At 72.2% G+C, this 55,793-nt stretch carries 52 protein-coding genes (1 of these 52 running past the window's edge); 30 read left to right on the top strand and 22 right to left on the bottom strand.

Annotated features, from left to right (window positions below; genetic code table 11):
• Positions 1-232: 232 nt before the first annotated feature.
• On the bottom strand, positions 233-793 hold the full coding sequence (locus tag ACTWPW_RS35920; protein ID WP_443171255.1) for a TetR/AcrR family transcriptional regulator: 561 nt from the start codon (positions 791-793) through the stop codon (positions 233-235).
• A gap of 87 nt (positions 794-880) precedes the next feature.
• Here ACTWPW_RS35920 and ACTWPW_RS35925 point away from each other — a divergent pair, with 87 nt between their 5' ends.
• Complete coding sequence (locus tag ACTWPW_RS35925) at positions 881-1,624, top strand: SDR family oxidoreductase (RefSeq protein ID WP_443171256.1); 744 nt, start codon at positions 881-883, stop codon at positions 1,622-1,624.
• A gap of 32 nt (positions 1,625-1,656) precedes the next feature.
• Here the strand turns inward: ACTWPW_RS35925 and ACTWPW_RS35930 are convergent, their stop codons facing one another.
• The gene (locus ACTWPW_RS35930; RefSeq protein WP_375112992.1) at positions 1,657-2,583 is read right to left on the bottom strand and encodes an alpha/beta hydrolase; all 927 of its coding nucleotides are present in this window, start codon (positions 2,581-2,583) and stop codon (positions 1,657-1,659) included.
• A 151-nt stretch (positions 2,584-2,734) separates the two neighbouring features.
• On the opposite strand from ACTWPW_RS35930, the gene ACTWPW_RS35935 reads away from it, so the two are divergent.
• Positions 2,735-3,610 (top strand): helix-turn-helix domain-containing protein, encoded by an 876-nt coding sequence (locus ACTWPW_RS35935; RefSeq protein ID WP_443171257.1) that lies wholly within the window; start codon positions 2,735-2,737, stop codon positions 3,608-3,610.
• A 52-nt stretch (positions 3,611-3,662) separates the two neighbouring features.
• On the opposite strand, the gene ACTWPW_RS35940 is transcribed toward ACTWPW_RS35935, so the two are convergent.
• The 5 genes from ACTWPW_RS35940 to ACTWPW_RS35960 all read right to left on the bottom strand — a co-directional run bounded on the left by ACTWPW_RS35940 (position 3,663) and on the right by ACTWPW_RS35960 (position 11,125).
• Entirely contained in the window at positions 3,663-5,300 is a 1,638-nt protein-coding gene (locus ACTWPW_RS35940; protein WP_443171258.1) for an ABC-F family ATP-binding cassette domain-containing protein, read from the bottom strand.
• A complete protein-coding gene (locus ACTWPW_RS35945; RefSeq protein ID WP_443171259.1) occupies positions 5,293-6,918 on the bottom strand; it encodes an ABC-F family ATP-binding cassette domain-containing protein in 1,626 nt (541 codons plus the stop codon). Before ACTWPW_RS35945 ends, ACTWPW_RS35940 begins: the two co-directional genes overlap by 8 nt.
• A gap of 244 nt (positions 6,919-7,162) precedes the next feature.
• Positions 7,163-7,798 (bottom strand): cytochrome b/b6 domain-containing protein, encoded by a 636-nt coding sequence (locus ACTWPW_RS35950; RefSeq protein WP_375112987.1) that lies wholly within the window; start codon positions 7,796-7,798, stop codon positions 7,163-7,165.
• Complete coding sequence (locus tag ACTWPW_RS35955) at positions 7,764-8,498, bottom strand: molybdopterin-dependent oxidoreductase (RefSeq protein ID WP_443171260.1); 735 nt, start codon at positions 8,496-8,498, stop codon at positions 7,764-7,766. The genes ACTWPW_RS35950 and ACTWPW_RS35955 overlap by 35 nt, the downstream gene beginning before the upstream one ends.
• Positions 8,495-11,125 carry a BTAD domain-containing putative transcriptional regulator gene (locus ACTWPW_RS35960; RefSeq protein ID WP_443171261.1) on the bottom strand — a complete coding sequence of 877 codons (2,631 nt, stop codon included), beginning with the start codon at positions 11,123-11,125 and terminating at the stop codon, positions 8,495-8,497. Before ACTWPW_RS35960 ends, ACTWPW_RS35955 begins: the two co-directional genes overlap by 4 nt.
• 97 nt (positions 11,126-11,222) lie before the next feature.
• Between ACTWPW_RS35960 and ACTWPW_RS35965 the strand changes: the two genes are divergently transcribed.
• Complete coding sequence (locus tag ACTWPW_RS35965; protein WP_443171262.1) at positions 11,223-12,038, top strand: AfsR/SARP family transcriptional regulator; 816 nt, start codon at positions 11,223-11,225, stop codon at positions 12,036-12,038.
• A 35-nt stretch (positions 12,039-12,073) separates the two neighbouring features.
• On the opposite strand, the gene ACTWPW_RS35970 is transcribed toward ACTWPW_RS35965, so the two are convergent.
• Positions 12,074-14,842: an AAA family ATPase gene (locus ACTWPW_RS35970; protein WP_443171263.1), complete on the bottom strand. Its 2,769-nt coding sequence runs from the start codon at positions 14,840-14,842 to the stop codon at positions 12,074-12,076.
• A 223-nt stretch (positions 14,843-15,065) separates the two neighbouring features.
• Here ACTWPW_RS35970 and ACTWPW_RS35975 point away from each other — a divergent pair, with 223 nt between their 5' ends.
• The 3 genes from ACTWPW_RS35975 to ACTWPW_RS35985 all read left to right on the top strand — a co-directional run bounded on the left by ACTWPW_RS35975 (position 15,066) and on the right by ACTWPW_RS35985 (position 17,331).
• Positions 15,066-15,701, top strand: coding sequence for a hemerythrin domain-containing protein (locus ACTWPW_RS35975; RefSeq protein ID WP_443171264.1), 636 nt, complete (start codon positions 15,066-15,068; stop codon positions 15,699-15,701).
• Positions 15,702-15,707: 6 nt separating this feature from the next.
• Complete coding sequence (locus ACTWPW_RS35980) at positions 15,708-16,559, top strand: LLM class flavin-dependent oxidoreductase (RefSeq protein WP_443171265.1); 852 nt, start codon at positions 15,708-15,710, stop codon at positions 16,557-16,559.
• A 463-nt stretch (positions 16,560-17,022) separates the two neighbouring features.
• Positions 17,023-17,331, top strand: a complete 309-nt coding sequence (locus ACTWPW_RS35985) for an alpha/beta fold hydrolase (protein WP_443171266.1) — start codon at positions 17,023-17,025, stop codon at positions 17,329-17,331.
• Positions 17,332-17,336: 5 nt separating this feature from the next.
• Here the strand turns inward: ACTWPW_RS35985 and ACTWPW_RS35990 are convergent, their stop codons facing one another.
• Positions 17,337-17,888 carry a TetR/AcrR family transcriptional regulator gene (locus ACTWPW_RS35990; protein ID WP_443171267.1) on the bottom strand — a complete coding sequence of 184 codons (552 nt, stop codon included), beginning with the start codon at positions 17,886-17,888 and terminating at the stop codon, positions 17,337-17,339.
• Between the two features lie 162 nt (positions 17,889-18,050).
• Between ACTWPW_RS35990 and ACTWPW_RS35995 the strand changes: the two genes are divergently transcribed.
• On the top strand, positions 18,051-20,813 hold the full coding sequence (locus ACTWPW_RS35995) for an AAA family ATPase (RefSeq protein WP_443171268.1): 2,763 nt from the start codon (positions 18,051-18,053) through the stop codon (positions 20,811-20,813).
• 4 nt (positions 20,814-20,817) lie between these two features.
• Here the strand turns inward: ACTWPW_RS35995 and ACTWPW_RS36000 are convergent, their stop codons facing one another.
• Positions 20,818-21,591, bottom strand: a complete 774-nt coding sequence (locus ACTWPW_RS36000) for an alpha/beta hydrolase (RefSeq protein ID WP_375112977.1) — start codon at positions 21,589-21,591, stop codon at positions 20,818-20,820.
• A gap of 271 nt (positions 21,592-21,862) precedes the next feature.
• Here ACTWPW_RS36000 and ACTWPW_RS36005 point away from each other — a divergent pair, with 271 nt between their 5' ends.
• Positions 21,863-22,921: an alpha/beta fold hydrolase gene (locus ACTWPW_RS36005; protein WP_443171269.1), complete on the top strand. Its 1,059-nt coding sequence runs from the start codon at positions 21,863-21,865 to the stop codon at positions 22,919-22,921.
• Positions 22,922-23,006: 85 nt separating this feature from the next.
• On the opposite strand, the gene ACTWPW_RS36010 is transcribed toward ACTWPW_RS36005, so the two are convergent.
• The gene (locus ACTWPW_RS36010) at positions 23,007-23,564 is read right to left on the bottom strand and encodes a DUF308 domain-containing protein (protein WP_443171270.1); all 558 of its coding nucleotides are present in this window, start codon (positions 23,562-23,564) and stop codon (positions 23,007-23,009) included.
• A gap of 31 nt (positions 23,565-23,595) precedes the next feature.
• Positions 23,596-25,212: a tannase/feruloyl esterase family alpha/beta hydrolase gene (locus ACTWPW_RS36015; protein WP_443171271.1), complete on the bottom strand. Its 1,617-nt coding sequence runs from the start codon at positions 25,210-25,212 to the stop codon at positions 23,596-23,598.
• Positions 25,213-25,546: 334 nt separating this feature from the next.
• Between ACTWPW_RS36015 and ACTWPW_RS36020 the strand changes: the two genes are divergently transcribed.
• The 4 genes from ACTWPW_RS36020 (at position 25,547) to ACTWPW_RS36035 (ending at position 29,298) form a co-directional block, all read left to right on the top strand.
• Positions 25,547-26,371: an alpha/beta fold hydrolase gene (locus ACTWPW_RS36020; protein WP_375112973.1), complete on the top strand. Its 825-nt coding sequence runs from the start codon at positions 25,547-25,549 to the stop codon at positions 26,369-26,371.
• A 29-nt stretch (positions 26,372-26,400) separates the two neighbouring features.
• Positions 26,401-26,847 (top strand): VOC family protein, encoded by a 447-nt coding sequence (locus tag ACTWPW_RS36025; protein WP_443171272.1) that lies wholly within the window; start codon positions 26,401-26,403, stop codon positions 26,845-26,847.
• A gap of 41 nt (positions 26,848-26,888) precedes the next feature.
• Positions 26,889-28,337, top strand: a complete 1,449-nt coding sequence (locus ACTWPW_RS36030) for a dihydrolipoyl dehydrogenase family protein (protein ID WP_443171273.1) — start codon at positions 26,889-26,891, stop codon at positions 28,335-28,337.
• 100 nt (positions 28,338-28,437) lie between these two features.
• Complete coding sequence (locus tag ACTWPW_RS36035; protein WP_375112970.1) at positions 28,438-29,298, top strand: oxidoreductase; 861 nt, start codon at positions 28,438-28,440, stop codon at positions 29,296-29,298.
• A 228-nt stretch (positions 29,299-29,526) separates the two neighbouring features.
• Here the strand turns inward: ACTWPW_RS36035 and ACTWPW_RS36040 are convergent, their stop codons facing one another.
• Positions 29,527-31,362, bottom strand: coding sequence for a DJ-1/PfpI family protein (locus ACTWPW_RS36040; protein ID WP_443171274.1), 1,836 nt, complete (start codon positions 31,360-31,362; stop codon positions 29,527-29,529).
• A 32-nt stretch (positions 31,363-31,394) separates the two neighbouring features.
• Positions 31,395-32,183, bottom strand: a complete 789-nt coding sequence (locus tag ACTWPW_RS36045; protein WP_443171275.1) for an SGNH/GDSL hydrolase family protein — start codon at positions 32,181-32,183, stop codon at positions 31,395-31,397.
• Positions 32,184-32,596: 413 nt separating this feature from the next.
• On the opposite strand from ACTWPW_RS36045, the gene ACTWPW_RS36050 reads away from it, so the two are divergent.
• The 6 genes from ACTWPW_RS36050 (at position 32,597) to ACTWPW_RS36075 (ending at position 36,539) form a co-directional block, all read left to right on the top strand.
• Positions 32,597-33,175: a dihydrofolate reductase family protein gene (locus tag ACTWPW_RS36050; RefSeq protein WP_443171276.1), complete on the top strand. Its 579-nt coding sequence runs from the start codon at positions 32,597-32,599 to the stop codon at positions 33,173-33,175.
• A 139-nt stretch (positions 33,176-33,314) separates the two neighbouring features.
• A complete protein-coding gene (locus ACTWPW_RS36055; RefSeq protein WP_443171277.1) occupies positions 33,315-33,518 on the top strand; it encodes a hypothetical protein in 204 nt (67 codons plus the stop codon).
• Between the two features lie 233 nt (positions 33,519-33,751).
• On the top strand, positions 33,752-34,159 hold the full coding sequence (locus ACTWPW_RS36060) for a hypothetical protein (RefSeq protein WP_443171278.1): 408 nt from the start codon (positions 33,752-33,754) through the stop codon (positions 34,157-34,159).
• A 64-nt stretch (positions 34,160-34,223) separates the two neighbouring features.
• Positions 34,224-34,529 (top strand): hypothetical protein, encoded by a 306-nt coding sequence (locus ACTWPW_RS36065; RefSeq protein ID WP_375112965.1) that lies wholly within the window; start codon positions 34,224-34,226, stop codon positions 34,527-34,529.
• 134 nt (positions 34,530-34,663) lie between these two features.
• Positions 34,664-35,491, top strand: a complete 828-nt coding sequence (locus tag ACTWPW_RS36070) for a phytanoyl-CoA dioxygenase family protein (protein ID WP_375112964.1) — start codon at positions 34,664-34,666, stop codon at positions 35,489-35,491.
• A gap of 142 nt (positions 35,492-35,633) precedes the next feature.
• Positions 35,634-36,539, top strand: coding sequence for an SDR family NAD(P)-dependent oxidoreductase (locus ACTWPW_RS36075; protein WP_443171279.1), 906 nt, complete (start codon positions 35,634-35,636; stop codon positions 36,537-36,539).
• 105 nt (positions 36,540-36,644) lie between these two features.
• Here the strand turns inward: ACTWPW_RS36075 and ACTWPW_RS36080 are convergent, their stop codons facing one another.
• Positions 36,645-36,944 (bottom strand): hypothetical protein, encoded by a 300-nt coding sequence (locus ACTWPW_RS36080; protein ID WP_443171280.1) that lies wholly within the window; start codon positions 36,942-36,944, stop codon positions 36,645-36,647.
• 193 nt (positions 36,945-37,137) lie between these two features.
• Between ACTWPW_RS36080 and ACTWPW_RS36085 the strand changes: the two genes are divergently transcribed.
• Positions 37,138-39,204, top strand: coding sequence for a sensor histidine kinase (locus ACTWPW_RS36085; protein WP_443171281.1), 2,067 nt, complete (start codon positions 37,138-37,140; stop codon positions 39,202-39,204).
• Between the two features lie 41 nt (positions 39,205-39,245).
• Here ACTWPW_RS36085 and ACTWPW_RS36090 read toward each other — a convergent pair whose 3' ends face one another.
• The 4 genes from ACTWPW_RS36090 to ACTWPW_RS36105 form a co-directional block, all read right to left on the bottom strand.
• Positions 39,246-40,151, bottom strand: coding sequence for an aminoglycoside phosphotransferase family protein (locus ACTWPW_RS36090; RefSeq protein WP_375112960.1), 906 nt, complete (start codon positions 40,149-40,151; stop codon positions 39,246-39,248).
• 67 nt (positions 40,152-40,218) lie between these two features.
• The gene (gene helR / locus ACTWPW_RS36095) at positions 40,219-42,366 is read right to left on the bottom strand and encodes an RNA polymerase recycling motor ATPase HelR (protein ID WP_443171282.1); all 2,148 of its coding nucleotides are present in this window, start codon (positions 42,364-42,366) and stop codon (positions 40,219-40,221) included.
• A gap of 280 nt (positions 42,367-42,646) precedes the next feature.
• Entirely contained in the window at positions 42,647-42,886 is a 240-nt protein-coding gene (locus ACTWPW_RS36100; RefSeq protein ID WP_375112958.1) for a hypothetical protein, read from the bottom strand.
• Positions 42,887-42,913: 27 nt separating this feature from the next.
• On the bottom strand, positions 42,914-44,113 hold the full coding sequence (locus ACTWPW_RS36105) for an acyl-CoA dehydrogenase family protein (protein ID WP_375112957.1): 1,200 nt from the start codon (positions 44,111-44,113) through the stop codon (positions 42,914-42,916).
• A 117-nt stretch (positions 44,114-44,230) separates the two neighbouring features.
• Here ACTWPW_RS36105 and ACTWPW_RS36110 point away from each other — a divergent pair, with 117 nt between their 5' ends.
• Complete coding sequence (locus ACTWPW_RS36110) at positions 44,231-45,523, top strand: PucR family transcriptional regulator (RefSeq protein WP_443171283.1); 1,293 nt, start codon at positions 44,231-44,233, stop codon at positions 45,521-45,523.
• Between the two features lie 80 nt (positions 45,524-45,603).
• On the top strand, positions 45,604-46,080 hold the full coding sequence (locus tag ACTWPW_RS36115) for a flavin reductase family protein (protein ID WP_443171284.1): 477 nt from the start codon (positions 45,604-45,606) through the stop codon (positions 46,078-46,080).
• Positions 46,081-46,365: 285 nt separating this feature from the next.
• Here the strand turns inward: ACTWPW_RS36115 and ACTWPW_RS36120 are convergent, their stop codons facing one another.
• Complete coding sequence (locus ACTWPW_RS36120) at positions 46,366-46,740, bottom strand: winged helix-turn-helix transcriptional regulator (protein ID WP_375112954.1); 375 nt, start codon at positions 46,738-46,740, stop codon at positions 46,366-46,368.
• Between the two features lie 114 nt (positions 46,741-46,854).
• On the opposite strand from ACTWPW_RS36120, the gene ACTWPW_RS36125 reads away from it, so the two are divergent.
• Positions 46,855-47,493, top strand: a complete 639-nt coding sequence (locus tag ACTWPW_RS36125) for an NADPH-dependent F420 reductase (RefSeq protein ID WP_443171285.1) — start codon at positions 46,855-46,857, stop codon at positions 47,491-47,493.
• A 17-nt stretch (positions 47,494-47,510) separates the two neighbouring features.
• Here ACTWPW_RS36125 and ACTWPW_RS36130 read toward each other — a convergent pair whose 3' ends face one another.
• Positions 47,511-48,119 carry a hypothetical protein gene (locus tag ACTWPW_RS36130; RefSeq protein ID WP_443171286.1) on the bottom strand — a complete coding sequence of 203 codons (609 nt, stop codon included), beginning with the start codon at positions 48,117-48,119 and terminating at the stop codon, positions 47,511-47,513.
• Positions 48,120-48,303: 184 nt separating this feature from the next.
• Here ACTWPW_RS36130 and ACTWPW_RS36135 point away from each other — a divergent pair, with 184 nt between their 5' ends.
• The 3 genes from ACTWPW_RS36135 (at position 48,304) to ACTWPW_RS36145 (ending at position 51,610) form a co-directional block, all read left to right on the top strand.
• On the top strand, positions 48,304-49,587 hold the full coding sequence (locus tag ACTWPW_RS36135; RefSeq protein WP_443171303.1) for an ArsB/NhaD family transporter: 1,284 nt from the start codon (positions 48,304-48,306) through the stop codon (positions 49,585-49,587).
• A 184-nt stretch (positions 49,588-49,771) separates the two neighbouring features.
• Positions 49,772-50,902: an MFS transporter gene (locus tag ACTWPW_RS36140; protein ID WP_443171287.1), complete on the top strand. Its 1,131-nt coding sequence runs from the start codon at positions 49,772-49,774 to the stop codon at positions 50,900-50,902.
• A gap of 93 nt (positions 50,903-50,995) precedes the next feature.
• Positions 50,996-51,610 (top strand): TetR family transcriptional regulator C-terminal domain-containing protein, encoded by a 615-nt coding sequence (locus ACTWPW_RS36145; RefSeq protein WP_443171288.1) that lies wholly within the window; start codon positions 50,996-50,998, stop codon positions 51,608-51,610.
• A gap of 19 nt (positions 51,611-51,629) precedes the next feature.
• On the opposite strand, the gene ACTWPW_RS36150 is transcribed toward ACTWPW_RS36145, so the two are convergent.
• On the bottom strand, positions 51,630-52,223 hold the full coding sequence (locus ACTWPW_RS36150) for a hypothetical protein (RefSeq protein WP_375112949.1): 594 nt from the start codon (positions 52,221-52,223) through the stop codon (positions 51,630-51,632).
• Between the two features lie 246 nt (positions 52,224-52,469).
• On the opposite strand from ACTWPW_RS36150, the gene ACTWPW_RS36155 reads away from it, so the two are divergent.
• The 5 genes from ACTWPW_RS36155 to arsB all read left to right on the top strand — a co-directional run.
• Positions 52,470-53,432 carry an ankyrin repeat domain-containing protein gene (locus ACTWPW_RS36155; RefSeq protein ID WP_443171289.1) on the top strand — a complete coding sequence of 321 codons (963 nt, stop codon included), beginning with the start codon at positions 52,470-52,472 and terminating at the stop codon, positions 53,430-53,432.
• 55 nt (positions 53,433-53,487) lie between these two features.
• Positions 53,488-54,009 carry a DUF4262 domain-containing protein gene (locus tag ACTWPW_RS36160; RefSeq protein WP_443171290.1) on the top strand — a complete coding sequence of 174 codons (522 nt, stop codon included), beginning with the start codon at positions 53,488-53,490 and terminating at the stop codon, positions 54,007-54,009.
• Positions 54,006-55,043, top strand: coding sequence for a P1 family peptidase (locus ACTWPW_RS36165; RefSeq protein ID WP_443171291.1), 1,038 nt, complete (start codon positions 54,006-54,008; stop codon positions 55,041-55,043). Before ACTWPW_RS36160 ends, ACTWPW_RS36165 begins: the two co-directional genes overlap by 4 nt.
• A 156-nt stretch (positions 55,044-55,199) precedes the next feature.
• Entirely contained in the window at positions 55,200-55,541 is a 342-nt protein-coding gene (locus tag ACTWPW_RS36170; protein WP_443171292.1) for an ArsR/SmtB family transcription factor, read from the top strand.
• 1 nt (position 55,542) lies between these two features.
• On the top strand, positions 55,543-55,793 hold the beginning of the coding sequence (gene arsB / locus ACTWPW_RS36175) for an ACR3 family arsenite efflux transporter (RefSeq protein WP_443171293.1). The gene runs 847 nt beyond the window's last position; the window shows 251 of its 1,098 coding nt (coding positions 1-251); the start codon lies at positions 55,543-55,545; its stop codon lies beyond the right edge, outside the window.

Below are 55,793 nucleotides of genomic sequence, written 5' to 3' on the forward strand. Positions count from 1 at the left end.
CGGCACCGCTCCGTCGCGGATCTTCTGCGCTGGTCAGACTGGCGCCGACGCCACCAGGCCACCGCCCGGCACTGCCACTACCAGCGCAGATCCGAACCATGATCGCGAAGTGTCACTGGAGTACTAGCCGTCCGAGCCGGCATCCGGCGGCGGTACCTCGACGACGAAGCACCGGAAACCGAGTTCCTGACGTTTGTGGCAAGACGGCCGCACCGCCGCGGGCTCGGGGCTCTCAGCCGGGCATGGCGCGCAACCCCGCCAGGGCCACCTCGAGAACCCGCTCCCGCTGCTCCTCGTCGACGTACTCGACCGTGCTGATGCCCGAGATCATCCGCAGGACGTCGTCGATCGAGATCTCCTGGCGGGCGACACCGGCCCGCTGCGCTCGTTCCAGCAGGGGCCCGCCGGCCGCGTGCATCGCCCTGCGTCGAGTCTGGAAGCCGTCGGTGCTGCGGTTGAGCGCGTCGGCGAAGGCCTGCTTGGTGCCGATGTACTCGACGAACCGGTGCAGCCACGCGACCAGCGCCTCCCACGGCTCCAGCTCGACGACGTCGCCGGCCGCCCGGCACAGCGCCTCGACCTCCTCCCGGTGGACCTCCTCGACCAGATCCTCCCGGGTGGGGAAGTTGCGGTACAGCGTGGCGATGCTCACCCCGGCGCGGCGTGCGACGTCCTCGAGGGAGGTCTGCGTGCCTTTCTCGGCGAACGTGTCGCGGGCCGCCGCGATCAGGGCGTCGAAGTTGCGGCGCGCGTCCGCGCGCTTCGGCCGCCGCGAGACCAGCTCAGGCTCCATGCCACCGTCCACCTTCTCGTTTTGACAACCGTAGGACCCCTACGGTTAAAGTGTAGGGGTACTTTCAGTTTATCCGAGGAGTGAAAGATGGTGCCGTCCACCCCGATCATCGCCCTGGTCACGGGCGCCAACAAGGGACTGGGCCTGGCCACGGCCCGGCAGCTCGCCGAACGCGGCTGCACCGTGCTGCTCGGCAGCCGCGACGCCGAGCGCGGCGCCAAGGCGGCCGGAGAGCTCGCCGAGGCCGGGCTCGCGGTGCGCCCCGTGCGCATCGACATCACGGACGACGCCTCCGTGGCCGAGGCCGCCGCGTTCGTCGACCGCGAGTACGGCCGCCTCGACGTGCTGGTGAACAACGCCGGCGTGCTCGTACGCAGGCCCCCGGCCGAGGTGTCGGCCGACGACCTGCGCCCGGAGTTCGAGACCAACGTCTTCGGCATGGTGCGGGTCGTGCACGAGATGCTGCCGCTGCTACGCCGCTCCCGGTCGCCGCGCATCGTCAACGTCTCCAGCGACTCCGCCACCTTCGCCAACGCCACCGAGCAGGGCTCCATGTTCGCCCGCTCGCACGACTCCTTCGCGTACTCGGCGACGAAGACCGCGGTCAACATGCTGACGGTCAAGTACGCCAACGCCTTCCTCGACGACCCCGAGCTGGCCCACGTGAAGATCAACGCCGTGACGCCCGGGTACGTCGCGACCGATCTGAACGGCTTCCAGGGCGTGCGCAGCCCCGACCAGGGCGCCCGCGCCGTGGTGCACTGGGCCATGGTCGGCGACGACGGCGAGACGGGCGGCTTCTTCGACGAGAACGGCCGCGTCCCCTGGTAACGCCCCCGACCGCCCAGGGGGAAGCGGGCCGGCTAGGCCGCCCGGCTCAGGTTCTCGCCGAAGAACCCGGCGATCCTCTCGACGGCGAGATCCACGTGCTGCTTCCTGTCATAGAGGTCAACGTGGCTGGCGCCGTCGATCCAGTGGATCTCCTTGGGGCCGGTGGCGCGCTGGAAGGCTTCGATGCTCATCCACGAGGTGACGGCGCGGGTGCCGACGATCATGAGCAGCGGCCGGTGCCCGATCAGCGGGATCGGCGCGAAGGCGTCGAAGGCCGCCATCCTGTCGATGCTGTCCCAGGTGAGGGCGCCCGCCGAGCGGGGGTGCCGGCCACGTTCGGTGCGGTAGTACTCGAAGCCCTCGGCACCGTGCTCGCCGCCGAGCGCATGGGCCTGCTCGACGGTGTCGGGGAAGAGGGTCAGCACCGGCGGCTCCCCGCCCCGGGCCGCGACGGTACGGGCGTGGGCCGCGGCGTCCAGCATGCCGAGGAACACGGCCGGGTCCTGGGCACCGTCGGCCCCCAGGCGGAACTGGCGGGCGACGTCGACGGCGCTGACGGTGGCGACGGCCTTGACGCGGCGGTCGCCCGCGGTGGCGGCGAGGGCGTAGCCGCCGGAGGCGCAGATGCCGAGCACGCCGATGCGGTCGGGATCGACGTCGTCCCGGCTGGTGAGGAAGGAGACGGCGGCCTTGAGATCCTCGACGCGCTGCGCGGGGTCCTCCAGGCCGCGCGGTTCGCCGCCGCTCTCGCCCTGGTAGGCCGCGTCGTAGGCGAGCGCGACGAACCCCCTTTCGGCCAGGTGGCCCGCGTAGAGGCCGGCGGCCTGCTCCTTCACGCCGGTGCCGGGGTGTCCGACGACGATCGCCGGACGCGGCCCCTCGGCCGGGGTGTCGGGCAGGTGGAGATGGCCGGCGAGCGGGATGCCGGCGCTGTGGAAGGTGACGTCGATCTTCGTCATGGGACTCTCCGTCCAGTGGTCAGCCGGCCCGGCACGGCGCCGGGCACGTGTCCACAGTCGTCGCAGTTCCAAGCGGGCAAAAGCGGCGAGTTCTTGCCTGGGAAAAGACCTGCCCCCTCACTCCCACCGCTCCAGGACCGACAATGGGGACATGACCAGCACATCCCGTCCCGGCGAGCTCGGCGCCTTCCTCAAGGCTCGCCGGGCACAACTGGCTCCGCAGGACCTCGGCCTGCCCGAGCAGGACTCTCGCCGCAAGGTCGCGGGGCTCCGCCGTGAGGAGGTCGCCCAGGTCGCCGCGATCAGCGTCGACTACTACACGCGGCTGGAGCAGGGCCGCGTACGCGCGTCCGCCTCGGTGCTCGCCACGCTGGCCCGGGCACTGCGTCTCGACGACGACCAGCAGCGGTACCTGTACCAGCTGGCCGGCAGGACCGACGCGCGGCCCCGCAGGCGCCGGCCCGCGCAGCGCGTACGCCCCGCCATGCGTCGCCTGCTCGACCAGCTCACCGCAACCCCCGCCATCGTCCTGGGCAAACGGCTGGACATCCTGGAGTGGAACGCCGGCGCCGCCGCCCTGTACACCGACTTCTCGCAGCTCCCCGCGGATCGGCGCAACTACCTGTACCTGTTGTTCACCGACCCGATCATCCGGAGCATGCACCTGGAGTGGGAGCACGACGCCCGCGACGCCGTCGCCGCCCTGCGCATGGAGTCCGCGGCCAATCCCGACGACCCCCAGCTCGCCCTGCTCGTCGGCGAGCTGTCGGTGCGGGACGCCGACTTCCGTACCTGGTGGGCGGAGCACCGCGTCAACAACGCCGCCTACGGCACCAAGCGCTACCGGCACCGGCTGGTCGGCGACCTCACCCTCGAATGCGACACGTGGAGCAGCCCCGACGGCTCGGGGCAGCGCCTCATGGTCCTCACCGCCGAGCCCGGTTCCCCGTCGCACGACGCGCTGCGCATCCTCACCTCGTGGGCGCCCGGGCAACCGAGCGGGAGCCTCTCCTCCGCGCCCCGCTGACGGCTCCGGGGGCAAGTCGACCCGGCCGTCCACGACGGTGACGCGCGAAGGGTCACGGCAGGCTGATGTGGCGGCCCTGCCAGCGGGAGCGCAGCCACCGGTCGTGGCTGGCGACCACGATCCCGCCGGGCCCATCGGTGCCCAGGGCCTCTTCCAGCTCGTCGGAGAGGCCAGGTGAGAGGTGGTTGGTGGGTTCGTCGAGCAGGAGCACCTCGGGTGGGTCAGCCACCAGCAGCGCCAGAGCCAGCCGGCGGCGCTGGCCGACCGACAGCTCTCCCACTCGCATGTCCACGTCACGCGGGCCGATCAGGCCGAGCGAGAGCAGCGGTACGGACTCGGCGCGCTCCGGACCGAGCGCCCGCTCGTACGTCTCCCGCACCGTGCGGTCCGGCCGCTCGAACACGGTGTCCTGGGCCAGCAGCCCGACGGTCAGCCCGTGCCGTCGCCGCACCTCTCCCTCCGCGTCCAGCCGTCCGGCCAGCACCGCCAGGAGCGTGGACTTGCCCGCGCCGTTCGGCCCGGTGACCAGCAGCCGCTCCCCTGGCGCCACGTCTAGCCGGTCGATGGAGAGCCGTCCCGGAACCCGCACCTCCCGTAGTGACAGCAAGGTCTCGTCGTGGGGATCGCGGAGGCCGGCGGTGGAGGTAAAGGCAGTGGCGGTGGCGGTGGCCAGGGTGCGGGGATGGAAGCGGAGCGGGGGTGGTGGGGCGGGGATCTGCTCGCGTTCCAGCTCGGCGAGCCGGCGGGCGGCATTGCGCACCCGCCGCGCGATCTGGTGCTGCACGCGTCCCGCGCGGTGCCCGTACCCCATCTTCTCGTTGTCGCGTCGCAACCCGTCCGGCGCCACCCGCCGCGCCGTCACCGCGACGGCGCGGCGCAGCTCGCCGAGCTCCTCCTGCTCTTCCGCGTGGCGACGCTCCCAGCGCTCGCGCTCGGCGCGCTTCCCGGCCAGGTACGCGCCGTATCCGCCTCCGTACCGGACGGGCCCGCCCACCGCCGGGTCGAGATCGACCAGGTCCGTGCAGACCGCGTCCAGGAACGCCCGGTCGTGGCTGGCCACGACCACCACCCCCGTCATGCCGCGGAGCCGCTCCTCCACGAAGGCTGCGGCGGCATCGTCCAGGTGATTGGTGGGCTCGTCCAGCAGCAGCGCGGCGGGCTGTCTGATCAGGAGCGCCGCCAGGGCGAGCCGCCCGCGCTGCCCGCCCGACAACGACGCGAGCACGCGCCCGTGCGGCACGCCGCCCAGGCCGAGCCGGTCAAGGATGATCTCCGCGCGCCGGTCGGCGTCCCAGGACTCGCGCTGTTGCGCCCGGTCGAGCCGGGCCCCGTACGCTTCGAGCAGAGCGGCGTCGTCCGGGGCCTCGGTGAGCGCCCGGGTGAGCCGGTCGAGCTCGGCCAGGTCCGTACGGGCCTCCCGCAGGGCGTCGTCGAGCACGCCGGCGACGGTGCTGTCGCCGGCGTACGGCACCTCCTGGTGCAGGAAGCCCAGGTCGGCGGGCCGGACGACGGTGCCGGAGTCCGGCTCGTCCGCTCCGGCCAGCAGCCGCAGCAGGGTGGACTTGCCGGCACCGTTCTCGCCGATCAGCCCGATCCGGTGGCCTGGTGCGGCGGTGAGCGAGACGCCGTCGAGCACGCGCCGCGCGCCCAGCGTCCGTACGAGGTCGCGGGCGAGCAGCACGTCACTCACCGGCGGGCCCCCCGGTCTCCAGCAGCCGCCCTTCGGACAGCTCCAGCCAGCGCTCCACCTTGATCTCCGCGAGGAACCGCTCGTCGTGGCTGACCACCACGAACGCCCCCTCGTACGCTCCGAGCGCGCTCTCCAGCTGGCCCACGCTGACCAGGTCGAGGTTGTTGGTGGGCTCGTCGAGCAGCAGGAGCTGGGGCGCCGGCTCGGCGCACAGCACGCAGGCCAGGGTGGCGCGCAGCCGTTCGCCGCCGGACAGCACGCCCACCGGCAGGTGGGCACGGGCGCCGCGGAACAGGAACCGGGCCAGCAGGTTCATCCGGTCCGCGGGCGGCCTGCCGGGGGCGAACGCGGCCAGGTTCTCGGCCACGGTGCGCTCGACGTCGAGCAGGTCGAGCCGCTGCGAGAGGTAGGCGACCCGGCCGTCGGCCCGCCTGGTCGTGCCGCCGTCGGGCTCCAGGTCGCCGCTGATCAGGCGGAGCAAGGTGGACTTGCCCGCGCCGTTGGGGCCGGTCAGCGCGATGCGCTCGGGCCCGCGGACGGTCAGGTCGATGCCCGGCGCGGCGAACAGGCCGCGGGCCTGCAGGCGTTCGCCGTGGAAGACCGTACGGCCGGCGGGCACGTTGGTCCCCGGCAGTTCCAGCGCGATCCTCTGGTCGTCGCGCAGTGCCCGCCCGGCCTCGTCGAGCTTGGCCTTGGCGTCGCTGACGCGGGCGGCGTGCACCTGACCCGCCCGCCCGGCCGACTCCTGCGCGCCGCGCTTCATGTTCCCGGCGAAGATCCGCGGCAGGCCGGCGTTCTTGAGATTGCGGGCGGCGTTGCCGGCCCGGCGCTCGGCGCGCTCGCGGGCCTGCTGCATCTCCCGCTTCTCGCGCTTGAGCTCCTGTTCGGCGCTGCGCACGTCGCGTTCGGCGGCCTCCTGCTCGGCGCGCACGGCTTCCTCGTACACGGTGAAGCCGCCGCCGTAGAAGCGGAGGTCGCCGCGGTCGAGCTCGGCGATGCGGTCCATGCGGTCGAGCAGGGCCCGGTCGTGGCTGACCAGGAGCAGGCAGCCGTTCCAGTCGCCGAGCACGTCGTAGAGCCGGCGGCGGGCGCCGAGGTCGAGGTTGTTCGTCGGCTCGTCGAGCAGCAGCACGTCGGGCCGCTTGAGGAGCTGCGCGGCGAGGCCGAGCGAGACGACCTGGCCGCCGCTCAGCGTGCCCAGCGTGCGGCCGAACGCGAGGTCGCCGAGCCCGAGCCGGTCGAGCTGGGCACGGGTGCGCTCCTCGACGTCCCAGTCGTTGCCGATGGTGGTGAAGTGCTCCTCGCTCGCGTCGCCGGACTCGATGGCGTCCAGCGCGGCGATCACGGAGGCGATGCCGAGGACCTCGGCCACGGTCAGGTCGCCGGTGAGGGGCAGGCTCTGCGGCAGGTAGCCGAGCACCCCCTGCACGGTGACGCTCCCGCCGGCGGGGCGGTGCTCGCCGGCGATCAGCTTGAGCAGGGTGCTCTTGCCGGCCCCGTTCGGGGCGACGAGCCCGGTACGGCCGCCGCCCACGCTGAAGGACAGGTCGTGGAAGACGGGGGTGTCGTCGGGCCAGGAAAAGGACAGGTGGGAACAGACGATGAACGCGTCGGACATGCTGGAAGACCTCGTAGGAGAACACGGGCGCGCCGAAGCCGCCCGGTGAAAGGGCCAGGGATTCGGGGAACGACGACCGGGGCCACGTCGGCGGCGGTCAAGTGCGCCTGCCGGGGCCGGTCAACCTCCGGTATCACCCGGAGATGTCGTCGTCACCTGCCACGTCTGGTCTCCTAGCTTCTGGTCTCAAGCGTCTTTCACCATAGCAGCCGCCGGGAACAGCTCCGGCCGGCCCGCCCCGCGCTCATCGCCGGTCCAGCTCCTCCACCCATTGGGGATGGTTCTTCCTGGCCCACTCCGGCGGCACCGATCCCGTACGCATCCCGCGCCGCGCGAGCGGATCCCGGTAGGCCAGCCGGATGTGCCCGAACACGACGACGGCGATCGCCAGCGCCGTCACGTCGTGCACGAAGATCGCGCTCGTGCGGGAGATGGCCGGCAGGGCCCCGGTGAACCACATCAGCAGGCCGGTGAACGTCATGATCGGCACGGCGCCGGCGATCCAGCCGGCGTAGATCTTCTGCCCGGCGTTGAACTTGCCGGCCGGGCGTGGCCCCGGCGTGTTCCCGCGCACCGCGCGCAGCCACTGCCGGTCGTACGGCGCCAGCCGGTTGAGCCTGCGCAGGTCGGCGCGGAAGGCCCGCGAGACGAGGCCGAGGAGGAACGGCACGGGCAGCAGGAGCCCGGACCACTCGTGGACGACGACCACCAGGTGGCGGCGGCCGACCAGCTGGGCCAGCGGCGTGAAGTACAGGCAGGCCGCCGCCGCCACGCACACCAGCATGAGCCCGGCGGTGACCCGGTGGACCAGGCGCTGGACGCGGTCGAAGCGCGGCAGCAGGCGCTCAGGCCGCCTGGTCGAGCCAGCCGTCGACGTCATAGCCGTACTCCTCCCAGTAACCGGGGATGACCTTGTCGGTGACGGTGATGCCGGAGAGCCATTTGGCGGACTTGTAGAAGTACATCGGCGCGACGTAGAGCCGTACGGGGCCGCCGTGGGCGTGGGTGAGCGGCTTGTCCAGCATGTCCAGCGCCACCAGCACGTCCGAGCGGCGGGCCTGCTCGATCGTGAGGCTCTCGCTGTAGACGCCGTCGAAGCAGGTGAAGCGGACCGCCTTGCCGTCGGGGCGCACTCCCGCCAGGTCGAGAAGGTGCGAGAGCAGCACCCCCGCGAAGGGGACGTCCGGCACCCGCCAGCCGTCGGTGCACCGCGCCTCGCCGACGACCCGCGTCCGGGGCAGCGCGCGCAGCTCGTCCAGCGTGTACGTCCCAGGACGGTCGACGAGGCCGCCGATCTCCAGCCGGTAGTCGGCCGCGGTCTTCCGGGGCACCGAGGCCGCCACGCTGTAGTAGCGGAAGCCGCCCGGGTTGGGCAGCAGCCCGGTGAGCCCGGTGGGGTCGTTCTGGGAGGCGGCCCCGAGGAATCCTTCCCAGCCGCGCTGCAGGAAGGGCGCGCCGGCGATGGCGGCCGCACCCGCGCCGAGCATCGAGAGCATCACCCGGCGCGCGATCGGCGGGCCGCTCTCCGCCGGTTCGGCCGCGCCCGCCTCGGTGGCGGGCGGGGAGACGCCGGGCGTCATCGCCTCCGCCGATCGTCCCCGCCGGCCACGTCCTGGCGAACGAACAGGTTCAGGTGACGTTCCGTCCACAGTTCCTCCTCTATCTGGTGGTCTCGCCATTGCTCTGGAGGGTCGGACAGCCAGTCGTGGCCGAAGATCGCGTACGGATCGTCCGCGCGCACGCGCTCCAGCTCGTAGTGACCCAGGTAGTCCAGCAACGGCCGCCACACCTGTCCGTTCGCCGTGACCAGGTACGAGGCCGCCAACCCCGGTTCGTGCAGCCAGCCGCGCATCATCCACGCCTGGAGCACGTCCGTGACGGGGGACGGCTTGCCGTCGAAGCCCGGGTGGATCAGGTGCCGCGTGATCGCGACGTGCGCCCCGGGCGGCACGGCCATGCGCCGGCCCACGTCGTGCCAGATCTCCCCCACGACGGGGTCGGCCGCCAGCTCTTCCTGCTCCGGTGTCCGCAGGGTCAGGCGGCTCATGAAGGCGCGCAGGCGGTTGCTCCCGCGGCACCGGAGCAGGGAGAACGCCCCCGGCTGACGGCCCAGCCAGAACCGGACGGACGCGGCCGTGAACTCGCCGTGGCTCTCGCGCGCCAGGGTGACGAGTTCGTCGTGGTCGGCCGGGGTCACCCCGGACGCCCGCACCTCCTCCTCGCCCACCGTCGAGACGTGCCGGCACACGACCCCGCCGCGCCGGCGCAGATGGGCGATGGTCCGCATGACCGCCACGCACGCGTGCGGGTCGCGGGCGTCGCGCAGGAGCTCGCCCATGACATAATGGCGGATCCGCCGGTGCATCCGCTCGTAGCCGACGGGATCCCGCCACCGCAGGTGATGGTCGAGGGCTTCGCGCAGCACACCGTTGACGTCGAGGCCGTGAGTGGCGGGCTCGACGTAGGGTTGCGCCCGGAGCCAGTCGAACAGTTCCGCCGCCCGGCCGCCCGGCACCACAGCGCTGAGGAGGTCCTCGGTGGTGTGGCGGGCGAGCGCGCACACGTACAGCGCCGATCGGTGCGCCTCCGTCGGCGCGCTACCGGCCAGGCGCGCCAGCACGCTGTCGACCACATACCGTACGGCGTCACGGCGCGACGGCTGTCCCGTGGCCGACATGCTCCTGCCGACCTCCGCGGCGAGCGACAGCGCGAAGGGGTTGCCCGCGGCGAAGTCCACGATGGACTGCCGGAGGCCGGGGTCGACGCCGCGGGCTTCGAGCAGCGCGGTGGACTCCTGGACGGTGAGGGCTTCGAGGTGCCGAAGCACGATCGTCCCGGACCAGGCCGGATCGGCGAGCCAGGCGGCGCTCGGCCCGGTCCGGCCCGCCACCACGGTGATCGTGTCGCCGGGCAGCTCGCGGAGGTACTCGTCGCGCAGCCACGGTTCGAGGTCCGCCAGCTCCTCGAAGGAGTCGATGAGGAGCACCGGGCCGGAGCCGCCGGAGGGCTCCTCCGCGAATCGCCGGAGGCGGTCGCGCGCCTCCGCGGGCGCCGAGCCGTGGAGGTGCCATACCTGCCGGCCCGCGGCGGCCGCGTCGTCGGCGAGCTCGCGCAGCAGCGCCGACTTGCCGATGCCGGCGGGTCCGCGGACGAAGAGCAGACCCGGACGTCCGCCACGGCCGTTGTTCAGCAGGTCCTGGAAGGCGGCGCGTTCGGTGTCCCTGCCGACGAACCGCGGATCGGCCGGCCGGCCCACCGGCACGGCGGGCTCCTGCGGGGAGCGGGCGGGGGGCCGCTCGGCCCAGGCGGCGGGGGCGAATTCGTCGTCGTGGTCCGCGTCGGCCCGGAGGATCCTGTCGTGCAGGGCCCGGAGCCGCGGTCCCGGGCCGAAGCCCAGTTCCCTGCCCAGCAGGTCGTAGACCGTCCGGTAGATCTCCAGCGCCTCCGCCCGCCTGCCGCTGCGGTACAGGGCGAGGAGATAGATCTCGTACAACGGCTCTTCGAGCCGGTTCTGCTCGATGAGGAGCGGGACCTCGGCCACCACCTCGGTGTGCTCCCCCAGCTCCAGGCGGAGCTGCAGCAACTCCTGGGTGGCGGTCAGCTTCAGCCGCTCCAGCCGGAACCGCTCACGTGCGGCGGCCTCGCCCGGGACCCCGGCCAGTGCCGTGCCCGTCCACAGGCCGAGCGCCCGCCCCAGACGGTCCGCGGCCGCCGGGACCTGCCCGCTCGCGCGCTCCTGCCGGGCGATCTCCAGCAGGTCGGCGAACTCGGTGGCGTCCAGCGCGAACAGCGACGGGTCCAGCATGTAGCCCCCGGGCTGGGAGCTGATCGCCGTGCCCAGTCCGTGCTCGGACAGCAGCCGCCGGATACGGGAGATGTAGGTCCGGATGACGGCTTCGCCGGTGGCCGGTGCCCGCTCGCCCCACAGGCCGTCGACCAGCTCACCGATCCGTACGAAGCTGCCGCTGTTGGCCAGGAGCGCCATCAGGACGGCCTGTTGCTGCGGTGGGCCGAGATCCAGTCGCGTATCACCGCAGCACAGACCGGGCGGTCCGAGAACGGTGAACCTGCAGGGAGCCGAGACGACGTTCGGCTGTCCAATCACGATCGGGGCGCTTTCCTTACGGGAGTGCACGGCGGCCGGCCCGTCGTACGGGCCGCGGTACCCAGAAGGTAGGTTCACCCGGATCGCCTTCGCGAGCGTCATGTGACGCTGTGCGTGTACGCCATCGCTCAGCCGGACAGCGCGTCAACAGTCCCGACGCGGCGTCAGTAGGCTCGGTCAGAGATGCCGGGGGGCATCGGTGACGGTCGCGCGCTGGGCGAGAGGGTGGGGGTTCTCGATGGCCGGGGTGAGCTTCGGGTTGTTGGGTCCGATCAGGGTCCGGAGCGGAGGGGAGGACCTGGAGGCCGGCTCTCCGCAACAGCGGGGAGTGCTGGCCCTGCTGCTCCTGAGCGAGGGGCGTCAGGTCATGCTCGACGAGATCGTGAGCGCGTTGTGGGGCGACCAGGCGCCGCGCAGCGCCGTCGTGAGCACCCGCACCTACGTCTCCAGGCTGCGCCGGATGCTGACCGCCGGCGGTGCCGCCGGAGCGGGCACCGAGGCGGAGATCAGGTCGGCGGGCGGCGGCTACCAGCTGGTCGTGGACCCCGGCGCGGTCGACGTGGCGGTGTTCCGGCAGGCCACCGCCGCCGCGCGGGAGGCCCGTGCGCGGGGGGAGGTCGCGGAGGCCGCCCGGCTGCTGCGCGGCGCGCTGGCGCTGTGGCGCGGGCCGGCGTTCGAGGGGCTGGGCGGATCCTTCTTCGAGGGCCGCCGCGCCTGGCTGGAGCAGCTGCGCGCGTCGGCCATGGAGGAGCGCTGGGCACTCGACATCGCGCGGGGCGACTGTGGCGAGGCGATCGCCGACCTGATGCCTGCGACGGCGGCGGAGCCCTATCGCGAGCGGTTGTGGGAGTTGCTGATGTGGGCCCTCCACCGCGACGGCCGCCGGGGGGAAGCTCTGTCGGCCTATCACCGGATCGCCCGGTTGCTGGACGACAATCTGGGCCTGCAGCCCGGCCCTGGCCTGCGCAGGATGTACGCCCGGATCAGGACGGCGGCCGACGCCTCGCTCGTCTGAGCCGCTGATGGGCCGCCGTGAGCAGGATCGGGCCCTTATCGGGAGGCATGCCTTTCCTCGAGGGTCCTGAGCATGCGCGCGAGATCGGCCCGGGAGCTCACCCCCAGCTTGGGGAAGATCCGGTGCAGGTGGGTGCCGACAGTGCGGTGAGAAAGGTACAGCCGTTGCCCGATCTCCCGGTTCGTCAGCCCCTCGGCGGCCAGCTGCGCGATGTTCAGCTCGTGCGGGGTGAGCTTCTCCCGCGCGTCCGGGTCCCGGTTCGGGCTCGACTCCCCCGCGCTGCGCAGCTCCCCTCGTGCGCGCTCGCCCCACGCGGCCATGCCGAGCGCGTCGAACGTCTCCCTGGCCGTACGCAGGTGCGACCGGGATTCAGCGGCCCGGCGCTGCCGCCGCAACCATTCGCCGAACGCCAGATGGAGGCGTCCGCGTTCGGCGGGCCACCCGGTCAGGTCGGCCCGCAGCGCGGCCGTGAACAGCTTCTCCGCCTCCTCGCTCGGGGCCAGCACGGCGCGCGCGTAGCGCAGCCCGATGTGCAGCGCCGGTGACGGCGTCGATGCGGCCAGCGGCTCCAGGCCGCGCAGGATGTCGCGCATGTCGTCGGTACGCCCGGCACGTACGGCGGCCTCGGTGAGCTCCGCGAGGCAGTACGCGCGCAGGGCCAGCTGGTAGGCGGGGTCCGCGGGATCGAGAATCCTGCTCAACGCGGCGAACGCGTCGTCGAAGCGCGCCTCGCTCAGGGCCACGAGCCCGCGCGTGAGCTGGACGGTGGCCAGGACGGGCCGGGCGCCGGCCGGGAGTGCGACCCGTTCGGCCTCGTCGGCGAGCGCTCTGGCCCGCCCGTGGTCGCCCCTCAGCGCGGCGATCTCGGCCTGGACGGCCGTGGCCAGGCCGTACATGAACGGCTGCCCGGTTTCCTGGGCGAGCTTGGCGGCCTCCGCCGCGATCGGTACGGCCGTGGCCAGGTCACCGAGCCGGGCCCGGCTCCACGCCTGGACGGCCAGCGCCCGGGGAAGCAGCCCGAGCCGGCCCTGAGCACGCAGGCCGGGCGCGGCCGCCGCGGAGAAGCGGGCAGCCAGGTCGAACGCCCCGACCTGCAGGGCCGCGCTGCCCAGGTAACGATCGATCTCGGGGACGGCACCGGCCGTGCCGGCCAGTTTGCGCAGCTGGTCGAGCGTGCTGCCGCCCCGCTCGAACGGCGCGACGTACGCGGCGACCGCGACCATGCGCGGGTCGTCGGCGGGGACGGGCAGCCGGTCGGCCACCTCCAGCAACGAGCGGCGCGCGGCCGGACCCGGTTCGGACCAGAAGCAGCGCATGGCCGCCCCCCACAGGATCCGCGCAGCCGGCTCCACCTCGCCGTCGGCGGCCACCGACCCGGCCAGCTCGGCCAGCTCTGACACGCGGGAGACGTCCTCGCGCACCCCGTCCTCGAAGCCGCTGAGCAGCCAGGCGGCGGTGGCGCGCCGGCGCGGGGAGAGTTCGAGGGCTTGTGCGTCGCGCACCAGACGCTCGGCCGTGGCGCGGCTGCCGGACTCGACCGCGAGCTCGGCCGCTCTCAGCAACCTGAGCGCCTTCCGGTCCTGCCCCTCACTCAGCCGGGCCGCCTGCTCCAGTGCCGCGATGGCGGCGGCGACCCCGCCCCGGTGCCGGGCCCGGTCGGCCGCGCGGTCCAGCTCGGCCGCCACGCCCTCGTCGGCTCCGGCCGTCGCGGCGGCCCGGTGCCAGGCCCGCCGGTCCGGCTGTTCGTGCAGCGTCTCGGCCAGCGCCAGGTGGGCCTGCCGGCGTTCGGCGAGCGTCGAGGCCGCCGCGATGGCCGACCGCATCAGGGGGTGGCGGAACGTCACCGTGCCGATGGCGAGGTCGATCAGCCGGACCTCGGCGGCCGGTGCGAGGATCTCCGGCTCGGCAGCCGACCCCAGGATCAGGCCCGTGGCCGCGAGCGTCTCGGCGACCGAATCGCTCTGGTTGAGCGCCGCGGCCAGGAGGGCGGTGCGGGCCGGAGCCGGCAGGGCGGCCACCCGGGCGGTGAACGCGCGCTCGAGACGCTCGCTCAGGGGCAGCACCGGGCCCAGCCCGCCCCGGTCATCGCTCAGAGACATCAGTGGGTCCGGGCCGCCGTGGTGTTCCAGGGCCGCCGGCAGCTCGGTCAGCGCCAGCGGGTTGCCCGCGGCCTCCGCCAGCAGCCGCGCCCGTACCGCCGGGGTGAGGCCGGGGGCGATCGAGTCGAGGAGCTCGGCGGCGACCTCGTCGGAGAGCCGGGCAACGGGCATCGGGGCCAGCCCGGCGTCCTGCAGGTGCGAGCGCTCGCCGTCCCGGAGTGTCGCGATCATGACGATGGGCTCGGACTCGATCCGGCGCGCCACGAAGGCGAGGACGTCGGCGCTGGCGGGATCGAGCCAGTGCACGTCCTCGGCGACGACCAGCAGCGGCCGGGCGGCGGCCGCCTCGGCCAGCAGGGTCAGCGTGGCCAGGCCGACAAGGTGGGCGCTGGGCTCGGCCGCCTCGGCGAGGCCCAGCGCGCCGCGCAGGGCGTCACGCTGCGGGGCCGGCAGCGCGTCCACGCCTGCCTGGACCGGGTACAGCAGTTGGTGCAACCCGGCGTACGCGAGATCCCGCTCGGCCTCCACGCCGGTCGTCGTCAGCACGCGCAGGCCCGCGGCCGACGCCGCGGCGACCGCCGCCGCCACGAGCGCGGACTTCCCGATGCCGGCCTCCCCCCGAAGGAGAACGCCGCCGGCGCCCCCGGGGGCGTCGACGAGCTCGGCCAGGGCCTTCAGCTCGGCTCCCCGTCCGAAAAGTGGCATGATGCGGCACTCCTACCCTCGGAATCGTCGGCTGTCTCTCCCCCCAGCCGCGCGCGAGTCCTGCCGCGACCCTACCGAAAGTGCCCGGATACGACGCTTCGCCGGGGGGGCCCGGACGCCCGACGCCGGGACAAGCGGACGTATACGTACGAGATGGACGCCCGTCTCGGGCGCCAACCGTTCGTCAACGGAACCTCCTCCCGCTGCTTCTACGCTCCCCGGCATGTCGACCAACGCTGAGGCCGGGGCCGTCACCGAGACCCGCCTCATTCACGCATTCCACCGGCGCGCCACGACGTTGCTGGCCGAGGCCGCCCTCCGGCCCTCCGTCCCCCTCGCGGCCCTGGCCGAGCTGCGCGAGTTCCTCGTCCAGAACCTGCGCCACCATCACGAGACCGAGGACCACCAGCTGTGGCCGATGATCGCGGCGGTGGCGCCGGAGGCGGCGGCGCAACTGGCCGTCCTGAGCGAGGAGCACGACGAGCTCGACGCCGCACTCGACGCCCTCGAGGCCGCGCCGAGCCACCGGGACGGTGACCGCCCGGGGTTGCGGCGGGCCGCCGAAGCGGTCCGGGCCCTGGTGCACCGGCATCTGGAGCATGAAGAGCCGATCCTGTTCCCGGCGCTGCGCGAGCACCTCTCGCCGGAGGAGTGGACCGCGTTCTCCCGGGAAGTCGTCGCCACCTCGCCGACCGTGGCGGGGCATCTGATCGTGGGATTCCTCGACCAGGTCGGCACGCCGGAGGAGGTCGCGTTCGTCCTGTCCGGCCTGCCGGAGCCCGCGCAGCGGTTCGTGCCCGTGCTGCGCGAGCAGGCGCACGCCGCCCTCGCCGTCCTGTCCGGCGCCACGGAAGGCTGAGCGCACATGACACTCGGACTCGCCGTGCCCTTCGTCGATCCCGCCGCGCTGGTCGCGTGGGCGCGGCGGGCGGACGCCGGTCCGTACGCCAGGATCGGCGTGCCGGACCGGATCGTGTACGACAACCCCGAGACCATGGTCATGCTGGCCGCCATGGCGGCAGTGACGGAGCGGATCCGGGTGCAGTCGGAAGTGGTGCTCGCACCGCTGCGCGACCCGGTGCTGCTGGCCAAGCAGAGCGCGACGCTCGACAGGTTGTCCGGTGGCCGGTTCGCCCTGGGTCTCGGGGTCGGCGCGCGGGAGGACGACTTCCAGGCCGTGGGCGCCGATCACGCCTCTCGCGGGCGGCGGATGGACGAGCAGCTGGCGACCATGCGCCGGGTCTGGGCCAGCGAACCGGTCGCCCCGGGTCTCGGGCCGGTCGGTCCGGCCCCGGTGCGGGCGGGAGGTCCCGAGCTGCTCTTCGGCGGCTTCGCGCGGCCGGCGCTGGCCCGGATCGCCCGGTGGGGCACCGGCTACGTATGCCCGGCTCCACCGGGGTACGCGGGGGCGTTGTTCGAGCTCGTCAGACGGCAGTGGAAGGACGCGGGCCGGCCGGGCGAACCGCTGCTCGTCGCCCAGGTCAACGTCGCGCTGGGGCCGGAGCCCACCGTGGCGGAGGCACGGGCGGCGCTGCTGCGCTATTACGGGTTCGCACCGGAGCTCGCCGCGCAGTCCGTGCAGGCGATGGCGACGACCGCCGCGGGGATCCGGGAAGCCGTCGCCGCCCATCGGGACCTCGGAGCGCACGAGGTGATGCTCAGCTGCTGGTCCGACGACATCGAGCAGATCGACCGGCTGGCGGACCTGCTGGCGTGACCCTTTCCGGCCCGACCGCGCGGCGGACGCGACCTGCCGCCGCGCCCGCCGTCCGGCTTGTTCGCGCTCAGACCACCTGGGCGAAGCAGGCGAGGGCGACGGCCACCACGAGCACGGCCACCGCCAACACCCTCATGAGATTCGATACGAGCACCGGATCCTCCTTTCGCCGGGGAATGCGTCACCTGTCTGACTGGTGATGATAATCTCAGCATATCCGTCACCGGTCAAAGCAGTGACGGATGAGCTCTTTTGGACTTGACGGTCCATTTTCGGATGCGGAAGCTGACGAGAGCCGCCCGCGAACGGAGTGACACCCTCATGCCTCTCGACCACTGCTACCTGCTCGGACGTTCCGGGGTATACGCGTCGTCAACGTCCCGCATGCAGGCGGCGCCTAAGGTCGTACGCCGTGTCGAGTCACCCGAAATCTCGCGAACCGCCGGACGCAAAAGAAGGGCACATGAACACCGCCGCCACGACCCCGCTGTCGCCGGCCACGCACACCGTCAACGTCGGGCGCGTCGCCCAGCGCTACCAAAGCGCCCCGGTGACCGGCCCCGAGCATTTCGCCGAGTCGGCGCGCAACATGGAGGCGTTCGCGCCACTGTCCTCCGTCATCTGCGGTCCGCGCCGGGCCGGGGAGCTGGCCGCCGGGATCCCCCGCGCCGGGCTGGTCCTGCTGGAGCACAGCGGCCATCTCGGTCACGTCGAGGAGCCGGAGGCCTTCGCGCGCGCCGTGACGGCCTTCGTGGCAGCCACGGCCGGGTGACGGGGTCAGCGCGCCTGCGGGGTGCCGACGCCGCGCAGCAGCGTGTCGACCACGACGTCGGCGGCCTGCGCGGCGCTCAGCTCGGACAGGTCCTCGGCGGCGCGTTCCAGCAGCGGCGGCAGGACGGTGGCCACCCAGCCGGGCGGCAGGCCGGAGCGCAGCAGACCCTCGTCGGTCGCGCGCCGCAGGAAGGCGTCGACCTCGTCGATCAGCCGGCGGCGGCGCTCCTGGATCGTCACGTCGCGGAGCATCCGGCTCGTCTCCACGGGCCACTTGCGGTTGACGGCGATGATGCCTTCGACGTAGCGATGCAGCGCGACCGCGACGGGGGCCTCGCGCAGCCTGGCGGCCTCGATGGCCTCCTCGACCGCGTCGTAGCGGGCCCCGTAGACGGCGGCCATGAGGTCTTCGCGGGAGGCGAAGCGGCGGTAGACCGTGCGGCGGTCCACTCCCGCCGCGGCGGCGATGGCGGCGATGGTCGCTGAGGGGTCGTCGGCGAGCATGCGGGCGCCCGTGCTCAGGACGCGTTCCAGGTTGCGCGTCGCGTCTGCTCTCACCTGGTCAAGATACTCCGTCCCGTAGCATATGAAGCAACTTAGTGTCACATTAATGGGAAAGTTATACTTCCAAGCGCTACTCTTATGAGGCACTTATTAGGTCAGCGCTTCGTGGCCAAGGACTCTGGCCTGATCGGCCCTACCCGAAGGAGTGAGGGAAGCGTGGAGTCGCTCGTCTCGACGATGGTGGGCCGGGATGACGTCCAAGGGGAACTGTCGGCGTTCATGGCGGCCACCGGGGGGCAGGCCCTCATCCTCAGAGGCGAGACCGGGGTCGGCAAGAGCGCCCTGCTCGACCACGTGGCCGGCCTCGCCGCCTCGGAGAACCACCGGGTGATCCGCGCCGCCGGCGTCGAGGCGGAGGCGGAGCTGCCCTTCGCCGGCCTGCACCAGCTGCTGTACTCGCTGCTGCCCCGCTCGGCCGAGCTCGACGAGGGCCACCGTGCCGTCCTCGACGTCGTCTTCGGGCTGCGCGAGGGCAAGGCGCCGTCGGTCATGTCCCTCGGCATCGTGGTCCTCGACCTGCTGTCCCTGGCGGCGTCGGAGCGGCCGCTCCTGCTGGTGCTCGACGACGGTCAGTGGATGGACGCCTCCAGCGCCGAGGTGTGCGGGTTCGTGGGGCGCCGGCTCACCGGCAGCTCCGTGAAGATGCTCATCGCCGTACGGTCCGACCTGGGCTCGCGGTTCGACACGGCCGCGCTTCCCGAGCTCCCCGTGGCCGCCCTGCCGGACAGGGCCGCCGGGCAGCTGCTGGACCTGCGCCACCCGCAGCTCGACCCGCAGACCCGGCGCATCGTCATGGAGCACGCCATGGGCAACCCCCTGGCGCTGCTGGAGCTGCCCGCCTACGTGAACGGCGGACACACCGGACGCACGGCCGAGGAGCTCCTCGGATTCGGCAACATCCCGCTGTCGCGCCGGCTGCAGCACGTCTACGGCATCCGCATCGAACGCCTGCCCGGTCCCGTACGCGCGGAGCTGCTGCGCGGCGCTCTCGACGGCGTCGGGGCGGGGCCGGGCGGCAACCACGCCCCCGGCGCCCGCTACCGCATGCGCGGGGCCGACGAGGCGGTCGCCGCGGGCCTGCTCGACTCCGACCCCGCCACCGGCGACCTCGTCTTCCGGCACCCGCTGATCCGCACCACCGTCGTGCGGCTGGCGACCCCCAACCAGCGGCGCGCGGCACACGCCGAGCTCGCGGGGGTGCACCGCCACGACGTCGAGCGGCGCGCCCGCCACCTGGCCGCCTCGATCGTGGATCCCGACGAGGAGGTGGCGGCCGCGCTGGAAGCCGCGGCCGACTCGGCGACCCGGCGCGGCGGCGCGGTCGCCGCCGTGGCCTGGCTGATCCGCGCGGCGGAGCTGAGCGAGACCCCCGCCGACCGCTCCAGGCGGCTCGGCGACGCCGCCTTCATCGCCGGGCATGCCGCGCTCCTGGACCAGGTGCAGCAACTCCTCCGCTCCGACCTGCCGCCGGGCGCGAGCGAGTCCCCCGCCACGGTCGTCACCTCCGCCTACGTGGCCCTGTACGAAGACGGCGACGTACGCTCCGCGCATCGCCACGTCGCGGCGGCGATCGAGAGCCTGCGGAAGGACAGCGCGCACGAGCCCGCCGAAGCACTCACCCGGCTGGTGAACGTGCTGCTGGCCATCAGCCAGTACGCCGGCGACGCCGCGCTGTGGGGCCGCACCGAGCAGCTCATGGACTCTCTCGGGGACCGGATCGACACCCGCTCGGCGATCTACCGCGACGCGTGGAGCGACGTCGTCCGGCACGGCGCGGGCGTGCACGAGCGGGTCGAGCGCGCCTTCGCCGGTGTCTCGGAGCTGGGGCCGTGGGACGTCTCGCGCCTGGCCGTCGCCGCCTACCACGTCGACACGCTGGGCCAGTACCGCCCCTACCTGCAGCGGGCCGTCGACCGTGAGGTGGAGACCGGCGCGGTGGCCACCGGCATGACCATGCTGCACCTGATCATGCTCGACCAGCTGGCCGCCGGCGAGTGGGACGACGCCGAACGTACGGGCCAACGCGCGCTGGAGCTGACCACGTCCCACGGGAACACGCTGTTCGCCCACCACACCCGCGCCTACCTGGGGCTCCTGGCCGCCCTGCGCGGGCAGGTCGATCGGGCCCGGGAGGCGCAGGCCGTCCTGGACGCCTGGGCCCGCCCGCGCGGCGTGGGCTTCCTGACCCAGATCGCCGACGCCATCGGCACGGAGGCGGCCCTGAGCGAGGGCGACCACGAAGCCGCCTACCTGTACGCCATCGGCATCACGCCGCCCGGATCGTTCGAACGCTACGCCCACCAGGCCGCACGCACGCTGCTCGACCTGGTCGAGGCCGCCGTGCACACCGGGCGCCTGGAGCAGGCCCGCCGGCACGCCCGGGCCGCCCTCGACGCCGGCCTGCCCGCCGTCTCCCCCCGGCTGGCCCTCATCACGTACGGCGCCCTGGCGATGACGGCCGCCGACGAGAAGGAGGCCGAGGACATGTACGCCCGCGCCGAGGCCCACCCGGCCGCGGCGGGCTTCCCGTTCGAGCTGGCGCGCATCCGCCTGGCCCACGGCGTCCGGCTCCGGCACACCCAGGGGCCCAAGGCCGCACGGCCCGTCCTGGTTCGCGCCGCCGAGTCCTTCGAGCGGCTCGGAGCGACGGGCTGGGCCGAACGCGCCCAGGCCGAGCTGCGCGCCTCAGGGGCGCCGGCCCGCGCCTCGCTGTCGTACCTGACCGCGCTGACCTGGCAGGAACGCCGCATCGCGGAGCTGGCCGCGAGCGGGCTGACGAACAAGGAGATCGGCGAACGCATGCACCTGTCACCGCGCACCGTCAGCTCCCACCTCTACCGCGTCTTCCCGAAACTGGGCATCACCTCGCGCGCCGCGCTGCGCGACGCTCTGGGCAAAGCCGGCGACGGCGACATCTGACCCCTCACCACGTTGCCGGGTCGGCGCGCACCCCTCGCTCGGCGAGCCAGACGAGCACGTAGTCGGCGACCGCCCGCCAGCCGCTGTCGACGACCAGCGAATGTGCCCGGTCGGGGAACTGCTTGAAGCCGCTGGTGGCCGTCGAGTCGCCGTACAACTTGTACACGGCCCGGGTGACGTGGTCGGGCACCAGCCGGTCCTCCTGCCCCGAGATCAGCAGCAGCGGGCCGCGGCCGGTGTTGCCGTGGTCCACGACCGCCCGCGGGTGCCGTACGGCGCCGCCGTGTCCCAGCTCGGCCAGCAGCCGGCGTGACCCGGGGACGACGTGGCGCTCGAACAGCTCGGCGGACTCCTGCTCGGTGACCGCGTTGGCGAACAACCGCCGGAACCCCCCGGCGTCCATCGACACCGGCCACGGCTCCCCGGGCGCCAGGCCGGTCGCGTGATCGACCGGGGCGGGGGCGATGGCGACCGCGGCACGGCCGGCGTTCGTGCCGAGGAGGTGCTGCGCGATGAGCCCGCCCACCGAGTGGCCGACGATCACCGGCGGGGTGTCGAAGGAACGGACGATGCGCGCGTAGTGCTCCGTGAGCGCGTCGAGCCCCAGCTCGTGGAGCGCCTCGGGGTGCCGGCGGGCCTCGCCCACCGTGGCGGGCTCCCCCGGCCAGCCCGGCGCGCAGGCGGCGAACCCGAAACTGGCGAAGCGCTCGTTCCACGAATCCCACGACGACGCGTGGAGCCACGCGCCATGGATGAAGACGACGGGAGTGGGATTCACGGATCCTCCGGAAGGCTCAGGACCAGGTCCGATCAAGGATTGTCCACATGTGCCCGGGCAGGAACAGTCGAATGACTGAATGTTCCTGTGCGCCTCGCGTCGCTGGTCCGGCGCGGTCTGCCGGGACGCCGTGCTCCGGGAGAGGGTTACGCGCGACCGGCACGGCCGCCGTCCGCCGTGTCTCACCGTCATCTGACTGATGTGTCGGATTCCACTGCCAGAAACAGTAATAAATGCTGCATTTCTTGTGACATGACACGGAGGACTCCTCATGATCAACAGGCGCACCTTCGGCAAGGCCGTCGGTCTGGCCACCGGCGCGACCGTCGCCTCGCTGGCGGGTCTGCAGGCCTTCCCGGCCGCCTCCGCCACCACGCGCGGAGCGACCCCGACGTCGCCGGCGGCCACGCCCGGCGCGCACACGTCCTTCGCTCCGCTGAAGCAGGTCAAGGCCGGGCTGCTGGACATCGGTTACGCCGAGGCGGGCCCGGCCCGCGGGCCCGTCGTCATCTGCCTGCACGGCTGGCCCTACGACATCCACAGCTTCGTCGACGTCGCTCCGCTGCTGGCGGCGCAGGGCTACCGGGTGATCGTGCCCTACCTGCGCGGCCATGGCACGACGCGGTTCCTGTCCTCGAAGACGTTCCGCAACGCCCAGCAGTCGGCGATCGCGCTCGACATCGTCGCCCTGATGGACGCCCTCAAGATCGACAAGGCCGTTCTCGCCGGCTTCGACTGGGGGTCGAGGACCGCCGACATCATCGCGGCCCTGTGGCCGCAGCGGTGCAAGGCCCTGGTGTCGGTGAGCGGCTACCTCATCACCAACCTCGAGGCCAACCTCGAACCGCTGCCGCCGAAGGCCGAGTACGCCTGGTGGTACCAGTACTACTTCGCCACCGAGCGGGGCCGGAAGGCCATGCAGGACAGGGACAAGCGGCACGACCTGGCCCGGCTCGTCTGGGACACCGTCTCCCCGACGTGGGACTTCGACGACGCCACCTTCGACCGAACGGCCGCGGCCTTCGACAACCCCGACTACGCCGCCATCGTGATCCACAACTACCGGTGGCGGCTGAGCCTGGCCGACGGGGAGCGCCGTTACGACGGTCTGGAGAAGCGGCTCGCCGCCCGGCCGGTCATCAAGGTGCCGACCATCACCCTGGACGCCGAGCGCGACCCCTTCACGGCGCCGCCGGGCGACGGCTCGTCGTACCGCTCCATGTTCACCGGCCCCTACGATCACCGCACCCTGGCGGGCATCGGCCACAACCTGCCGCAGGAAGCGCCCACCGCCTTCGCCCAGGCCGTCGTCGACGTGGACCACCTCTGACGACCGCGACGACCACCCTCGAACACCGAGACAGCCTGCCGGATGAGATCCGGCAGGCTGTCGGTGTGTCGGCGGCCGATCACCGTCAGACGGTCCGCGCCCGGGGCCGGCGGGCACGCCAGGCCAGCAGCCCGGCCTGGATGATGAAGAACACGCCGCCGCCGGTGGCGTAGACCGACAGCACATCGAGCGAGGCGGTGTCCCCGAGGGCCTGGATGTTGTAGAAGATGCCCACGAGGAACGACAGACCGCCCGCGATCAGCATCGGCCACTGAGGGCCCAGCTCGGGCCCGCGCCGCCGCAGCCCGACCAGCACCTGCGCCGCGCCGGAGACGACGGCCCAGGCACCGAACACGTGCAGCACCGCCGGCACCCCGCCCGCTCCCGCGAGGCCGACGCCGACGGCGGCCAACGCGCTGAGCAGCCCGTTGAACAGCGTCAGGCGATCCGCCGATCCGTCCGGGGCCGCGCGCAGCTCGATCAGCGACGACACCGCGTCGATCAGCGGATAGACGACCAGCAAGGTGATCGCGAGGGCGTCAATGGGGTCGTGCGCTGAGGCGAACGCCGCGGCCCACGCCACGGCCAGGACTCCACGGCCCAGGTACAGCCTCAGCAGGGATGACGGAGCCTTCGTGGTCATGACGGGTGGCCTTTCGACGAGCGGATGGTGGTCAGTGCCGGACCGGGGCGCAGTAGTAGCCGGCGGCGTCGGCCGGGTCGCCGTGGCCGCTGTAGCGGGAGACGGACGGGTACAGGCACAGCTCGCGCGTCACCGTCTCGCCGGAGGAGTCCGTGATGGCGGCGCTCAGCGTCCGCGGGGCCTTGCCCTGCTCGACCCAGGCCGTCAGGGCGCCGAGGGCGTCGGTGGGCTTGGGGCCGGTGCTCGTGTCGCCGGCGCAGTGGGCGACGCCCGGCGCCAGGAACAGCCGGTAGAAGTCGTCGACCCGGCTCCCGCCGCCCATGGCCCGCTCCACCCGCCGGCGGTAGTCCACGGTGCCCTGGGCGGGAATCAGCTGGTCGGCCTGGCCGTGCCAGGTGAGCAGCTTGCCGCCGGACTTCCGGAACGCCGACAGGTCGGGGTCGTCGGTGCCGATGATCGTGTCGTACTCGGCCTGGGACTGCTCGAACAGCCTGGCGAACTCGGCGTAGGTGATCGTCGAGAGGTCGTAGGTGGGCTGCCGCTTCAGCCACGTCGCGACCCAGGCGGCCGGGACCGGGAACGGCGCGCCCACGCGGGTGCCGTCCGTGCCGAGCTTGGTGCCGGCGAGGTCGAAGCCGGCCCCGATCGGGACGCCGGCCCACAGCTTCCTGCCGGACGGCGTGCGGGGGCCGTCCCAGATCTTGCGTACGACGGCCGCGTCGGCCGCGGTGATGGTCTCCTGCTCGCCCTCGCACTCGACCGTCTTGCCGATGAGCCGGCGCGGGTCGAAGTCGCACCCGGCGGGGTCGCCGATGAGCCCGTCACGGGCGCCGTCGAGCGGGTCGCACGCCTTGACGGCGGCCTGGTTGAACAGGTTGAACTCGCAGGGGGAGGGGAACGTGTCCTCCTCGTTCATCACCACCTGCGGCCACACGGTCGCGACCTCGAACTCGTCCCAGTTGATCGCCGGAGCGGTGGCCAGGATGCCGTCGTAGTCGCCGGGGTGGCGCTGGGCCTCCATGTAGCCCTGGCGGCCGCCGGTCGAGCAGCCGTTCCAGTACGAGTAGGAGGCGGGCTTGCCGTACACCTTGGCGACGACCTGCTTGGCGACGACCGTCATCTCGTGCTGCGAGCGGTCGGCGAAGTTCTTCAGCAGCGCCGTATCGACCTCGCCCGCGCTGTTCAGGGCCCAGGTGGTGTCCAGGTAGGTGCTGACGCCGGCGTCGGTGGTCGCGGCGGCGTAGCCGGTCTTGACCGCGCCGGCCAGGCCCGCGCCGTAGTCGCCGGCGGCGAAGGCGCTGCCGCCGAGCGCCTGGAAGCGGCCGGTCCAGCCCGTCTCGGGCAGCCAGACCCGCACCTTGGCGTGGTCGCCGACACCCGGGTGGGTGAGCGTGACCGTGACCTCGCAGCGGGCCGGCACACCGGGGATCTCGGCACCGGGCAGCGGCGTCACCGGCGGGACGGTCACGGTGCCCGCCTCCCGGCGCTGCGCCGTCACGGATTCCACCGTGGTGCCCGCCGGGGCGTTCACGGAGATGGACGAGCAGGTGAAGGGGGCGGCGACGGCCGCGGCGGCGGCGCTGGTGGGCAGGGCTGTCGCCGCCGCCAGCGGCAGGCCGGCCGCGAGAATGATCAAAAGGCGTTTCATGAGGTTTCCTCTCGCTGAAGCACTGGGTCGTCAGCTGTTGGGGTGCGTCTCACTCTCGTTCGCGGCCGGCACCCGGCACATCAGTCAGTTGACGGTCAGCATCGGCGAGGCGCTCCGGCCGCACGTCACGCACGCCGCGGCGCGGTCAGTCGGCCGTACGCGGGGACATGCGCGCGGCTCGCGGCCCACGGCCGGGCGGTGCCGCCGAACGACGGTCCGGCCGACCCCTCGTGACTGACCGTCAAGTGACCGATGTGGCCGCGATCCTCCCCGGACGACAGTGGTGACGCCAGATTCACCACCTTCGTCAGAAGCCTTGTGAAAGGGGAATTTCGTGGTCAGCAGCAAGGGTGTACGCAGCCGGGGGCTCATGTCGGGCGTCCTGTCGACGGTCGCCATCGGTCTCCTCGCCACCGCCGCCACGCCCGCCCTCGCGGCGGACAAGCCGGCCAAGCCGACCATCGTGCTGGAGCACGGCGCCTTCGCCGACGCCTCCAGCTGGAACGCGGTGATCGAGGAGCTGCGCGCGGACGGCTATCCCGTCGTCGCCGCGGCCAACCCGCTGCGCGGGCCGGCCAACGACGCGGCCGCGCTCCGCAGCGTCCTCGACCACGTCGCCGGGCCGAAGATCCTCGTCGGGCACTCCTACGGCGGCTCGGTCATCAGCGTGGCCGGCGCGAACGACCCCCAGGTCAAGGCCCTCGTGTACGTCGCCGCCTTCCTGCCCGCCCCCGGCGAGACCGCCCTGGAGCTGACGAACAAGTACCCCGGCTCCACCCTCCCCGCCGCCCTCGACCCGACCCCCTTCACCCTCCCGGACGGCACCGCCGGAACCGACCTGTACATCAAGCCCGGCAAGTTCCGCCACCAGTTCGCCGCCGACGTACCGGCCGGCGCCGCGGCCCTCATGGCCGCCACCCAGCGGCCCATCGCCCAGTCCGCCCTGGAGGAGAAGACCGAGGCCGCCGCCTGGAAGGACAAGCCCACCTGGGCCGTCATCACGACCCAGGACCTCAACATCCCCGCCGCGGTCCAGCGCTACATGGCCAAGCGCGCCCACGCGCACTCCGTCGAGGTCCGCGCCTCCCACTCCGTCGCCGTCTCCCGGCCCAAGACCGTGGCCGGCGTCATCGAGAAGGCCGCACGCGCCACCCGATAGCCCCACGACCCGAAAGGAAGATCACGACCATGGACATGAAGCTCGAAGTCGTCGTCCTGCCCGTATCCGACACCGACCGCGCCAGGGACTTCTACACCCGGCAGCTGGGCTTCCGCCTCGACGCGGACTTCCCCATCAACGACGGTTACCGGATCATCCAGGTCACTCCCCCAGGCTCGGCCTGCTCGATCATCTTCGGCGACGGCCTCACCGACGCCGAACCCGGCACGGTCCAGGGACTGCACCTGATCGTGTCCGACATCGAGCAGGCCCAGAAGGAACTGGCCGGCCGCGGCGTCGACGTCACCGGCCCGTTCCACGACGCCACCGGCGCCTTCCACCAGGCCGGCGAGACCGGCCGCGTCATGGGCCTGCACCCGCAGCGGGCCAGCTACGGCTCCTTCGCCTCGTTCGCCGACCCCGACGGCAACCGCTGGTTCCTGCAGGAGATCACCGAACGGCTGCCCGGCCGCTGACCGGCGGCATCCCCGAGACACGGCCACACCATGGAGGACCAGTGACCACCGAAGACACCCGTACCTATGACGTGGTCGTGATCGGGGCCGGTCCGGTCGGCGAGAACGTCGCCGACCGGACCACCGCCACCGGCCTGAGCACCGTCATCGTGGAGAACGAACTCGTCGGCGGCGAGTGCTCCTACTGGGCGTGCGAGCCGAGCAAGGCCCTGCTGCGGCCCGCACTCCTGCGGGCCGACGCCGGCCGGGTGCCGGGCCTGGACCCGGCCGCCGCCGGACCGCTGGACGCCGCCGCCGTGCTGGCGCATCGCGACCGCATGGCCGCCCACTGGAACGACGACGGCCAGGTCGAATGGCTCAGGACGGCCGGCATCGACCTCCAACGCGGCCACGGCCGCCTCGACGGGCCACGGCGCGTGGCCGTGACCACCCCCGACGGCGGCACCGTCCACCTGCGGGCCAGGCATGCCGTGGCCGTGTGCACCGGCAGCGGCGCCGCCCTCCCCGACCTGACCGGGCTCGCCGACCTGCGCCCCTGGACCAGCCGCGAGGCCACCAGCGCCGCGCGGCCGCCCGGACGACTCGTCATCGTCGGCGCGGGCGTCGTGGCCACCGAGATGGCCACGGCCTGGCAGGCCCTCGGCACCGAGGTCACCCTCCTCGCCCGCGGCACCCGGCTGCTGCCGCAGATGGAGCCCTTCGTCGGCGAGCTCGTCGCCGACCGCCTCCGCGAAGCGGGCACCGACCTGCGGTTCGGCGTGACCGTACGCACCGCTGACCGTACGGGCGGCGAGGTCCGCAGCACCCTCTCCGACGGCGACCGGCTCACCGCGGACGAGATCCTCTTCGCCACCGGCCGCGCGCCCCGCACCGGCGACATCGGCCTCGAGACCGTCGGCCTGACCCCCGGGGACTGGCTCGCCACCGACGACACCCTCACCGTCACCGCCGTCCCCGGCGACTGGCTCTATGCCGCGGGTGACGTCAACCGGCGGGCCCTGCTCACCCACCAGGGCAAGTACCAGGCCCGCATCGCCGGCGCCGTCATCGCCGCCCGCGCCCTCGGAACCCCGCTCGACACCGGACGCTGGAGCCCCCACGCGAGCACCGCGGACCTCGCGGCCGTGCCCCAGGTCGTCTTCACCGACCCCGAGATCGCCGGTGTCGGCCTCACCACCATCGAAGCCCGGCGCACCGGCCGCCGCGTCCACGTCGTCGACCACGACCTCGGACACGTCGCCGGCGCCATCCAGCACAGCCCGGACTACCGCGGCAGGGCCCGCGCCCTCATCGACCCCGACCGCCGCACCGTCGTCGGCGCCACCTTCGCCGGGCCGGGCGTCGCCGAGCTCCTCCACTCCGCCACCGTGGCGATCATCGGCGAGATCCCCGTCGAACGCCTCTGGCACGCCGTGCCGCCCTTCCCGACCATCAGCGAGGTGTGGCTGCGGCTGCTGGAGACGTACCGGGACCAGCAGGGGTCTCTGTAGCACATGAAGAGATTTGTGTCACTCCACAACGAAGATTGACCATTTAAGTGCTACATTGATGAGACAGTTAGCGAGAAGATCGACCACGAAGGAAACACCCATGGCCAAGACCTGGCTCATCACCGGAGCATCGCGCGGCCTCGGACGTCGCCTCGCCGAAGCCGTTCTCGAAGCGGGCGACCAGGCCATCGCCACCGCACGCAGCCCCAAGCAGCTCGACGACCTGGTGGCCCGGCACGGCGACCGGGTACGCGCGGTCGCGCTCGACGTCACCGACGCCGCCGCGGCCTCCCGGGCGGTCAAGGAGGCCACCGACACCTTCGGCAGCCTCGACGTGGTCGTCAACAACGCCGGCTACGGCAACAGCGCGCCGATCGAGGAGATGGCCGAGGACGACTTCCGCGCCCAGATCGAGACCAACCTGTTCGGCGTCGTGAACGTCACCCGGGCCGCGCTGCCCGTCCTGCGCACCCAGCGATCAGGAGTGTTCGTACAGTTCTCCTCCATCGGAGGACGCGTCGGCGGCACCCCCGGAATGGGCGCCTACCAGACCGCGAAGTTCGCCGTCGAAGGCTTCTCCGAAGTCCTCGCCAACGAAGTCGCACCCTTCGGCGTCAAGGTCATCATCGTCGAGCCGGGCGCGTTCCGTACCGACTGGCAGGGCTCCTCCATGGAGATCCACCCCGTCGGGCCCGACTACGAGCAGACCGTGGGCGCCATCCACCGCTACCGGCGCGACACCGACGGCACCCAGCCCGGCGACCCGGCCCGCGCCGCCCGGATCATCATCGACGTCGTCCGCGACGCCGACCCACCCCGGCGGCTCCTCCTCGGCAGCGACGCCGTCGCCTCCGCCCAGAAGGCCGCCGAGCTCCGCGCCGCGGAAACCGAGAAGTGGGCCGACGTGAGCCGCTCGGCCGACTACCCCACCGACGAACGCCACCTCCCGCAGTCGGGGTAAGGCGTTCTTTCCAGTCTCCCAGGGACGGGTCAGCCACCTCCTTACGCAGCCTTTCCGCCTGTCGCGAGGTGAACATCGTGTCTGCGTACTGGACCCCCGTGCGAAAGACACGACACACCGGGAAGGTGTCTTGCGATCAGCGCTTGTGAACAACTTGGAGCCGTCTCCAAGCGCAGCTCAGCGGCCGGCCGTGGCGGATCTCGGTGGCTGGTCGGACGTCCTGGGGGTTCACTCCTGGCTGCGGGCATCCACCGGCCGGCGGGTACGGGCCCGCCGGATCAGCCAGGCGGCGCCCAGGGCGGCGGCCAGTCCCGCCAGGCCCAGGAAGAGCGGGCGCAGGACCAGCGTCCACGGCCACCCGGGACCGGACAGCCCGAGCCCGCCGGCCGGGTACTCCAGGACCTTGGCGGCCCACTGCGCCGTCGGGACGTCCATGGCGTGGGCCACCTCCCGCAGCCCGGCGTCGAAGGCGAAGCCCGGCTGTGATCGGAGGTACTCCACCGGCACGCCGGCCCGGCGGGCGGCGTCGACGGCAGGGTGGGGGCTCGCGGCGGCGCCGGGCACCAGCAGCCGGTCGAAGCGGTCCGCGGCGTTCGCCAGGGTGCCGCGCGGGACGAACGTCAGCCCGTGGCGGGAGCGGACGGCGGAGCCGTCGGGGGTGACCGCGACGGTCCGGGCGGCCATGGAGTGCTCGGCGTACGGATCGAACGCGGCGGCCAGTTCGAGCTCGCCGACGCCGTCGGTGAGCACCACTCCGACGGTCGGGGCGTCCCAGCGGAAGCCCACGTTGAGCAGGTGGAGAACGGCGTCGCTGAAAGTCAGCTCCGACTGGGGGAGCGCCGCGGCCCTCCCGGGCGTGTAGTACCGCCAGCCGACGGCCTGGGCGGCGGCCCGGGCGGAGTCGGTGCCGACGAGCCGCTCGACCACGCGCAGCGTCCCGTCGACCGCCGACAGCAACCCGCCGGTGCTGATCACGTCGCCGCCGTCGATGTAGCGGATCCCGCGCCGCCAGTTCACGCCGGGATGGTCATGTTCGAACTCGGCGAGCCGGTACCAGTGCGAGGTCACGTCGCGCCCGTCGAGCAGCCCGGTCTCCGCCACCAGCTGCGCGCCGGCGCACACGCTCAGCAGCAGCCCGTCGCTCGCGGTGTCCTTGATCCATGAGGTCACCCTGGCGCGGTCGGACACGTCGGAGTCCGGCATGGCGGGCACGACGGTCACGTCCGGGGCCGAACCGCTCAGCCGCTGCCCCAGCTGCGCGAAGCTGAGGTCCGGCACCAGATCCAGCCCGCCGAGCAGGGGCAGCGGGCGGCGTTCCGGCGCGACGGTGTAGACGTTGAACGCTCCCGTGACGGCCAGGACCTCGTACGAGACGAGCGCGTCGGCGATGTTGGCGCCGCTGTTGCCGACGACGACCACGGCAGTGGGCTTGCCCGGATCGTGCACCGCAGGCGTGGCGGTGGCCGTGGTGACCCCGGGCCGGCCGTACTGGCTTCGCGCGTACGCCGCCGAACCCGCGGTGTACACGGCACCGGGGACGAGCAGCAAGGCGAGCAGCACGGCCAGGCCGCGGCCGATCACCCGCGCGGCCGGCCGGACCGGGCCGTGCGCCCTGCTGTACTCCTCGCGGCGGCGGAGCATGACGATCAGCATGGCCGGCAGCATCAGCACGTGCAGCAGGGTCATCGTCGTCCCACCGGAGACCGCCCCCGCCCACAGCAGCGGCACCAGCACCACGAGCGGGGCGAACATGGCCGCCACCATCTCCAGGGTGCTCGCCCAGCCGTGCCGGCGGTAGCGCATCCACGCGGCCATGCCCAGCGACATGGTGAGCACCATCTCCAGTGAGCCGATCATCGGCTGGTCGGCGTGGGAATAGCCCCACCCGGCGGCGCCGAGGACCGCGTTCAGCGCCGCCCCCAGGACCAGCATCCCGGCCAGCATCGCCACGACCATCTCCAGGAAGTGCCAGGCGAAGCGCCACCAGCTCGCGCGGCCGGCGGTGTGCGCCTCTCCGGTGGCCGGCACGCGGCTGTCCGCCGCGCCCTGTCTGGGGTAGTTCACCGCACAACTCCTCTACAGGAACGAAGCCGCTGCTACGTCAACCGCTCCACGAACGACCGGGTGATCGCCATCTGTCCTTCGAGGGAGGGATGCACACCGTCGGCTCCCTGCAGGTCCGGCCGGGCGGGAACGCCGAAGGCGGCGGTGAGGTCCACGACGGGATCGGCGAAACCCTTGACCTCCCCGGCCAGCGCGACGATGTCCGCGTTCCGCCACGTGGCCTGGCTGAAGCCGAAGGTGGGCGACGCGGTGACCCGCTCCTCGATCACCGGCACCGGCGTCATCCACACCCATCTCGCGACAGCGCCGCCGATCCGGCGCAACTCGCGCAGGTTGGCCACGCTCTCGTGCAGGCTGACCTGCGGCTTGGCCGCGTCCGGGCCGACGCGGGTGACGTCGTTGCCGCCGAGGCCACAGATCACCCAGTCCGGGCGGGCCGCGGCCAGCGTCGCCGGCCAGCGCCGCAGCACCATGGCGGTGGTGTGCGCCGACAAGCCGCCGTTGACCACCCGCACCCCACGCGGATCGAGCAGATGGCGCAGGATCTCGGCCCAGGACTGCAGGTCGTCGGTGATGCTGTCGCCTATGGCGAGGATCGTCTGCCCGGGCTGCACGGGGAGAGCGCCCACCCGGGCGGCGAACGCCTCGTCGGCGAGCATGCCTTTCGCTGCCTCGCGCGCGCGGGCGTCGTACCGGGCGATGATGTCGCGGTACTCCACGCGGCTCATCCCGAAGATCAACGGCAGCGCTTCGGCCATTCCGGGCAGGTAGCCGTACAGCTTGTCGAGATGGGTGTGCTGCAGCCACATCTCACCTGTCATGGCGTGCTTCATGTGCGCCTCCAAGCTGTCGGTCCACCGGCTGCCGGTTACCGATCCTCATCCACGGAAGCGCGCCTGACGAGGTCAGCGACCGGACATTCAGCGGACTCTGGAGGTCGGCCGGCGCCGCCGAGAATCTCGGCGGGAGTACGGGCTGCGGGGCCGTGCTGTTTGTCCGGCAATAGTCCGGCTGCTGCCCTGGAGTGCGGCCCGCCGATGCGGCCATACTTTCTCGCCATGGGATCGACGATCCGAGCGGTGACCTTTTTCTCGCCGCCGTATCGCTGACCACGCCCACCTTCGCGACCGTCCTGGCCGTGGTCAATCCGCGTCCGGGCACCGTCCGACGGCGATGGGTTTCGCCGCGATTCCCGGTCTGTATCGACACACCCGTACAACTCGAGGAGGACATCATGACCGCCACCTACACCTTCGACGTCTTCACCAGCCTCGACGGCTTCGGCGCCGCCGGCGGCGACTGGACCGGCTACTGGGGCAAGCAAGGCCCCGAGCTGCTCGAACGCCGCCTCTCCCTGTACGACCAGGAGCAGCGAATGATCTTCGGGGCCAACACGTATCGGGCGCACGCGCAGATGCTGGCCTCGAGCACCGAGGAGTCCGAGATGCGCGACCCATGGGTCACCCGGATGAGGGACCTGCCGGCGACGGTGGTGTCGAGCACGCTGAAAGAACCCCTTGACTGGCCGGACGCGACCGTCGTGAGCGGCGACGCCGTCGACATCGTCGCCCGGCTCAAGGAGGAGTCCAAGGTGCCGTTGCGCTCGCACGGCAGCCTGTCGCTGAACCGGGCGCTGATGGCCGCCGGCCTGGTCGACCGCGTCCAGGTGACGCTCTTCCCGGTGATCACCGGTCAGACCGGACTGGACCCGATCTTCCAGGGTGGGGCCGACTTCGACCTCGAGCTGATCGAGTGCCAGACGCTCGACGGCCGCACCCAAGAGCTCATCTACCGGCCCACCCTGCATGTCTGAGCCCGTCCATGCACCCCCACCCGTCAAGCAGCCGGGCCTTCCCACTGACCGACATGCCGACCGATCTCATGGCCGCCCAGGTCACGCGGCCCGCTGATCGCCTCCCGATGCGCCGGCTGTCGGCAACCTGTCCCTGATCTTGGGCCTGGTCGGCCTGGTCGGCGCCACCCTTGGTGTCGTGACCGTGGCCGCCAAGGGCCTCGGCGGCAAGATGTTCGCGGTCGGCGGCTGGATGGCCGGACTGGCGGCGCTGCCCATCGCGCTGGGCCTTTTCCTGCTCGACCTGCACGAACAACAACGTCTCGATCAGCAGTCCCAAACGCTCAAGGCGGTCGAACCGTGAGCTACGACCACGGAACGTCACCTGCCGGATCACAGTCAACGGCACGGTGATGGCGGAGACGAGGAGCTCGCCCGGCACATCGCCGGAATGTACGGCGTCGGTGCGCTTCGACTGACCTCGGACCGTCTCCGGCTGCGGACACGTTCAGGGGTGGTCGCGTGGTTGAAGCCGTATTGAAGCCGTGACATGCGACAGTGCCTGAGCGAAGGTCACCCGAACGGGGAGAGGGATCCATGAAGGCAGCCGTGAAGATCGTCGGGATCAGTGCCCTGGCGGCCGGCACCCTGGCCGTGGCGCTGCTCGGTACGACACCGGCCCAGGCCGCCACCACTCAGTCCGGTGCCTCAGCCGCACCTTGCCGGAAGGTGGCAAGCGCCAACAAGGACACCGTCCGGGTGTGGTACTGCAACGGGACAGGGGGAACCGCACGCGGCTATCACGCCCAAGCTCTGCTGAACGAAGGCACCAAGGTCACTCTTCGCAGCGGCAGCGGCGCGATCCTGCGCACCAGGAACGCCACCCATACCGGTGTGCTGGCCCAGTGGTACAACACCAGCACCTTCAACAGCTCCAGCGGTCTTTTCAAGGCGTGCACCGGATACCGGGAGAACCTGGGGACGTGCACGAGGGCAGGTTCGTAGTCCTCGGCCCCTCGCCGGCCACCGGCGGCACGGATCAACCCCATCATCAGCAAAGGAGTCAATCATGCGCGTCATCACCCGCTGTGTCATCGCGGCGGCGACGGCTGCTTCAGCGCTGGCCGTCGCGACCGCACCGGCCGGCGCCGCGACCGGACAGCTCATCCTGCGCGGCTCGGGGCACACCACGGTGATCGTCGACCCGAAGGCCGGCTGCCTCAGCAGCGGCGTCGGGTTCTCACAGGTCACCAACGACACCAACGTGTACGTCACCGTTCACACCGGCCTCCGGTGTGACGGCAGCGGGCTGGTGGTGAGCCCTGGCAGCACGGTCTCGGTGGGCTCCCGCCACAGCGTCAGGGTGCCCTCGTAACAGACCGACCGCCCGTCCCGGTTCGCGGGCCGTGCTCGTGACGGAGGACCGCGGGGGAAGCGCCTGCCGCCGATGAGTCAAGAATGGCCATCGGCGGGGTGGTCGAATGGCGTGTGCGCGGACAAGCTGATCACATGACGATCCGCCCTCATGATCTCGAGCTCCCGTACGACCTCGACGCCGCCGCGGTGCGGCGCTTCGACGAAGACGGCTTCGTGAAGCTGCCCGGCGTGCTGGACGCCAAGACGATCGCGGCGTACGAACCCGAGATCACCTCCAAGGTCATCGAGCTCAACACCCAGCACCTGCCCCTGGAGGAGCGCGACACCTACGGCAAGGCGTTCCTCCAGGTCACCAACCTGTGGCGGCACAGCGACCCGGTCCGCGAGTTCGTCTTCTCACCGCGCCTGGCCCGCATCGCGGCCGAACTCCTCGGGGTCGAAGGCGTCCGGCTCTACCACGACCAGGCCCTGTACAAGGAGCCGGGCGGCGGGATCACCCCCTGGCACGCCGACCAGTACTACTGGCCCCTGTCCGGCGACCGCACGGTGACGGTCTGGATCCCCCTGCAGGAGACACCGGCCGAGATGGGCCCGCTGTCCTTCGCGGCCGGCAGCCATCGCTTCGAGTACGGCCGTGACCTGCCCATCAGCGAGGAGTCCGAGCGCGCGCTCCGGCAGGCGCTCGCCGAGCGGGACTTCCCGCACGTCGGGACGCCCTATCAGCTCGGCGAGGTGAGCTACCACCTCGGATGGACGTTCCACCACGCCCCGCCGAACCGGTCGAGCATCCCGCGCAGGGTCATGACCGTGATCTACATGGACGCCGACATCACCGTCGCCCGACCGGTCAACGACCACCAGGCGAACGACCTCCGCGCGTGGCTGAGCGGTGCCGAGGTGGGGGCCGTTCCGGACGCCCCGCTCAATCCCGTCCTGTACCGGGCCGGCGGCGGCGCGTAGGCAGGCCGATCACGGTGGGGCACCCTGCGGGCGTGAGGCGCCAGGACTGGAGACGCCGGCCGTTCCAGCGCTGGACGATCACGCAACCATCGTGGATCGGCAAGCATTCCGCGTCCAACCCGGAGTTCTTACGGTTGAGGTCATGACACGTATCAGCACCCCGTTCAACGCCAAGACCACGGCCGCCGAGATCCTCACCGGCCTCGACCTCACCGGACGGCGGATCATCGTCACCGGCGGCGCCTCCGGGATCGGCCTGGAGACCACGCGGGCGCTGCGGGATGCCGGGGCCGAGGTCACCGTCGCCACCCGCAACCCCGGCCCCGGGCAGCAGGCCCTGGACCTGAGCGACCTCGGCTCGGTACGCGCGTTCGCGGCCGGCTGGACCGGGCCGGTGCACGCGATCGTGGCCAACGCGGGGATCATGGCGCTGCCCACCCGCCAGGTCGCCGCCAACGGCTGGGAGTTGCAGCTGGCGACGAACTTCCTCGGGCATTTCGCGCTGATCACCGGACTGCACGACAACCTCCGGCAGGCCGGCGGCGCGCGGGTGGTCGTGGTGAGCTCGGGCATTCAGCTGCGCGAGCCGTTCGACTTCGACGACCCGCACTTCGAGCGGCGCCCGTACGAGCCGTGGGCCGCGTACGGGCAGTCGAAGACGGCCGACGTGCTGCTCGCGGTGGGCGCGGCACGGCGCTGGGCCGCCGACGGCATCACCGCGAACGCGCTCGAACCCGGCTACATCCACACCAACCTGCAGCGGCACGTCGACGAAGCGACGATGCGGGCGATGGGCGCGATGGACGACGAGGGCAACCTGCTGACCCCCGACTTCTTCAAGTCCCCGGAGCAGGGCGCGTCCACCTCGGTGCTGCTCGCCGCGTCCCCGCTGCTGGACGGCGTCACCGGCCGGTACTTCTCGAACGACAACCAGGAGGCCGAGGTGGTGCCGGGCGGCCCGGACGCGACCACCGGCGTCGCCGCCTGGTCGGTCGACCCCGCCGCCGCCGACCGCCTCTGGGACTACGCCCTCGAAGCGACGGCGTGACCGCCTCTCGATCAGGATCCCGCGTGAGCCTGCCGGCGTTCTCGACCGTACGCCCGCGCGCTCACCATGAGCGGCCAGGCAGGCCCGGCATGTGCATGCGTGGTCCTACTCGTGGACGGTCATGTACACCATCTCGTCCATGGGCAGCCCGGTGGCCGCGACCGCCCGCCGCAGCTCGCCGCTCAAGTGGCTCATGTCCTTGAGCCGCTCCACCGCCACGAAGGCGTGCGGCCATCTGGACGATCGCAGCCAGGTCTCGGGCGGCTGCCGCTGCCACTCGTGAGCGGTGTCGGCGGCTTCGCCGACGACCCGGCCGACGGCGCGTAACTCCGGGAGCACGGCCGGGTCCACGTGCCGCACGTCAGCCCCGGAGAAGCCCAGCGCGATCCACCCCAGGCCGGCCATCCGAAGTCGACCAGCGGAAACACGAGGCTTCCGACAATCAAGACGTCGGCAGGACGGGGCTCTGGGCGTCCCCGGCGCTCAGGGCCCCCGGTGGTAACGGCCCGCTTACAATGGCGGGCAAATCGCGGCCTTTGTACCGTTCCGCGGGCACGCTAGGGTCAGGCGGGAACGGGAGCCGGAAAGCGGGGGCGGGATGGCGTGGGCAGCCCGGACGGTCGCCGTCGTCCTGGCCGTGGTGTCTCCGGTGCTCGTGATCGCGGCCAGGCTGATCTTCGCGGGGCTTCCGGAGGAGTGGCGGCTGCCCGGGACGATCACGCCGCTGACGGCGGCGGGGGTGACCTTTCCCGCGGTCGGGGCGTTCCTCATCGCGCATCGGCCGCGGCTCAAGCTGGCGTGGATGATGATCGCGGGCGGGCTCGGCGGTGCCGTCTACGACGTCTGCACGACGACGATGCTGGCGTCCGCGGCACGCGGGGATCTTGAGCTCGCCGGGTACCTGAGGTTCCCGGCGCAGATCGGCTGGGCGGTGTCCGCGCTCCTGCTGGAGATGCTGCTGCCGCTCTACTCCCCCGACGGCAGGTTGCCCTCGAAGCGCTGGCGGGCGGTGGTGCTGCTGGGTGTGGTGTCCATCGGGGCCGAGAGCGCGCGCCAGTTCGTACGGCCGGATCCGCCGCTCGAGGGCTACCTGTTGCCCGCCGTCATCCACAACCCGCTGCAGATCGCCGCCCTGGCGCCGTACTACTCGACCATAGGGGTGCTGACCTGGACGGCGGTCCTGGTGACGCTGCCGCTGGCGGCGCTGTCCCTGCTGCTGCGCCTCCGCCGGGCGGACCCGGTGGGCAGGCGGCAGATCGGCTGGCCGCTGCTGGCGTTCGCCGGGTACATCGTGTTCATGCTCGTGGGCATCGCCGTGCCGGAGCTGTACTGGCTGTCGGTCGTCTGGGCGATGCTCATCCCCGTCGCGATGGTGTTCTCGGTGATGCGTTACCGGCTGTACGGCATCGACACCATCATCAGCCGGACCTTCGTCGCCGCGGGGCTGCTGACCGTGGTCGGCGGGATCTACTTCGGCGTGGCCACGCTGTCGAGCCTGCTGGTGTCCGGGTACGACCAGGTCGCCGGGCTCGCCGCCGCCCTGTTCACGGGCGCGTTCTTCCAGCCGTTGCGCCGGATGTTGCAGCGTGCCATGGACCACCTGCTCTACGGCCCGGTCGGCGACCCGCGCGTGCTCGCCGAGCGGCTGGTCCAGGAGGTGCGCCGGGGGGATCCGGCGCAGGCGCTGGCGTCGGTGATCGGCGTGCTGCGCGAGGGCCTGGCGGTGCAGGGGGTCGCGGTGGAGGTGACCGGCGGGGAGCCGGGACACCAGGGCAGCGTGGCGAACACGGTCAGCGGGCAGGTCGGTAACTCCCCGCGCGAGGTGCCGCTGGTCTGGCACGGCGAGCTGGTGGGGCGGCTGCTGGTCGGCCCGCCCGCCCCGCGCCGCTTCCCCGCCGCACACGACGAGCGGGTGCTGGCCACGCTGGTCCCGTACGCGGCCGACGTGGCACACGCCCTGCGGATGGCGGCCGACCTGCAGCGCTCCCGCGAGCGCATCCTGACCGCCCGGGAGGAGGAACGGCGGCGGCTGCGCCGCGACCTGCACGACGGCCTGGGCCAGACGCTCAGCAGCATGGCCATGACCGTCAACATGGCCCGGCTCAGCCTGAAGACCTCCCCGGAGGCGGCCGACGAGCTGCTGAACGAGCTGCGTTCCGGCATGGACGCGGTCACGGGCGACATCCGGCAGCTCGTGTACGGCCTGCGCCCGCCCGCCTTGGACGACCTGGGCCTGGCCACCGCCTTGGAGGAGCTGGCCGGGCCCGAAGGCACCGCCACGGAGGTGCGGGTCGAGGGCGACCTGGCCGACCTGCCCGCCGCCGTCGAAGTGGCCGTGTACCGGATCGCGCAGGAGGCGCTGACCAACGTCCGGCGGCACGCGCGCGCCACTCGCGTCCGGGTCGAGCTACGCCGCGAGCCCGGGGCGCTGCGCCTGCTGATCGCCGACGACGGCGTGGGTCTGCCGCCGGAGCGCCGCCCGGGCGTGGGCCTGACCTCCATGCGCGAGCGCACCGCGGAGCTGGGCGGGATCTGCCTCGTCAACGGCGAGCCCGGAGCGGGCACCACCGTGGAGGTGATGCTCCCCGTCCCCGCGACCGGCACGCCGCCACCGGCGGAACGGCAGCACCGGACGGCTTCCGCCGGCCGGCCATCGGCCCCTTGAGCCCGGACCGCACACGGAATCGACCATCGGCCCTGAATCGATCACGAGCGCGATTCGTCCGCCAGGAGGCGTTCCAGGGTACGTTCCCCCAGCCGGCTCATCACCGGATTGCTTTCGACGTAATACCAGACCAGACCCATCGACTGCGCGAAAGCCCACGCCCTGCCACGCTCCCATTCCAGGTCGTCGCTCCCCAGGACCTCGCGGAGCACCTGCCGGGGCTCCGCTTCGAGCAGATGCCACGCGCTCACGAGGTCAAGAGCGGGATCGGCCGGCCCGAACCCGCCGACGTCGAGAACCCCGGCCAGCCGGCCGGCGGACACGAGCACGTTGCCGGGGATGAGATCACCATGGGTCATCACGTCTCCGGCCGCCGCGCGCGGCAGGTCGCGCATGGTCGCCCACATCCGGCGGAGCCGGGGCACGTCCAGCAGCCCCTCGCTGCGCTCGAAGCAGGTTTCCATCCATCCGTCATGGGCCCGCAGGTCACCGCCTCGCCCGGTGCCGCCGAACGTGCGGCCACGCGTGTCGATGGCGCGCAGGTCCGTGATGAGGTCGGCCAGGTCGCGCGCGAACGCGACCGATTCGCCGGGGTCCTCGTCCGTGGCCACGACGCCGGGCAACCACGTCTGCACCGACCACGGAAGCGGGTAGCCCGCCCCTGGTTCACCGAACGCGACCGGCTCGGGCGTACGGAACCGCGTACGATCCACCAGCTCACGCGCCGCCTCCGCCTCGGCCACCAGCTGGCGCCGCGTCGACTCGACGTCCCCTCCCAGGAGCGGGAACCGAGCGGCGACCTCCTCACCGATGCGGAAGATGGCGTTGACCGTCCCCTCCGAGACGATGCTCCGGACGGGCAGGCTTCGCCACTCGGGAAACTGCTCGTCCACCAGCGCGCGCACGGTCTCAGGAGGCACTGTCAGCTGATCGGTGTGCATTTTCATACGCGGTACTGTAATTCCGCAGGCCCCGTCCCCCACGTGGCGATCATCCGGTCAGGCGCGGCCGTCGTCAGGAGCTCGTGAGGATGACGAGTCGCTGGGTCGCCCGGGTCATCGCGACATAGCGGTCGACCGCTCCTTCGATGCCCTCGCCGAACTCCGCCGGGTCGACGAGCACGACCAGGTCGAACTCGAGCCCCTTCGACAGCTCCGGCGTCAGCGACCGGACCCGGGACGTCCCCCTGAACGTGGGATCCCCGATGACGCAGGCGATCCCCTCGGCGTTCGCGGCGAGCCACTTGTCGAGGATCGAGCCCAGGTCCGAAGCGGCTCCGTGTACGACGGGCACGTCGCTGCGGCGGATGGAGGCCGGCACGTTGGCGTCCGGGAGCACGGCCCGGATGACCGGCTCGGCCTCCGCCATGACCTCCTCCGGCGTCCGGTAGTTGATGCTCAGGGACGCCAGGTTGATCCGGTCGAGCCCGACGCGCTCGAGCCGTTCCCGCCACGACTCCGTGAACCCGTGCCTGGCCTGGGCCCGGTCCCCCACGATGGTGAAGCTCCTGGACGGGCAGCGGAGCAGCAGCATCTGCCACTCCGCGTCGGTCAGTTCCTGCGCCTCGTCCACGACGATGTGCGCGAACGGCCCGGCGAGCCGGTCCGGGTCGGCGGCGGGCAGCGCGGACTCGTCGACCAGGGCGTCCCTGATGTCCTGTCCGTGGAGCATCGTCACCACCCCCTCGCCGTCGTCGTCGGCCGCCAGCAGGTTGTCGACGACCTGCGCCACGCGCTCGCGTTCGGCGGCGACGGACGCGTCATGCCGGCGCTTGCGCCGTGCCGCCTCCGGGTCGCCGAGCCGCTGCCGGGCCGCGTCCAGGAGCGGCAGGTCGGACACCGTCCAGGCCTGGGCGTTCTCTCGCTGCAGCCGCCGGACTTCGTCGGGGCTGAGCCAGGGAGCGCACATCCGCAGGTAGGCGGGCACCGACCACAGGTCCCCGACGAGGTCGGCCGCTTCGATCAGCGGCCACGCGCGGTTGAAGGCCGTGAGGAGTTCCCGGTTCCGCAGCAGCGACTTGCGGAGCAGGGCGGGCGAGACGTCCTCGTCGTGCTTGTCCGCCAGGATCGTGAGCAGCCCCTCCCAGATCTGGTCGCGCGCCTCGTTGTGCGGGGTGCCGGGCTCCGCCGCCTCGAACGCCTCGGCCCAGTCCTCGGGGCCCAGCCAGATGTCGGACCAGTGGGTCGTCACCGTCATCCCCTTGGCGGGCAGGTTCTCGTAGAACCTGACGGCCGGCTCGATCGCCTTCACCATGTGCGCGGACGCCTTCAGGCGGGCCACGTCCGGATCGGTCTCGATCGCCGCCGCGGCCCCCTCGGTGACGAGGTCCCGCAGGGTGCAGGTCTGCACGCCCTCCTCCCCGAGGCTGGGCAGCACGTCGGAGACGTAGGCCAGGTAGGGCTGGTGCGGGCCGACGAACAGCACCCCGCCCCGGCGGTGACCGAGGCGGGGATCGGAGTAGAGGAGGTACGCGGAGCGGTGCAGGGCGACGACGGTCTTGCCCGTACCCGGGCCGCCGTCGACGACGAGAGCGCCACGGGAGCCCGCGCGGATGATGGCGTCCTGGTCGGCCTGGATGGTGCCGAGCACGTCGCGCATCCGGCCCGACCGGTTGCCGCCCAGGCTGGCGATGAAGGCGGACTGGTCGTCGAGCGCGGCGTGCCCGTCGAACCCGTCCGAGGTGAACACCTCGTCCCAGTAGTCGCTGATCCGGCCGCGGGTCCAGCGGTACCGGCGGCGGCTCGCCAGGCCCATCGGGTTGGCGTGGGTGGCTCCGAAGAACGGCTCGGCCGCCGGGGACCGCCAGTCCAGCAGCAGCCGGCGACCGGACCTGTCGGTGAGGCCGAGCCGGCCGATGTACACGGGCTCGGGGTCGTCCGCGCCCACCATGTGTCCGAGGCACAGGTCCAGGCCGAAGCGACGCAGCGCGCGCAGCCGAGCGGTCAGCCGGTGGATCTCCAGGTCCCGGTCCAGGGCCTGCCGGCCCAGGCCGCCGGGCGCCTTGCGCGCGGCGTCGAGGCGGTCGGACAGCTCGGCGATCGACTGTTCGAGGCTCTCCGCGATGGCCGCGAAGTGCTTCTCGTCACCGGCGACCAGCTTCGGGTCGGCCTTGGCCGAAAGGTTGTCGGGAAGGTCAAACGCGCTGGTGGTCAGCGGGTTCACGTCGTCAGCTCCTGATCTGTGGTCGCTGGTCACCTCACGCGCGGCAAGGTGACCGGACCGGTGTGACGAACCTGCGCGGTTGACAGGGACGTCCCCGCGCGACCCATGCGTCGACATCGGCACACGCACTGCTGCGTCCCCCATTTCCGCAGGTTCTGGCCTCGGCCGACGATTCTGCGGCATGACCGGGGTCTTGCCGCAAGCCCCCCGGTGCGCTATAGGTTGAGAGTGGAAAGGGGTGCGTGCTCCCCCTTACGTGTTCCCCTTTGCCTGGTGCCGCTCAGTCGGTGGGTTCGGTGTCGGGGCCGGCTTCCCTTCCGTCGGTGTCCTCGGCTGCTTCGCGCCGCTCCTCCTCGACCTTCTGCTCCGGATCGGGCGGCGGCTCGATCGGCTCCGCCGGGATCGGGCGGTCTGTTTCCCTGATCTCCACCCCGGCACGCTCGGCCACCGTATCGCTCTCCCCATGGACCCGGCCCACCGCGACCGGCAGGTCCGGGGATTCTGCGTCCTGTCCGTCCATGCCCCGCACCTGCCCGGGCCTCGATGGTCAAATCATGGGAGTCATCTGGTCGACGCCGAGCAGGGCCCGGCCGTAGGCCTCCCTGCTGATCTCCGGGCTGGCCACGGCGTGTCGTCCCGCCGTGTTGGCGTCGCGCCAGATCCGCTGCAGCGGGTTCTTCTCGGCGAAGCTGGAGGCGCCGTTGACGTCGATGAGCAGGTCGATCGCCCGCCGGGCGCAGCTCACGGCGTAACCGGTGTCCATGCGGACCCGCATCCGCTCCGTGAGGTCCAGTGACCGGCCGTCGGCGGCGGCCGTGTCGATGTCGCGGGCGGCGCGGAACACGTGCAGGGCGGTGGTGTCGATGAGCTGCGCGGCCTCGGCCACGGCGAACTGGACCGAGGGCGCCTGGGAGGAGCTCTCGTAGAAGGTGTAGGAGATGCCGCGCTTGCCGACGCTCTCCAGGGTGTGGTCGAGCGCCGCCCTGGCCAGTCCGAGCTGCGGCCCGGCCAGCACCAGGGCGAGGACGGGTACGGTGGCCGAGCGGTAGAGGGGCTCGCCGGGGTGCGGATCGGCCGCCTGCGGCCCGAGCGCGATGCGCTGATAGCGGTGCGCGGGCACGAACACGTCCGTCGCGATCACCGTGTTGCTGCCGGTGCCGCGCATCCCGGCCACGTGCCAGGTGTCCTTGATGTCGAGCTCGGCCATGGGCATGAGCACGCTGCCGTGATCGACGGTCCGCCCGGCGTCGTCGGTGACCGCGACGCCCATGAGCGCCCACCCGGCATGCAGGCAGCCGGAGGCGAAGCCCCATGAGCCGGTGACCGTGTACCCGCCCTCGACCGGCCGGGCGATCCCGGTCGGGGCGACGACGCCGCAGGTCCTGGCGTCGGGCCCGGCGCCGAACACCTCGTCCCTGGCCTGGTCGGGGTAGGTCGCCGCGGCCCAGTTGCAGACGTTGAGCAGGGTGACGACCCAGGAGGTGGAGCCGCAGGCGCGGGCGAGCTCGGCGGTGACGCCCAGGAACGTGGTGAAGCCGGCCTCGTGCCCCCCGTACCGCTTGGGCACGGTGAGCTTGAGCAGGCCGGCCTCGGTGAGCGCGGCGAGGCTGTCGTCCGGCAGGCGGCGGTCGGTCTCGGTCCGTGCCGCGTTCTCGGCGAGCAGCGGGCGCAGTTGCCTGGCCCGGGTCACGAGCTCGCCGTCCATGGTGGGGTCGTACTGGAGGGGGAAGTCCCAGGGTCGCGTCATGGCCTAGATTTCACGACGGCGCAACGGTGGCGGGCTTGCGTCGTGGGGCCAAAACTGGTCTTCCGGCTTGTGCTGGGGCACTGTGCATCTTTCCTTCAGGACGGGTGGGATCGGCTCATGAGCGATGAATGGCTGGTACGGCTGTGCCCCGACGGCGAGCCGCCGCGGCCGGGCTGTTCGGCGGTGACGATCGCGGCGGCCACCGAGGCGCTCGGGCCCGGCCCCGTGGCCTGGGCCGCGCAGCTGGCGCCGGGCATGACCGAGGAGATCATCCGGCAGGTGCCCGAGCACGGGGGCGGTCCGGCCCCATTCGACACGCTGCGGCGCTCGGTCGAGTCGTCGGTGCTGGCGGCGCTTGCGGGGTTCCGGCACGGCATCCCGGTGGCCTCGGCCGTGGTGCCGAAGGAGGCGCTGGAGGGCGGCAGGGAGTTCGCCCGCAGGGCGATCCCGCTGGATCGGGTGCTGCGCGGCATCCGGCTCGGTCACGCCGCCCTGCACCGGGCGCTGATGGAGGTGATCGGGGACGATCCCGACGAGGTGCGCCGGGTGAGCGAGCTGCTGTTCGGGTACGCCGACGTGCACGCCAGCACGCTGGCCGAGGAGTACATCGCCGAGCGGGACCGCTGGGTGGGCAGCACCGCGGCGCAGCGCAGGCGGGTGGTGGAGGACCTCCTCGCGGGCCGGCCGGTCGAGGCGGAGGCGGCGAGCCGGGTGCTGGGCTACGACGTGCGCTCGCCGCACACGGCGCTCATCCTGTCGGCGGCCGACGCCCGCACGGCGCCGCAGGTGTTGCAGCGCCTCGCCGCCGAGCTAGCCGGGACCTCGGGCTCGCTGGCCGTGCCGGCGTCGGAGTCGTCGTTGTGGTTGTGGGTCGGCGGCCCCCTCGCGGAGGCGCGGGCCGGGGGGCCGCCGAAGGTGGCGGTGCCCCCGGGAGTGCGGGTGGCGGCCGGCCCGCCGGCGGCGGGGATCGAGGGGTTCCGGCGCAGCCACCTGGGTGCCAGGGCGGCCGAGAGCATCGGGATATCGCGCGGGGCCGTCTGGTGCGACTACGCCGACGTGCGGGTGGTGGCGTTGTGCACGGCCGACCCCGAGCAGGCGACCTGGTTCGTACGCGAGACGCTGGGGCCGCTGGCGGCCGACGACGAGCGGGTCGCGGAGCTGCGCCAGACCTTGCGCGCGTACCTGGCGGCCGGGCGCAGCCTGCAGGCGGCGGCCACGGACCTGCACGTCGCCCGCAACACCGTGACGTACCGGGTGAAGCGGGCCGAGGAACTGCTCGGGCATCCGGTGGCGGAGGACCGGCTTGAGGTGCAGCTCGCGCTGGAGATCGCCCACTGGCTGCCGCCGCGCCGCTCCCCGCGGCGGCGATCGGCACCGCTGGAGGCGATGTACGTCCACACGCCCGACTGACCCGCGCGGCCAAGGTCGTCGATGATTTTGGTGCTGGGCGGCCAAGCCGGGCGCCCCGGGGCGGACGCATCGTGAGGCGTATGAGCATCGACCCCGCGCTGTTGCGCCGCGCGCTCCGCCACGTGCCGACCAGCGTCGCCGTCGTCACCTCCGTAACGGACACGGGCCGTCCGGTCGGGATGACGGTCGGCTCGTTCGCCTCGGCGTCGCTGGAGCCGCCCCTGGTCTCCTTCTTCGCCGGGTGCGCCTCCGCGACCTGGCCGCTGATCCACGCCACCGGACGCTTCTGCGTGAACGTGCTGGCCGCCCACCAGGGCGACCTGGGGGCGGCCTTCGCCGGCTCGCGGGCCGACCGGTTCGCCGGCCTGACCTGGTCGCCGGGCCCGCTCGGCTCCCCCGTGCTGGACGGCGTGCTGGCCTGGCTGGAGTGCGAGCTGGACAGCACGTACCGGGTGGGCGACCACCACGCGGTCATCGGCCGGGTGTCGTCGCTGGAGGCCCGCGAGGACGTGGGGCCGCTGGTGTTCCATCGGGGAGCGCTGGCGGCCCTCGGCTGATCGGCGGCGGTCGTCCGCCGGATGCATGACGCCCGCCATCAGGCGCCGGGCGGTCCGGATCGCGCCGACGGAGCGCACGGCCGGCCGGCGGAGGTGAGGTTGCCGCAGTTGCCCGAGCCGCCGAGGCCGTCGATCCGCATCGGTGTCGTGGCCGGGCACATGGGCCCGCCCATGACGCCGGAGCCGAGTGCGGCGCTAATGACGCTCCTTCCTGACCGGGGTTCCGTCCGGGGAGCGAGGTGGCGATGACGGGCAGCGGCCCGCTGGCCAGCGCGCCGCGTCGGGTCAGAGGCCCGCGTCGGCGACGTTTCGCGCAGCCCTCTCCTGGGCGGCGAGGAGCTCGTCGCCGTACTCGCCGGCCCAGTGGCCGAGCGCCTTCAGCGGTCCGTCGACCAGGCTCTGTCCCAGGCCGGTCAGGGCGTACTCGACCCGCGGCGGGGCCTCGGCGTGGGCGTGGCGGCCGATCAGGCCGCTGGCGAGCAGGCGGTGCAGCGCCTGCGTGAGCACCTTGTCGCTGATCCCGCCGATCGCGGTGCGCAGTTCGCGTCGCCGGCGCGGGCCGGTGGCGAGGGCGGCCAGGACGACCGGGTCCCAGGTGTGGGCGAACAGGTCGGTGGCCGCGCGTATGCGGCAGTCGGCCACGAACTCGTCGCGATCCATGTCCCGATCACTCCCCTCGCGGCCATCATCGCCTGTCCGATACGTACCGATTGGTGGGTAACGCCTTTTCTACCGTAGCCAGCAGACGATCACCGGTAGTGAGAGGGGACGCGGATGCGTATCGGGATTCTGGGCACGGGGGTGCTGGCGGGGGCGCTGGGCGAGGGCTGGGCGCGTGCCGGGCACGAGGTGGCCGTCGCCGGGCGGTCCCCCGCCAGGGCGCGGGAGCTGGCCGAGCGGCTGGGCGGCCGGGCGTACGCGGTCACGCCGCGCGAGGCGGTCGCCGGCCGGGACGCCGTGCTGCTCGCGGTGGCCTGGCAGGGGGCCGAGGACGTGCTGCGGAGCGCGGGCGCGGCCGAGGGCACCCTGGCGGGGACCGCGTTGATCGACCCGACGAACGCCGTCGAGCACGGCCGGGGCGTGCTGCTCACCGAGCCCGGCGAGGCGATGGCCCAGCGGATCGCCCGGCTGGCTCCGGGCGCGCACGTCGTCAAGGCCTTCCACCTGTTCCCCTCCGGGCAGTGGACCAGGTTGCGTACCGATGGCGAACCGCCCGTCACGGTGACGATGTGCGGCGACGATCCGGGCGCGTTGCGCGTCGTCGGCGACCTGGTACGCGATGTCGGCGCCGTCCCGGCCGTGCTGGGGTCCCTGGATCGGGCCCGCCAGCTGGAGGAGGTCGCGGGTTTCGTCATCGGCCTGGCCTTCGCCGGGACCGACCCCGGCTCCGCCGTCCCATCGGGCGCCGCATAACCCCCGTACAGCGGTGATCATGGCGCTGCCTCCAGGTTCACGACGCGCACCTGGTCACCGTGGTGCGGGGGCGGGCCGGTGCTGCGTACCGACCACCAGGTGCCGTCCATGAACGCCTGCTCCCGGCCGTCCTCGCTCTTGTGCACGGTGACGATCCTGTTCCGGTACGCGTCCGTACCGGAGACGGCCCTGCCGCGGCGCGAGCGCAGGGCGACGCGCCCGGCGAGCACCAGCGCCACCCCGAGCAGGAGCACGCCGATCCCGCCGGCCAGCCCGACGCCCGGGGCGGCCAGCTCGTACAGCAGGCCCAGGATGCCCACGGTGAGCAGGAGGTAGGCGAGGTTCGGGTTGGCCAGGGCCTGCCGTACCTGCTCGAAGAAGCTCAGCTCCGCACGGTCCACGCGGGCATCCGCGGTGCGCACGGTGACCGTCCGCTCCCCCGCCACGAGGACCCGCCGCCCGTCGGCCACCCGCAGCGCCGCCTCCAGCGACGGCGCGCCGGCGTCCACCACCTTCAGCCGTACGGCCTCGTCCACCGCGAGGGAGCGGCCCTGGCGCACCATGGCCACCGCCTGCGCCACGTCGGCGGAGAGGCCGGGCCACCACACTTGGCCGTTACCCTGCAAACCGGAATTGTCACACAATGTAATCCCGGACGCCCAGTGCGGGGACCGGGACTTTGACGACTGTTGATACGTTGGCGACAGGTGTGCCGGGAAGTCTGGTCGGCGGTCTTGTTGCCGATCCCGGGTGAGGTGCTTCCATGCGTGCACGCGACGTCGCCGACGCACCGGTGGTGGCCACGTGACGGTGACCGCGTGGCTGTCGGTGGCCGTCTTCCTGTGCGCCTACACGCTGATCGCCAGCGAGAAGGTGCACCGCGTCGCGGCGGCGCTCGGCGGAGCCGGGATCATGCTGCTCATCCACGCCACCAACGCCGAAGCCGCGTTCTTCTCCAAGGAAACCGGCATCGACTGGAACGTCATCTTCCTGCTCCTCGGCATGATGATCATCGTCGGCGTGCTCAAGCAGACCGGCGTCTTCGAATACCTCGCCATCTGGGCCGCCAAACGTGCCAGAGGACGCCCCTACCGGCTCATGGTCCTCCTCGTCGTCATCACCGCCCTCGCCTCCGCCCTGCTCGACAACGTCACCACCGTCCTGCTCATCGCCCCCGTCACCTTCCTGGTCTGCGAACGACTCGCCCTACCCGCCGCCCCCTTCCTCATCGCCGAAGCCATGGCCTCCAACATCGGCGGCGCCTCCACCCTGGTCGGCGACCCACCCAACATCATCATCGCCAGCCGAGCCGGACTCAGCTTCAACGACTTCCTCATCCACATGGCACCCATGATCATCATCCTGATGATCGTCTACGTCGGGCTGTGCCGACTGCTGTTCCGCAAATCCTTCACCTACGATCCCGAACGAGCCGCCGAAGTCATGGCACTCAACGAGCGGGAGGCCATCGCCGACCGCCGCCTGCTGTGGCAGTCCCTGGCCGTGCTCGCCGTGGTCATGGCCGCGTTCGTGCTGCACCCGGTGCTGCACTACGAACCGTCGGTGGTCGCCGTGCTGGGTGCAGGCGTGCTCGTGGCCGCCACCCGCGTCACCACCGAACAAGCCATCCGCGAAGTCGAATGGCCCACCCTCGTCTTCTTCGCCGGCCTGTTCGTCATGGTCGGAGCCCTCGTCGAAACCGGCGTCATCCCAGCCATCTCCCAGGCGGCGGCCGCAGCCACCCAAGGACAACTCGGCCTCACCACCATGCTGCTCCTGTGGGCCTCCGGCGGACTGTCAGCCATCGTCGACAACATCCCCTACGTCGCCACCATGAGCCCCATCGTCGCCGACCTCGTCCAGGCCAACGGCGGCAACGAGCAGGCCCAAGTGCTCTGGTGGGCCCTCGCCTTCGGCGCCGACCTCGGCGGCAACGCCACCGCCGTCGGCGCCGCCGCCAACGTCGTCATCCTCGGCATCGCCGCCCGCAACGGCACCCCCATCAGCTTCTGGCAGTTCACCCGCTACGGCCTCATCGTCACCCTGGTCACGATCACCCTGTGCGTCCCCTACCTCTGGCTGCGCTACCTGTGAAACCCGGTCGGCGGTGGTGTTGGAGGTCCGGCAGGCGCGGCCGCGGTAGATCGCTGGTGAGCCGGGAGTCCGGGGCGTAGGATCGCGGCGCAAGGTCCTCGTTGAGACGTCGCCCGCCAGGGGCTTGAGGGTCGGGCCGGTTCTCCGGTCGCGTCTCCCCGTTCTGTGGGAGGTGCGTGCCCGGATGAGCTCTCGTGTCGCCGTCACCGTGCTGGCGGCGGGTGTTGCGGCCAGTGCGGCCTTGGGGGAGTTCATCCCGTTCCTCGCTTCGGTGAGCGCGGAGTTCTCCCTGTCGCTCGGCTCCGTGGGCTGGCTGTCGTCGGCCATCACGCTCGTGGCCGGGCTCACCTGCCTGCCGCTGGGGATCTGGATGGCTCGCCGCCGGTTACGCGGGCTGTTCGCCGCCGCCCTGGTGGTGCTGGGAGCGGCGGGGCTGGGGACGGTGTTCGCGGTGGACCCGGCCGGGCTGTTCGCGTTGCGGGTGGTCCAGGCCGTCGGGTACGCCGTGGTGGTGGTCGCGGGGCCGGGACTGCTGACCCGGCTGCTGGAAGGCGGGGCGCGGCAGGCCGCTCTGGCGTTGTGGGGATTGTGCGTTCCGGCCGGGCTGACGCTGGCCAGTACGGTGGCGGCGCTCGTGGGGACGGCCGGCTGGCGCGCCGAGGTGATCGTCGTGGGCGGGCTCACATTGGTGGTCGCCGGGTGGGCCGCCACGATGCCTTCCGACGTCCGCCCCCGTCGGCACGGGCAAGGCGGCGACCGACCCGCCGGGCCGGGTGGTGCGGGGTGGGCGGTGGCCGCCCTGGCGGCCGGGTTCGCGATGATCGCCCTGGTGGGTGTCAGCCTGGTGACCGTCCTGCCCGCGTACCTGACGGAGGAGGCGGGCCTGGCCGGTCCGCACGTGAGCCTGCTGACAGGCCTGGTGTCGGCGTCCAGCGCGGCCGGCAGCCTGGTGGTGGGCGCGTCGCTGCGGGCGGGAGTACGGCCCGGGCGGCTGGTCGCCGCAGCACTGCTCATGGCTCCCCTGACCGCCGGGGTCTTCCTCGGCATGCCGGTGACGGTGGTGGTGTCGTGCGCGGCGGTGGTGCTGGGGCTCAACGGCCTGGCCGTGTCGGCGATGTTCGCGGTGGCGGGCGGTCGTCCCGCGTGGTGGGTCGGGGCGGTGACGCAGGCGGGCAGCCTGGGCACGCTGCTCGGGCCGCCGCTGTACGCGGGAGTGGTCGAGACGAGCGGGTGGAGTGCGGCGATCGTGGTGACAGCGGCGATCGTCTGTGGCGGCGTCGGATGCGCCGCCACAGCGATCCGCCGCTCGCGGTGACCCGCTCGTGCCGCGGCGGCGGCCCGAGGGGCCGGCGTCGACGTCGCTACACTGGGCGGCAATTCGGTGCGAGCACATCGAGAAGGGGGAGAAGTGACGGGGAGACGCACCCGCGGGCCCGGGGCGCACCATGCGGAGCGGCGCAACGAGGTCGCCGACGCCGTGCTCGCCGTCGTGGCCGAACGCGGCCTGGGCGCCGTGTCCCTGACCACGGTGGCCGCCCGGGCGGGCATCTCGCCCGGCCGCGTGCAGCACTACTTCCCGGCCAAGCGGCAGCTCATCGAGGCCGCCTTCGAGCGCGGCAACGAGCTGTCCGCCATCCGCGTCAGGCAGCAGGTCGGCTCCGACCTCGACGTGGCCGACCCGCGCCTGGTGCTCACCACCGTGCTCACCGAGCTCATCCCGTACGACGCCACCACCGAAGCCCACATGCGGGTGCGCCAGTCGTTCCACGCCCTCGGCTTCGCCGAGGAGACCATCGCCGCCAGACTGCGCATCCTGTACGCTGGTTTCCACCGCCAGATGGCCGACCTCCTCCGCAGGGACCAGCAGGCCGGCCGCGTCCGCGCCGACGTGGACGCCTCAGGCACCGCCCTGGCCCTCGTGGCCCTGGCCGAAGGGCTGGCCGCCTACGTACTCACCGGCGTCGCCCCCGCCGGCGTGGCCCGCGACCGGCTGCTCGCCGAGATCGCCGCGCTCTACGCCTGAGACGTACGAGCCCGGCCGGTCACCAGGCTTCCTCCCAGATCCCGTCGGGAATTCGATAAAGGGTCCGAGTCGCGGCGAACCATTCCCGGTCGAGGAAACGTCCGGTGATTCGGCCCACCATGCACAACAGCCGGTGCGCGTCGCGTTCGAGATCTCCGTCCGTACCGAGCGCGAGGCCGTTCACGAACGGCCGATATTCCGGGAATTCCAGGTAACCGCCTTCGTCGTGCGGCGGAGTGACGTGGCCCAGTTGTTCGCCGTCGTAGTAGAGGTACAACGGATCGAGCCTGTCCAGTTCTCCGTGGCAATAGATCTGGAAGACGCGTCGCCGGCCCAGATTGATGACACCGAGATGGTACGGGAGCAGGCCGAAGGCGAGAACCTGCGTCCAACCAGGCGCATGCGGGCCCATCCACACCGTCTTCTCCGGCGCGCCGGGAAACATGTCCGTAGCCGTTTCGAGGTCGCACTCCAGGCGCCAGTCCGGATCCACCCGGAGCAGCCGGGACAGCTCTTCCCGATCGTCGCCCTCGATCCACAGGCCGTGGAATTCATTGTGGATCCGATGCTTGACGACCAGGTCCCACTGATTCTCCACGGGCAGATTCAGCATTCAACGCGTCCTTGAGCCATTACCTGTCCTGCATTCAGCACGCGCGGTTCCCGGGCCTGGGCCAAGACCACTCCTGCGGCCGTCCTCATGGTAGTGCGTGTAATAGTTCACGGGCGCGGACTTTCCTGGAAAGGCGGTGAGAGGCCGGCCGGCAGGAGCGCGACGGGCCCGGCCCACCGGAATTGTCGTTGGCCTCCGCCATGATGGCCTCGCCCGCATCCCCCGCGTGATCCTGAAGGAGCCGTCATGACCGCCAACGCACCCACCGAATGGTCCGATTTCGGATGGCATGCGTGGGAGGACCTCTCCCTTGTCCGTGCCAGGCTCGACGCCGGCGCCGATCCGAATGCCGGCGCGTACGCCTTCGAGCGGCCGCTGCACGCCGCGGCGGAGCGCGGTTCGCCGGAGGTGGTCGCCGAGCTGGCGGGCCGGGTCGATGACGTCGACGCGGAGTGCGAGGGCCGCACCGCCCTGTGGGAAGCGGTCTTCAACAACCGGCCCGACAACGCCCGTGCCCTGGTCGCGGCCGGAGCCGACCCGTGGCGGCCCATGATGGACGGCTGGTCGCCGGGCCGGCTCAGCCTGGCGGGGCCCACGCCCGGCCAGTTCTTCCCCTTTCCTCCGGGTCACGCCGGCCTGACCGAGGCCGAGACGGCCGCCGTCGAGGAGGCCGACCGGCTGACCGGCGTGCTGGGCGACATCGAGGACGACGGTTTCAGCCTCACGTGCGTACGCGGCATCAGCGCCGCCGAGGCGGCACGGCGCCTGGCCGCCGAACCCGCCGACGAAGAGGAGCTGGAAGAGATCATGGACGACCCCTTCGGCGACGAGGCCATGCAGATCGTCGGCTTCACCGACGTGCCCGGCGGCTGCGTCGTCAGCCAGCGGATGGGATACATGGCCGCCACTCCCGTCGTCATGCAACTGTTGTCCGTGGGCACGATCGCCTACGGCATGTACGCCAACCCCAAGAGCGGCAACCAGGGCCGGGTCTACCGCGACGGCGAGATCGCGGACTGGGACACGCACCCGGGCGGCGGCGACGTCTCCGGCGCCGATCCGGCCGCGGAGATCCTGCTCAAATACCTGTACAACGGCTACGCGGAGGCCTACTGCTTCGCCGGCGCCGGCCTGCGCCCGGCCGACGCCCACTCGATCGCCGAACCGGACACGCACCTGCGGCTCCCGGAACGCGACTACTGGCACTGACCGGCCAGGACAGGTGCCGCGCGACCCTGGCGGAAGATCCCGTACGCTCACGCTCATGCCTGTCGATCTGACCGCATGCCACTGCGTCCTCTGCAACCCGCCCGATGAGCTCGATCGTCGCACCCGGCTGACGATCGGGAAGGTGCAGGAGCACGGCTGGCAGGTCACGATGATTCCCCGTAACGAGCACGGGCCGGGCTGGGCCGTCACGATCGGGTTGTGGCACCACCACCGCTCGCCCGAGTTGGCCATGTTCGGGCTGGACATCCACGACATGCAGACCTGCCTCAACTCCCTGGGCGACAAGGTGATCGCCGGTGAGGCGCTGAAGGCCGGTCAGGAATGGCAGGACATCATCGACCAGCGCCCCGTCGCGATCAAGGCGGTCGACCATCGCTGGTATCACACCTTCTTCGGCACGGCGATCGGCTTCTACCGGCGGCCGCCCTTCCCGTTCCTCCAGGTCGTCTGGCCCTCCCCGGACAACACCTTCCCCTGGCAGGGCGACGGCGACGATCACCAGCCGCACCTGTGGCTGCGGCCGGACGAGCACCCGGCCGGCGTATGGACGCGATGAGCACCCACCCGAGCCCGCGCGTCCGGGCCCGCTCGCTGGGCGTGGTCGTCGGCACGCTGCCGACCGGGCCGCTGAACGCGATCACCGACGTCGAGGGGGTGCTGGTGGGCCACACCACCCTCGACGACGGCGCCGACCTGCACACCGGGGTCACCGCCATCGTTCCCCGGCAGCTGGCCACCGCGCTGCGGGGGCTGCCGGCGGCCGTGCACACGGGCAACGGGTACGGCAAGCTCGTCGGCTCGACCCAGATCGACGAGCTCGGCGTCCTGGAGTCACCGATCGTCCTGACGGCCACGCTGTCGGCGTTCCGGGCGGCGGACGCGCTGGTCACCTACCTGTTGGAGCGCCATCCGGACAGCCTCTCGGTCAACCCCGTCGTGGGAGAGACGAACGACGGCTTCCTGTCCGACATCCGGCGCCGCCCGATCACCGAACGGCACGTGCTCGACGCGCTGGAAGGGGCGTCCGGCGGGCTGCCCGCGGAGGGATGCGTGGGGGCGGGCACCGGCACGACGGCCCTGGGCTACAAGGCCGGCATCGGCACCTCCTCCCGCCGGCAGGTGGTGGACGGCGCTCCGGTGACGGTCGGGGCGCTCGTGCAGGCGAACTTCGGCGGGGTGCTGACCGTCCAGGGTGTCCCGATGCCGGTGGAGGAGCTCGTGCCCGGATCCGTCCGTGAGGAGCCGCCGGGCAACTCCTGCATGATCGTCGTGGCCACCGACGCGCCGCTCGACGCGCGTCAGCTCGGGCGGCTCGCCCGCCGGGCGATCTTCGCGATGGGGCGGGTGGGGGCGTCGTACTCCCATGGCAGCGGCGACTACGCGATCGCCTTCACCACGGCGCCACCCCGGCTCCCCACCCTGCCCGACGACCTGCTGAACCCCGTCTTCACGGCGGTCATGGACTCCGTCGAGGAGGCGCTGCTCAACTCCCTGTTCACCGCGACCGCCACCACGGGCGTCCACGGCCGCACGAGCCATGCGGTGCCGTACGACCGGCTTCCGGGGAGCGGCACGAACCGGGACGGATGATCGCCGCGCGGGCCGGACGAGTAGCCCGTGCGACGGCCCGACTCCAGCCGCAGGATCGGCCGGCGCTCTCATCCCGGTGAGGGCCGATTGGCGTGCACTCATTGATGTGTGTCAATATGGACGTGACTTCGACAACCGTCTATATCAGGGGGTCACGTGGAGCCGCTGCGCATCCTGGAGTGCAGCCCGCCGCTGGTGCGCGAGCAACTGGACACCGGCAAGGCCGTCGAACTCGCCCGCGCCTTCAAGGCTCTGGGCGATCCGGTACGGCTGCGCATCCTGTCGATCGTGGCCAGCCACGTCGGCGGCGAGGTGTGCGTGTGCGACATCAGCGACGCCTTCGACCTGACCCAGCCGACGATCAGCCACCACCTCAAGGTGCTCAGGGACGTCGGGCTGCTCACCCACGAGCGGCGCGGCTCGTGGGTCTACTACCGCCTGGTGCCGGAGAGAATGACCCAGCTGTCGGCCCTGCTCAACATCCCCGCCACGGTCTGACATGTCATCGGATACCGCTCAGGCGCCCGGGATCTCCGCGGCCGTGGTGGGCCGGCTGTCGGTCCTCGACCGGTTCCTGCCGGTGTGGATCGGCGCGGCCATGGCCGCCGGACTGCTGCTCGGCCGGTTCGTCCCGGGCCTGGACACGGCACTGGAGGCGGTGAAGATCGGCGAGATCTCGCTGCCGATCGCGCTCGGGCTGCTGCTGATGATGTACCCGGTGCTGGCCAAGGTCCGCTACGACCGGCTCGA

Source organism: Nonomuraea sp. KM90, from assembly GCF_052246675.1.
Classification (GTDB): Bacteria; Actinomycetota; Actinomycetes; order Streptosporangiales; family Streptosporangiaceae; genus Nonomuraea.

Excerpts from the sequence above, each read along its gene's own strand:
- ACTWPW_RS36115 (WP_443171284.1), top strand. The coding sequence starts at position 45,604 with ATGAGCATCGACCCCGCGCTGTTGCGCCGCGCGCTCCGCCACGTGCCG.
- ACTWPW_RS36005 (WP_443171269.1), top strand. The coding sequence starts at position 21,863 with ATGATCAACAGGCGCACCTTCGGCAAGGCCGTCGGTCTGGCCACCGGC.
- ACTWPW_RS36085 (WP_443171281.1), top strand. The coding sequence starts at position 37,138 with ATGGCGTGGGCAGCCCGGACGGTCGCCGTCGTCCTGGCCGTGGTGTCT.
- ACTWPW_RS36120 (WP_375112954.1), bottom strand. The coding sequence starts at position 46,740 with ATGGATCGCGACGAGTTCGTGGCCGACTGCCGCATACGCGCGGCCACC.
- ACTWPW_RS36010 (WP_443171270.1), bottom strand. The coding sequence starts at position 23,564 with ATGACCACGAAGGCTCCGTCATCCCTGCTGAGGCTGTACCTGGGCCGT.
- ACTWPW_RS35985 (WP_443171266.1), top strand. The coding sequence starts at position 17,023 with ATGAACACCGCCGCCACGACCCCGCTGTCGCCGGCCACGCACACCGTC.
- ACTWPW_RS36025 (WP_443171272.1), top strand. The coding sequence starts at position 26,401 with ATGGACATGAAGCTCGAAGTCGTCGTCCTGCCCGTATCCGACACCGAC.
- ACTWPW_RS35930 (WP_375112992.1), bottom strand. The coding sequence starts at position 2,583 with ATGACGAAGATCGACGTCACCTTCCACAGCGCCGGCATCCCGCTCGCC.
- ACTWPW_RS35945 (WP_443171259.1), bottom strand. The coding sequence starts at position 6,918 with ATGTCCGACGCGTTCATCGTCTGTTCCCACCTGTCCTTTTCCTGGCCC.
- ACTWPW_RS36065 (WP_375112965.1), top strand. The coding sequence starts at position 34,224 with ATGCGCGTCATCACCCGCTGTGTCATCGCGGCGGCGACGGCTGCTTCA.
- ACTWPW_RS36155 (WP_443171289.1), top strand. The coding sequence starts at position 52,470 with ATGACCGCCAACGCACCCACCGAATGGTCCGATTTCGGATGGCATGCG.
- ACTWPW_RS36150 (WP_375112949.1), bottom strand. The coding sequence starts at position 52,223 with ATGCTGAATCTGCCCGTGGAGAATCAGTGGGACCTGGTCGTCAAGCAT.
- ACTWPW_RS36050 (WP_443171276.1), top strand. The coding sequence starts at position 32,597 with ATGACCGCCACCTACACCTTCGACGTCTTCACCAGCCTCGACGGCTTC.
- ACTWPW_RS36105 (WP_375112957.1), bottom strand. The coding sequence starts at position 44,113 with ATGACGCGACCCTGGGACTTCCCCCTCCAGTACGACCCCACCATGGAC.
- ACTWPW_RS35975 (WP_443171264.1), top strand. The coding sequence starts at position 15,066 with ATGTCGACCAACGCTGAGGCCGGGGCCGTCACCGAGACCCGCCTCATT.
- ACTWPW_RS36035 (WP_375112970.1), top strand. The coding sequence starts at position 28,438 with ATGGCCAAGACCTGGCTCATCACCGGAGCATCGCGCGGCCTCGGACGT.
- ACTWPW_RS35935 (WP_443171257.1), top strand. The coding sequence starts at position 2,735 with ATGACCAGCACATCCCGTCCCGGCGAGCTCGGCGCCTTCCTCAAGGCT.
- ACTWPW_RS36165 (WP_443171291.1), top strand. The coding sequence starts at position 54,006 with ATGAGCACCCACCCGAGCCCGCGCGTCCGGGCCCGCTCGCTGGGCGTG.
- ACTWPW_RS36015 (WP_443171271.1), bottom strand. The coding sequence starts at position 25,212 with ATGAAACGCCTTTTGATCATTCTCGCGGCCGGCCTGCCGCTGGCGGCG.
- ACTWPW_RS35960 (WP_443171261.1), bottom strand. The coding sequence starts at position 11,125 with ATGACGCTCGCGAAGGCGATCCGGGTGAACCTACCTTCTGGGTACCGC.
- ACTWPW_RS36110 (WP_443171283.1), top strand. The coding sequence starts at position 44,231 with ATGAGCGATGAATGGCTGGTACGGCTGTGCCCCGACGGCGAGCCGCCG.
- ACTWPW_RS35925 (WP_443171256.1), top strand. The coding sequence starts at position 881 with ATGGTGCCGTCCACCCCGATCATCGCCCTGGTCACGGGCGCCAACAAG.
- ACTWPW_RS35980 (WP_443171265.1), top strand. The coding sequence starts at position 15,708 with ATGACACTCGGACTCGCCGTGCCCTTCGTCGATCCCGCCGCGCTGGTC.
- ACTWPW_RS36160 (WP_443171290.1), top strand. The coding sequence starts at position 53,488 with ATGCCTGTCGATCTGACCGCATGCCACTGCGTCCTCTGCAACCCGCCC.
- ACTWPW_RS36045 (WP_443171275.1), bottom strand. The coding sequence starts at position 32,183 with ATGACAGGTGAGATGTGGCTGCAGCACACCCATCTCGACAAGCTGTAC.
- ACTWPW_RS36125 (WP_443171285.1), top strand. The coding sequence starts at position 46,855 with ATGCGTATCGGGATTCTGGGCACGGGGGTGCTGGCGGGGGCGCTGGGC.
- ACTWPW_RS36100 (WP_375112958.1), bottom strand. The coding sequence starts at position 42,886 with ATGGACGGACAGGACGCAGAATCCCCGGACCTGCCGGTCGCGGTGGGC.
- ACTWPW_RS35920 (WP_443171255.1), bottom strand. The coding sequence starts at position 793 with ATGGAGCCTGAGCTGGTCTCGCGGCGGCCGAAGCGCGCGGACGCGCGC.
- ACTWPW_RS35970 (WP_443171263.1), bottom strand. The coding sequence starts at position 14,842 with ATGCCACTTTTCGGACGGGGAGCCGAGCTGAAGGCCCTGGCCGAGCTC.
- ACTWPW_RS36090 (WP_375112960.1), bottom strand. The coding sequence starts at position 40,151 with ATGAAAATGCACACCGATCAGCTGACAGTGCCTCCTGAGACCGTGCGC.
- ACTWPW_RS36080 (WP_443171280.1), bottom strand. The coding sequence starts at position 36,944 with ATGGCCGGCCTGGGGTGGATCGCGCTGGGCTTCTCCGGGGCTGACGTG.
- ACTWPW_RS35955 (WP_443171260.1), bottom strand. The coding sequence starts at position 8,498 with ATGACGCCCGGCGTCTCCCCGCCCGCCACCGAGGCGGGCGCGGCCGAA.
- ACTWPW_RS36070 (WP_375112964.1), top strand. The coding sequence starts at position 34,664 with ATGACGATCCGCCCTCATGATCTCGAGCTCCCGTACGACCTCGACGCC.
- ACTWPW_RS36075 (WP_443171279.1), top strand. The coding sequence starts at position 35,634 with ATGACACGTATCAGCACCCCGTTCAACGCCAAGACCACGGCCGCCGAG.
- ACTWPW_RS35950 (WP_375112987.1), bottom strand. The coding sequence starts at position 7,798 with ATGACGTCGACGGCTGGCTCGACCAGGCGGCCTGAGCGCCTGCTGCCG.
- ACTWPW_RS36140 (WP_443171287.1), top strand. The coding sequence starts at position 49,772 with ATGAGCTCTCGTGTCGCCGTCACCGTGCTGGCGGCGGGTGTTGCGGCC.
- ACTWPW_RS36060 (WP_443171278.1), top strand. The coding sequence starts at position 33,752 with ATGAAGGCAGCCGTGAAGATCGTCGGGATCAGTGCCCTGGCGGCCGGC.